At 42.7% G+C, this 55,789-nt stretch carries 59 protein-coding genes, 22 tRNA genes, 3 rRNA genes and 1 riboswitch (1 of these 85 only partly in view); of the genes, 67 read left to right on the top strand and 17 right to left on the bottom strand.

Annotated features, from left to right (window positions below; all coding sequences use genetic code 11):
• The 26 genes from NSS78_RS14405 to NSS78_RS14280 all read left to right on the top strand — a co-directional run.
• A protein-coding gene (locus tag NSS78_RS14405; protein ID WP_050944008.1) for an HK97 gp10 family phage protein crosses the window boundary here: on the top strand, positions 1-278 show its 3' portion. It extends 220 nt beyond the left edge of the window; only the last 278 of its 498 coding nucleotides appear in the window; its start codon lies beyond the left edge, outside the window; the stop codon is at positions 276-278.
• Between the two features lie 4 nt (positions 279-282).
• Positions 283-738, top strand: a complete 456-nt coding sequence (locus tag NSS78_RS14400; RefSeq protein WP_106036168.1) for a phage portal protein — start codon at positions 283-285, stop codon at positions 736-738.
• Entirely contained in the window at positions 725-937 is a 213-nt protein-coding gene (locus tag NSS78_RS14395; RefSeq protein ID WP_339160405.1) for a hypothetical protein, read from the top strand. Before NSS78_RS14400 ends, NSS78_RS14395 begins: the two co-directional genes overlap by 14 nt.
• A gap of 3 nt (positions 938-940) precedes the next feature.
• Positions 941-2,287 carry a phage tail sheath family protein gene (locus tag NSS78_RS14390; RefSeq protein WP_339160404.1) on the top strand — a complete coding sequence of 449 codons (1,347 nt, stop codon included), beginning with the start codon at positions 941-943 and terminating at the stop codon, positions 2,285-2,287.
• Position 2,288: 1 nt separating this feature from the next.
• The gene (locus NSS78_RS14385) at positions 2,289-2,732 is read left to right on the top strand and encodes a phage tail tube protein (protein ID WP_003213309.1); all 444 of its coding nucleotides are present in this window, start codon (positions 2,289-2,291) and stop codon (positions 2,730-2,732) included.
• A 529-nt stretch (positions 2,733-3,261) separates the two neighbouring features.
• A complete protein-coding gene (locus NSS78_RS14380) occupies positions 3,262-3,702 on the top strand; it encodes a phage portal protein (protein ID WP_050944005.1) in 441 nt (146 codons plus the stop codon).
• Positions 3,703-3,743: 41 nt separating this feature from the next.
• Positions 3,744-3,881, top strand: a complete 138-nt coding sequence (locus tag NSS78_RS14375) for a hypothetical protein (RefSeq protein ID WP_088002055.1) — start codon at positions 3,744-3,746, stop codon at positions 3,879-3,881.
• Entirely contained in the window at positions 3,882-8,015 is a 4,134-nt protein-coding gene (locus NSS78_RS14370; protein ID WP_342468148.1) for a transglycosylase SLT domain-containing protein, read from the top strand.
• Entirely contained in the window at positions 8,008-8,676 is a 669-nt protein-coding gene (locus NSS78_RS14365) for a LysM peptidoglycan-binding domain-containing protein (protein WP_003213616.1), read from the top strand. The genes NSS78_RS14370 and NSS78_RS14365 overlap by 8 nt, the downstream gene beginning before the upstream one ends.
• Before the next feature lie 11 nt (positions 8,677-8,687).
• Complete coding sequence (locus NSS78_RS14360; RefSeq protein WP_044140764.1) at positions 8,688-9,698, top strand: hypothetical protein; 1,011 nt, start codon at positions 8,688-8,690, stop codon at positions 9,696-9,698.
• On the top strand, positions 9,695-9,961 hold the full coding sequence (locus NSS78_RS14355; RefSeq protein ID WP_003212971.1) for a DUF2577 family protein: 267 nt from the start codon (positions 9,695-9,697) through the stop codon (positions 9,959-9,961). Before NSS78_RS14360 ends, NSS78_RS14355 begins: the two co-directional genes overlap by 4 nt.
• Positions 9,962-9,975: 14 nt before the next feature.
• A complete protein-coding gene (locus NSS78_RS14350) occupies positions 9,976-10,398 on the top strand; it encodes a DUF2634 domain-containing protein (protein WP_012011034.1) in 423 nt (140 codons plus the stop codon).
• A complete protein-coding gene (locus NSS78_RS14345) occupies positions 10,391-11,440 on the top strand; it encodes a baseplate J/gp47 family protein (RefSeq protein WP_050944003.1) in 1,050 nt (349 codons plus the stop codon). The genes NSS78_RS14350 and NSS78_RS14345 overlap by 8 nt, the downstream gene beginning before the upstream one ends.
• On the top strand, positions 11,424-12,347 hold the full coding sequence (locus tag NSS78_RS14340; RefSeq protein WP_050944002.1) for a YmfQ family protein: 924 nt from the start codon (positions 11,424-11,426) through the stop codon (positions 12,345-12,347). Before NSS78_RS14345 ends, NSS78_RS14340 begins: the two co-directional genes overlap by 17 nt.
• An 11-nt stretch (positions 12,348-12,358) precedes the next feature.
• The gene (locus NSS78_RS14335; protein ID WP_003212666.1) at positions 12,359-12,742 is read left to right on the top strand and encodes a phage tail protein; all 384 of its coding nucleotides are present in this window, start codon (positions 12,359-12,361) and stop codon (positions 12,740-12,742) included.
• A 14-nt stretch (positions 12,743-12,756) separates the two neighbouring features.
• A complete protein-coding gene (locus NSS78_RS14330) occupies positions 12,757-13,635 on the top strand; it encodes a hypothetical protein (RefSeq protein WP_050944001.1) in 879 nt (292 codons plus the stop codon).
• Between the two features lie 9 nt (positions 13,636-13,644).
• Entirely contained in the window at positions 13,645-13,974 is a 330-nt protein-coding gene (locus NSS78_RS14325; protein ID WP_050944000.1) for an XkdW family protein, read from the top strand.
• Positions 13,971-14,144: a hypothetical protein gene (locus tag NSS78_RS14320; RefSeq protein ID WP_003212881.1), complete on the top strand. Its 174-nt coding sequence runs from the start codon at positions 13,971-13,973 to the stop codon at positions 14,142-14,144. Before NSS78_RS14325 ends, NSS78_RS14320 begins: the two co-directional genes overlap by 4 nt.
• Positions 14,145-14,151: 7 nt before the next feature.
• Positions 14,152-15,282, top strand: a complete 1,131-nt coding sequence (locus tag NSS78_RS14315; protein ID WP_050943999.1) for a pyocin knob domain-containing protein — start codon at positions 14,152-14,154, stop codon at positions 15,280-15,282.
• A gap of 29 nt (positions 15,283-15,311) precedes the next feature.
• Positions 15,312-16,697 (top strand): hypothetical protein, encoded by a 1,386-nt coding sequence (locus tag NSS78_RS14310; protein ID WP_050943998.1) that lies wholly within the window; start codon positions 15,312-15,314, stop codon positions 16,695-16,697.
• 13 nt (positions 16,698-16,710) lie between these two features.
• Positions 16,711-17,031, top strand: a complete 321-nt coding sequence (locus NSS78_RS14305) for a hypothetical protein (protein ID WP_044140756.1) — start codon at positions 16,711-16,713, stop codon at positions 17,029-17,031.
• Positions 17,028-17,171, top strand: a complete 144-nt coding sequence (locus NSS78_RS14300; RefSeq protein ID WP_039180954.1) for an XkdX family protein — start codon at positions 17,028-17,030, stop codon at positions 17,169-17,171. The genes NSS78_RS14305 and NSS78_RS14300 overlap by 4 nt, the downstream gene beginning before the upstream one ends.
• A 36-nt stretch (positions 17,172-17,207) precedes the next feature.
• Positions 17,208-17,420 (top strand): BhlA/UviB family holin-like peptide, encoded by a 213-nt coding sequence (locus tag NSS78_RS14295; protein WP_003213245.1) that lies wholly within the window; start codon positions 17,208-17,210, stop codon positions 17,418-17,420.
• An 11-nt stretch (positions 17,421-17,431) separates the two neighbouring features.
• Positions 17,432-17,695 (top strand): phage holin, encoded by a 264-nt coding sequence (locus tag NSS78_RS14290; protein WP_003212734.1) that lies wholly within the window; start codon positions 17,432-17,434, stop codon positions 17,693-17,695.
• A 19-nt stretch (positions 17,696-17,714) separates the two neighbouring features.
• Positions 17,715-18,518: an N-acetylmuramoyl-L-alanine amidase gene (locus NSS78_RS14285; protein WP_050943997.1), complete on the top strand. Its 804-nt coding sequence runs from the start codon at positions 17,715-17,717 to the stop codon at positions 18,516-18,518.
• 114 nt (positions 18,519-18,632) lie between these two features.
• Entirely contained in the window at positions 18,633-18,821 is a 189-nt protein-coding gene (locus tag NSS78_RS14280; RefSeq protein ID WP_309215885.1) for a hypothetical protein, read from the top strand.
• Positions 18,822-18,874: 53 nt separating this feature from the next.
• On the opposite strand, the gene NSS78_RS14275 is transcribed toward NSS78_RS14280, so the two are convergent.
• Together NSS78_RS14275 and NSS78_RS14270 are read right to left on the bottom strand one after the other, a co-directional pair.
• Positions 18,875-18,947 (bottom strand) — tRNA-Ala (locus NSS78_RS14275).
• A 72-nt stretch (positions 18,948-19,019) separates the two neighbouring features.
• Positions 19,020-19,577: a GbsR/MarR family transcriptional regulator gene (locus tag NSS78_RS14270; RefSeq protein WP_106029201.1), complete on the bottom strand. Its 558-nt coding sequence runs from the start codon at positions 19,575-19,577 to the stop codon at positions 19,020-19,022.
• A gap of 207 nt (positions 19,578-19,784) precedes the next feature.
• Between NSS78_RS14270 and betB the strand changes: the two genes are divergently transcribed.
• On the top strand, positions 19,785-21,254 hold the full coding sequence (gene betB, locus NSS78_RS14265) for a betaine-aldehyde dehydrogenase (protein WP_309215884.1): 1,470 nt from the start codon (positions 19,785-19,787) through the stop codon (positions 21,252-21,254).
• Between the two features lie 27 nt (positions 21,255-21,281).
• A complete protein-coding gene (locus tag NSS78_RS14260) occupies positions 21,282-22,490 on the top strand; it encodes an iron-containing alcohol dehydrogenase (protein WP_137054497.1) in 1,209 nt (402 codons plus the stop codon).
• Positions 22,491-22,530: 40 nt separating this feature from the next.
• Here NSS78_RS14260 and NSS78_RS14255 read toward each other — a convergent pair whose 3' ends face one another.
• A complete protein-coding gene (locus NSS78_RS14255) occupies positions 22,531-23,010 on the bottom strand; it encodes a DinB family protein (protein ID WP_003213650.1) in 480 nt (159 codons plus the stop codon).
• Positions 23,011-23,214: 204 nt separating this feature from the next.
• Here NSS78_RS14255 and NSS78_RS14250 point away from each other — a divergent pair, with 204 nt between their 5' ends.
• The gene (locus tag NSS78_RS14250; RefSeq protein ID WP_034620073.1) at positions 23,215-23,745 is read left to right on the top strand and encodes a hypothetical protein; all 531 of its coding nucleotides are present in this window, start codon (positions 23,215-23,217) and stop codon (positions 23,743-23,745) included.
• Between the two features lie 11 nt (positions 23,746-23,756).
• Positions 23,757-25,304 carry a flotillin family protein gene (locus NSS78_RS14245; protein WP_003213366.1) on the top strand — a complete coding sequence of 516 codons (1,548 nt, stop codon included), beginning with the start codon at positions 23,757-23,759 and terminating at the stop codon, positions 25,302-25,304.
• 152 nt (positions 25,305-25,456) lie between these two features.
• Here NSS78_RS14245 and ftsW read toward each other — a convergent pair whose 3' ends face one another.
• The 3 genes from ftsW to NSS78_RS14230 are packed head-to-tail and all read right to left on the bottom strand — an operon-like array spanning position 25,457 to position 28,400.
• Positions 25,457-26,599 carry a putative lipid II flippase FtsW gene (gene ftsW / locus NSS78_RS14240; RefSeq protein WP_327839928.1) on the bottom strand — a complete coding sequence of 381 codons (1,143 nt, stop codon included), beginning with the start codon at positions 26,597-26,599 and terminating at the stop codon, positions 25,457-25,459.
• On the bottom strand, positions 26,596-27,750 hold the full coding sequence (rodA, locus tag NSS78_RS14235; protein WP_185106802.1) for a rod shape-determining protein RodA: 1,155 nt from the start codon (positions 27,748-27,750) through the stop codon (positions 26,596-26,598). The genes ftsW and rodA overlap by 4 nt, the downstream gene beginning before the upstream one ends.
• 14 nt (positions 27,751-27,764) lie before the next feature.
• Positions 27,765-28,400, bottom strand: a complete 636-nt coding sequence (locus NSS78_RS14230) for a DUF1232 domain-containing protein (protein ID WP_327839931.1) — start codon at positions 28,398-28,400, stop codon at positions 27,765-27,767.
• Between the two features lie 169 nt (positions 28,401-28,569).
• Between NSS78_RS14230 and NSS78_RS14225 the strand changes: the two genes are divergently transcribed.
• On the top strand, positions 28,570-29,124 hold the full coding sequence (locus NSS78_RS14225) for a GNAT family N-acetyltransferase (RefSeq protein ID WP_050943984.1): 555 nt from the start codon (positions 28,570-28,572) through the stop codon (positions 29,122-29,124).
• A gap of 240 nt (positions 29,125-29,364) precedes the next feature.
• On the opposite strand, the gene thiT is transcribed toward NSS78_RS14225, so the two are convergent.
• Positions 29,365-29,940: an energy-coupled thiamine transporter ThiT gene (thiT, locus tag NSS78_RS14220; protein ID WP_050943983.1), complete on the bottom strand. Its 576-nt coding sequence runs from the start codon at positions 29,938-29,940 to the stop codon at positions 29,365-29,367.
• A gap of 98 nt (positions 29,941-30,038) precedes the next feature.
• Positions 30,039-30,140, bottom strand: a riboswitch (TPP riboswitch).
• A gap of 437 nt (positions 30,141-30,577) precedes the next feature.
• On the opposite strand from thiT, the gene NSS78_RS14215 reads away from it, so the two are divergent.
• The 24 genes from NSS78_RS14215 to NSS78_RS14100 all read left to right on the top strand — a co-directional run bounded on the left by NSS78_RS14215 (position 30,578) and on the right by NSS78_RS14100 (position 37,863).
• Positions 30,578-32,126, top strand: a 16S ribosomal RNA gene (locus NSS78_RS14215).
• Positions 32,127-32,308: 182 nt separating this feature from the next.
• A 23S ribosomal RNA gene (locus tag NSS78_RS14210) occupies positions 32,309-35,239 on the top strand.
• 61 nt (positions 35,240-35,300) lie between these two features.
• Positions 35,301-35,416 (top strand): 5S ribosomal RNA (gene rrf / locus NSS78_RS14205).
• Together the 16S, 23S and 5S rRNA genes with 21 tRNA genes alongside form the textbook arrangement of a ribosomal RNA operon.
• 474 nt (positions 35,417-35,890) lie before the next feature.
• A tRNA-Val gene (locus tag NSS78_RS14200) sits at positions 35,891-35,966 on the top strand.
• A gap of 33 nt (positions 35,967-35,999) precedes the next feature.
• Positions 36,000-36,075 (top strand) — tRNA-Thr (locus tag NSS78_RS14195).
• 37 nt (positions 36,076-36,112) lie between these two features.
• Positions 36,113-36,188, top strand: a tRNA-Lys gene (locus NSS78_RS14190).
• A gap of 8 nt (positions 36,189-36,196) precedes the next feature.
• Positions 36,197-36,279: transfer RNA gene (locus NSS78_RS14185), tRNA-Leu, on the top strand.
• 30 nt (positions 36,280-36,309) lie between these two features.
• Positions 36,310-36,381: transfer RNA gene (locus tag NSS78_RS14180), tRNA-Gly, on the top strand.
• 12 nt (positions 36,382-36,393) lie between these two features.
• A tRNA-Leu gene (locus NSS78_RS14175) sits at positions 36,394-36,479 on the top strand.
• A gap of 11 nt (positions 36,480-36,490) precedes the next feature.
• Positions 36,491-36,567: transfer RNA gene (locus NSS78_RS14170), tRNA-Arg, on the top strand.
• 7 nt (positions 36,568-36,574) lie between these two features.
• Positions 36,575-36,651 (top strand) — tRNA-Pro (locus NSS78_RS14165).
• Between the two features lie 8 nt (positions 36,652-36,659).
• Positions 36,660-36,732 (top strand) — tRNA-Ala (locus NSS78_RS14160).
• Between the two features lie 24 nt (positions 36,733-36,756).
• Positions 36,757-36,830: transfer RNA gene (locus tag NSS78_RS14155), tRNA-Met, on the top strand.
• Between the two features lie 4 nt (positions 36,831-36,834).
• Positions 36,835-36,911: transfer RNA gene (locus tag NSS78_RS14150), tRNA-Ile, on the top strand.
• Between the two features lie 7 nt (positions 36,912-36,918).
• Positions 36,919-37,011 (top strand) — tRNA-Ser (locus NSS78_RS14145).
• Positions 37,012-37,034: 23 nt separating this feature from the next.
• Positions 37,035-37,111: transfer RNA gene (locus tag NSS78_RS14140), tRNA-Met, on the top strand.
• A gap of 48 nt (positions 37,112-37,159) precedes the next feature.
• Positions 37,160-37,236, top strand: a tRNA-Asp gene (locus tag NSS78_RS14135).
• Positions 37,237-37,254: 18 nt separating this feature from the next.
• Positions 37,255-37,327: transfer RNA gene (locus tag NSS78_RS14130), tRNA-Phe, on the top strand.
• A 27-nt stretch (positions 37,328-37,354) separates the two neighbouring features.
• Positions 37,355-37,430, top strand: a tRNA-His gene (locus NSS78_RS14125).
• A gap of 11 nt (positions 37,431-37,441) precedes the next feature.
• Positions 37,442-37,515, top strand: a tRNA-Gly gene (locus tag NSS78_RS14120).
• Positions 37,516-37,532: 17 nt separating this feature from the next.
• Positions 37,533-37,609: transfer RNA gene (locus NSS78_RS14115), tRNA-Ile, on the top strand.
• Between the two features lie 6 nt (positions 37,610-37,615).
• Positions 37,616-37,690, top strand: a tRNA-Asn gene (locus NSS78_RS14110).
• Between the two features lie 3 nt (positions 37,691-37,693).
• Positions 37,694-37,784: transfer RNA gene (locus NSS78_RS14105), tRNA-Ser, on the top strand.
• 7 nt (positions 37,785-37,791) lie between these two features.
• Positions 37,792-37,863 (top strand) — tRNA-Glu (locus NSS78_RS14100).
• A gap of 79 nt (positions 37,864-37,942) precedes the next feature.
• Here NSS78_RS14100 and NSS78_RS14095 read toward each other — a convergent pair.
• The 3 genes from NSS78_RS14095 to NSS78_RS14085 form a co-directional block, all read right to left on the bottom strand.
• On the bottom strand, positions 37,943-38,419 hold the full coding sequence (locus tag NSS78_RS14095) for a tryptophan-rich sensory protein (RefSeq protein WP_034620862.1): 477 nt from the start codon (positions 38,417-38,419) through the stop codon (positions 37,943-37,945).
• Positions 38,420-38,505: 86 nt separating this feature from the next.
• Entirely contained in the window at positions 38,506-39,240 is a 735-nt protein-coding gene (locus tag NSS78_RS14090) for a TraR/DksA C4-type zinc finger protein (protein ID WP_137055400.1), read from the bottom strand.
• A 117-nt stretch (positions 39,241-39,357) separates the two neighbouring features.
• A complete protein-coding gene (locus NSS78_RS14085; RefSeq protein ID WP_003217744.1) occupies positions 39,358-40,296 on the bottom strand; it encodes a 1,4-dihydroxy-2-naphthoate polyprenyltransferase in 939 nt (312 codons plus the stop codon).
• Between the two features lie 382 nt (positions 40,297-40,678).
• Here NSS78_RS14085 and NSS78_RS14080 point away from each other — a divergent pair, with 382 nt between their 5' ends.
• From NSS78_RS14080 to menC, 6 genes are all read left to right on the top strand, one after another.
• Entirely contained in the window at positions 40,679-42,097 is a 1,419-nt protein-coding gene (locus NSS78_RS14080; protein WP_212046439.1) for an isochorismate synthase MenF, read from the top strand.
• On the top strand, positions 42,090-43,832 hold the full coding sequence (menD, locus tag NSS78_RS14075; RefSeq protein ID WP_327840739.1) for a 2-succinyl-5-enolpyruvyl-6-hydroxy-3-cyclohexene-1-carboxylic-acid synthase: 1,743 nt from the start codon (positions 42,090-42,092) through the stop codon (positions 43,830-43,832). The genes NSS78_RS14080 and menD overlap by 8 nt, the downstream gene beginning before the upstream one ends.
• A complete protein-coding gene (menH, locus tag NSS78_RS14070) occupies positions 43,817-44,641 on the top strand; it encodes a 2-succinyl-6-hydroxy-2,4-cyclohexadiene-1-carboxylate synthase (RefSeq protein WP_137055398.1) in 825 nt (274 codons plus the stop codon). Before menD ends, menH begins: the two co-directional genes overlap by 16 nt.
• 14 nt (positions 44,642-44,655) lie before the next feature.
• Positions 44,656-45,474 carry a 1,4-dihydroxy-2-naphthoyl-CoA synthase gene (gene menB, locus NSS78_RS14065; RefSeq protein WP_003217719.1) on the top strand — a complete coding sequence of 273 codons (819 nt, stop codon included), beginning with the start codon at positions 44,656-44,658 and terminating at the stop codon, positions 45,472-45,474.
• A 71-nt stretch (positions 45,475-45,545) separates the two neighbouring features.
• Positions 45,546-47,006 (top strand): o-succinylbenzoate--CoA ligase, encoded by a 1,461-nt coding sequence (locus tag NSS78_RS14060; protein ID WP_327840742.1) that lies wholly within the window; start codon positions 45,546-45,548, stop codon positions 47,004-47,006.
• Positions 46,993-48,117 (top strand): o-succinylbenzoate synthase, encoded by a 1,125-nt coding sequence (menC, locus tag NSS78_RS14055; RefSeq protein WP_050943486.1) that lies wholly within the window; start codon positions 46,993-46,995, stop codon positions 48,115-48,117. The genes NSS78_RS14060 and menC overlap by 14 nt, the downstream gene beginning before the upstream one ends.
• Before the next feature lie 106 nt (positions 48,118-48,223).
• Here menC and NSS78_RS14050 read toward each other — a convergent pair whose 3' ends face one another.
• The 4 genes from NSS78_RS14050 to NSS78_RS14035 form a co-directional block, all read right to left on the bottom strand.
• The gene (locus NSS78_RS14050) at positions 48,224-48,415 is read right to left on the bottom strand and encodes a hypothetical protein (RefSeq protein ID WP_050943488.1); all 192 of its coding nucleotides are present in this window, start codon (positions 48,413-48,415) and stop codon (positions 48,224-48,226) included.
• Positions 48,416-48,440: 25 nt separating this feature from the next.
• The gene (locus NSS78_RS14045) at positions 48,441-48,599 is read right to left on the bottom strand and encodes a DUF1540 domain-containing protein (protein ID WP_008360682.1); all 159 of its coding nucleotides are present in this window, start codon (positions 48,597-48,599) and stop codon (positions 48,441-48,443) included.
• Positions 48,600-48,667: 68 nt separating this feature from the next.
• A complete protein-coding gene (locus tag NSS78_RS14040; RefSeq protein ID WP_170966031.1) occupies positions 48,668-49,714 on the bottom strand; it encodes a cytochrome d ubiquinol oxidase subunit II in 1,047 nt (348 codons plus the stop codon).
• A 21-nt stretch (positions 49,715-49,735) separates the two neighbouring features.
• Positions 49,736-51,067: a cytochrome ubiquinol oxidase subunit I gene (locus tag NSS78_RS14035; protein ID WP_003217550.1), complete on the bottom strand. Its 1,332-nt coding sequence runs from the start codon at positions 51,065-51,067 to the stop codon at positions 49,736-49,738.
• A gap of 176 nt (positions 51,068-51,243) precedes the next feature.
• Between NSS78_RS14035 and NSS78_RS14030 the strand changes: the two genes are divergently transcribed.
• A complete protein-coding gene (locus tag NSS78_RS14030; RefSeq protein WP_003217579.1) occupies positions 51,244-51,486 on the top strand; it encodes a type B 50S ribosomal protein L31 in 243 nt (80 codons plus the stop codon).
• Positions 51,487-51,563: 77 nt separating this feature from the next.
• Here the strand turns inward: NSS78_RS14030 and NSS78_RS14025 are convergent, their stop codons facing one another.
• A complete protein-coding gene (locus NSS78_RS14025) occupies positions 51,564-52,553 on the bottom strand; it encodes a zinc ABC transporter substrate-binding protein (protein WP_212046437.1) in 990 nt (329 codons plus the stop codon).
• Between the two features lie 214 nt (positions 52,554-52,767).
• On the opposite strand from NSS78_RS14025, the gene NSS78_RS14020 reads away from it, so the two are divergent.
• A complete protein-coding gene (locus NSS78_RS14020) occupies positions 52,768-53,334 on the top strand; it encodes a carbonic anhydrase (RefSeq protein ID WP_212046436.1) in 567 nt (188 codons plus the stop codon).
• A gap of 1 nt (position 53,335) precedes the next feature.
• Here the strand turns inward: NSS78_RS14020 and yidD are convergent, their stop codons facing one another.
• Positions 53,336-53,560, bottom strand: a complete 225-nt coding sequence (gene yidD / locus NSS78_RS14015; protein WP_003217666.1) for a membrane protein insertion efficiency factor YidD — start codon at positions 53,558-53,560, stop codon at positions 53,336-53,338.
• Positions 53,561-53,686: 126 nt separating this feature from the next.
• On the opposite strand from yidD, the gene NSS78_RS14010 reads away from it, so the two are divergent.
• Positions 53,687-54,160, top strand: coding sequence for an S-ribosylhomocysteine lyase (locus NSS78_RS14010; RefSeq protein WP_003217624.1), 474 nt, complete (start codon positions 53,687-53,689; stop codon positions 54,158-54,160).
• A gap of 114 nt (positions 54,161-54,274) precedes the next feature.
• Positions 54,275-54,709 carry a FixH family protein gene (locus tag NSS78_RS14005; RefSeq protein ID WP_003217735.1) on the top strand — a complete coding sequence of 145 codons (435 nt, stop codon included), beginning with the start codon at positions 54,275-54,277 and terminating at the stop codon, positions 54,707-54,709.
• 8 nt (positions 54,710-54,717) lie between these two features.
• On the opposite strand, the gene ytzI is transcribed toward NSS78_RS14005, so the two are convergent.
• The gene (ytzI, locus tag NSS78_RS14000; protein WP_003217544.1) at positions 54,718-54,864 is read right to left on the bottom strand and encodes a YtzI protein; all 147 of its coding nucleotides are present in this window, start codon (positions 54,862-54,864) and stop codon (positions 54,718-54,720) included.
• Positions 54,865-54,995: 131 nt separating this feature from the next.
• Here ytzI and NSS78_RS13995 point away from each other — a divergent pair, with 131 nt between their 5' ends.
• Both NSS78_RS13995 and NSS78_RS13990 read left to right on the top strand, forming a co-directional pair.
• Positions 54,996-55,433 (top strand): Dps family protein, encoded by a 438-nt coding sequence (locus NSS78_RS13995; RefSeq protein ID WP_003217576.1) that lies wholly within the window; start codon positions 54,996-54,998, stop codon positions 55,431-55,433.
• A gap of 125 nt (positions 55,434-55,558) precedes the next feature.
• Positions 55,559-55,750, top strand: coding sequence for a hypothetical protein (locus tag NSS78_RS13990; protein ID WP_003217712.1), 192 nt, complete (start codon positions 55,559-55,561; stop codon positions 55,748-55,750).
• Positions 55,751-55,789: the final 39 nt, after the last annotated feature.

The raw sequence follows: 55,789 nt of genomic DNA, 5'->3' as shown, positions 1-55,789 counted from the left end.
GTCTCACACTTGAAGTGGGAACGAAGCTTGAATATGCCTCCTATGTCAATGACGGACATGCTACTTCTTCAAGTGGAGAGCGAAGATGGGTGCCTGGCAGGTGGGCTGGCAGCCGCTTTGAATATGATCCGAATGCAAAGACAGGAATGATGCTTGCCTCTCAATGGGTAGATGGAAATGGCTACTGGGATCATGCTGTCATGCTCTATGAGCAAATGTTTGAACAGTCGCTGGATCGAAAGCTTCAAAGCTGGTTCGATCGACATTTTGGGAGGTGATGAAATGAATCAAGAAGTCGGGGCAATCATGCATTATATTTACACACACTTTCCTGTGACAATGTATGATCGACTTTTGCCAGAGCGTTTTCAAGTGCCATCCGTTTATGTGCCGCCCGTAACAGTCATCAGCGGTCCAGATACGGTATCTACATTTATGAAATCTTATTCGCTGCAAGTGAAAGTGTTTCATATGGATTCAGAAAAAGCACATGACGCGGCAGAAATAATTGTTGATGCATTGCTTGCTGATCGTCAAATGATTCAGATGATGAGTGAAGATGGAGAGGTGCTTGATGATTATGTCCGCATAAAAAGAGTGGAAACAAGAATGATAGATCAAGGCGTAGCAGCGATTGTCCTGACGTGGGATAGCAGTTATTGGTACAACCGAGACAAACAAGCGAGCCTTGAAGACATCAACTTTTCAGATGGGGTGATCAAACGTGAGCAAGACTAAAAAAGCAGAGCCTGCTCAAACAGCTGGCGAAGAAAAAGAATTTGGCTTTTCATTTGAAGCCTTAAAGGAGCACAGTAAGGATCTTTTTGGGGTTAAACCAGAAGTCCTTGAAGGTGCTCTTTTTTATATCAAACATCAACCAATTACAAAAACAGAAGCGAAAAAGCACATTGATGCTTTTTTGTCCAAGGAGGTTTAAAGGATGAACGGAGGCACATTTACACCAGGTACAGAGAAAAAGCGTCCTGGCATTTACTTTAATTTTAAAACAACAGCAGAGCAGCGAATTACTTTAGGCGATCGAGGTACGGTGGCACTTCCTCTTGTGATGAGCTGGGGAGAACCAAAAACCTTTATTTCCGTTTCCAATATGGAAGACTTAAATAAAAAGGTTGGACTCAACATTGATGACAAGTCTCTTCTTCTTTTCCGTGAAGCAAAGAAAAAAGCACAAACGGTCTTGCTTTACCGCCTAAACGAAGGGGTACAAGCCAAAGCGGAAATCGCAGAAAAATTTGTGGTCACAGCCAATTATGGCGGTCAAAAAGGAAATGAGATCACTATCCAAGTGGCAGAAAATGTACTCGACAGCACAAAACGTGACGTCATCACTTATCTTGGAACAGATATTGTCGATAAGCAGGTTGTCACGGATGTCAAAGATCTTGTAGAAAACAAATATGTTCAATTTTCTGGTGAAGGTGAAGCAGTTATCACGGCTGGTGTGGCACTAAGCGGCGGGAAAAACGGTGTGGCAAGTGTCGCAGATTATACAGCTTTCCTAGAAGCAGCTGAAACGGAATACTTTGATGTCATTGCGCTCCCAGTCGATAAAAGTGAGCAATTAAAAGCGACATTCGCTTCCTTTATCGAGCGTTTACGTGATAAGCAAGGACGTAAGGTGCAAGGCATTGTGGCGAACTATGTAGCTGACCAAGAAGGCATCATTAATGTGACAAGCGGTGTTGTGCTGGAAGATGGAACAGAACTAACACCTGCTCAAACAACAGCTTGGGTTGCAGGTGCAAGTGCAGGTGCAAACTTCAATCAGTCACTCACCTTTGTTGAATACGAAGGAGCAGTAGATACATTAGAACGCCTTGATAATGATCAAGTAGAATACCGATTATCACAAGGGGAGTTCATCTTCACTTTTGATGCGAGAGACCGCACGGTGAGTGTTGAAAAAGATATTAACTCTTTAACAAGCTTCACAGCTGAAAAGAATCAGCAAATGGCGAAAAACAAAATCATTCGTGTGCTTGATGCCATCAACAATGATTTAACGTTCGAATTAAAAAATCTGATTAAATTACGCAAAGCCAATGGCAATGACATCCCAGCATCTGATGATGGAGTGCAGCTTGTGAAAACACTGATTACACAGTATCTCACACAGCTTCAAGATGGCAGCGGCATTACAGGCTTTAACTCAGAAACAGATATCGTGATCGGTCTCAATGAAGATCGTGATGGATTTATTATCGATCTAGCTGTTCAACCAGTAGATGCAGCAGAAAAATTCTATTTCAACGTGGAGGTGAAGTAAGATGGCTTTTAAAGCGCAAAATACAATTTCAGGTAAAGAGGGTCGTCTTTTCTTAGAAGGTGAGGAGCTTGCCTTTATCAAAACGTTTGAAGCAAACGTGGAGAAAAACAAATCAGAAGTCAACGTGATGGGCCGAAGAATGACTGGTCATAAAACAACTGGGGCAAACGGAACAGGAACGGCAACATTCTATAAAGTCACTTCACGTTTCGTACAACTCATGCTCAACTATGTGAAAAAAGGGGAAGATCCTTATTTCACTCTTCAAGCGGTGATTGATGATAAATCATCAGGCAGAGGCACAGAGCGTGTGACGTTATTCGATGTCAACTTTGATTCGGCTAAAATTGCTGGATTGGACGTCGATTCAGAGGCACTTGAAGAAGAAGTTCCGTTTACGTTCGAGGACTTTGATCTTCCTGAAAAGCTGAAGAATTCTTTTTAATTGAGAAAAGGCATTTCGAATCACTAAAATATATGTTATTTTTATTTTATTCAACGATATGGTATAATTTTTCATAGTTACAGAGTAGCTACAAAAGAGTTACTGTGTAACCCCAAAAAGTTTTTTAGAAATATGTTTACATGCAAAGTACTTTGCATAAAATAAAAAGAAGCCAGGATGCGACAACATCCCGGCAATGTACAATGAGGCCCTCAAGGGGCTGGCTAATCAATTAGATAGTTTTAAGGATAGACTTTCCCTTCAACCGTCCAAAGCTCAAGGGGAGTCTATTTTTTGTCTATATACGTCAACAAAGTAAAGATAAACATCCCGAATAAAAGCATTAGGGAAATCGCTTCAAATGTTGACATTGGCATCACCCCCTTCCTATCGGGGATGAGCCAGACACCCTTGAGCAAGCCGTTCAATTGTACAATTTAGATTATACATGAAAAGATTGGAAAGCACATTCAAAAAATGGATGTGCTTTTTTGCATTCAAAAAAACATAACAAAGGGAGTTTTTATACATGAGCGAAAAACAAACATTTGATCTTTCATTTTTTATGCCAGGAAAAACAGTAGAAGCGGAAGAGGTCAAAGTACCAATTTCTAAGCGTTTTGTTGATAAAAAAGGGAATGTCATCCCTTTTGTCTTTAAAGCCATTACAACTGAACGCATTGATGAACTGGAAAAAGAAAATACGACCTTCAAGAATGTCAAAGGCAGAGGCCGCGTGAAGGACTTAGACAGCCAGCGTTTCTACGCACGAATTGCCATTGAATCGACTATTTATCCAGATTTCCGCTCGAAGGAATTAAGAGAAGCCTACAGCACACAAGATCCAGTTGAAGTCGCAAAACGTGTATTATCTGTCGGCGGTGAATACGCAAACTGGTTAAACAAAGCGATTGAAATCAACGGATTCGAAGACGAAATTGAAGATTTAGAAGACGCAGCAAAAAACTAATAAAAGATGGGGATAAGGAAGCCGTGTTTTTATATTACGCCATGCACGAGCTTCACTATTCCCCATCTGAACTCCTAGATTTATACGAATCACCAAGACCATTCAAAGCACTCCTATTTGGACTCATCAGCTACAAACTCGACATGCTAGAAAAAGAAGCAAAGAAAGGAGGGAAATAATTGGCGAAACTCACTGCGCGATTTGAATTAGAAGACAAAGTATCGAAGAAGCTGCTGCGCATTCAAAAACGATTTCAAACCTTTGAGAAGCAGCTCAAACCATTTAGAAAACCGGTGAAAATAAACCTGGATATAGATGACAAAAAATTAAGAAACTTTAGTTTATCGCTTCGGAAAATGTCAGTGATTTCCATGAGGCTGGATCAAGGAATCTATAGTGATCTTAAAGCATTAAACAATCAGTTAAATATGTTCCCGAATCACTTGGTCATATCCATTCAAGCGAAGGGATTAGATGTCATTAAATCGAGCATAAATCGTTTAAAGCAAGCGGGAACAAGCCCCATTATGCTGACGTTTAAACTAAACGATCAATTGTCAGGTAAAATGTCATCAATCAAAAAATCTATCTTTCAGCTCATGAACAGAACGTACTATATGAGATTAAACATGGTTGACCAAGCCACCGCTGCAATTCAACGAATCAAAAAGACGCTCAAAAGCTTGACGATGTCTAAACACGAAATCAGAGTGTCTGTTCAAGACAATGCAAAGAGTAAGTTGAAAAAACGAGATCAAGCAGAGTCGGTTGTGAAAGAACAAAACATAAAAAAAGAACCTGAGGCTGTTAGTCCGTCAGTGAAAACGGAAGATCCTAAACAGAGCTGGCTCCAGAACCTTGCCAATAAGGGATTAAGTGAAATTCAAAAATATGCAGGTGACGTTGCAGATAAAGTGAAGGAAAAATTGAGTCCTAGAAAGTTTTGGGATGAAAAAGCACTTCCTTGGGTTGAAAATAAAATAGAAGAGTACAAGCAAGATGTGATCGGAAGAATTAAAGAGAAAATTAAATTTAATCCTGAAAAAAAACTAGATCAATTGGTGACTAATGTATTAGATCGGTTCTTAGGTGCAAGTGATCAATCAAGTGAAAGTACCACTCAGGCACCAACAACAGCACCAACAACAGCACCAACAACAGCACCAACAACAGCACCAACATCAACACCATCAAATCCAGCTCCCAAAACGAAACCTCAGTCGCGAGGTGGAAAAGGCTTGTTTCGCAATAGTTGTTGCCCCTGCTGTGCAAGAGGTTTAAGCAGGGGAGGATCTACTAAAACTAAAAATCGAAATGGTCGCTCACCAAGACAGACAAGAAATCCAAATGCTACATCAAGGGCCGAAATGAATAGAAGACCTCCAAGTAGATTAGGGAAACTGAAAACAAATGCAGGTAAATTATTTGGAAAAATCCCTACTGGACTAAAGAAAGGTGCGGGTATCGCAGCTTCAGCTGGCGGACTTACGGGTTTAGTGAAAGGTAGCAAGGGGTTAAGTGGATTAGGGAATGCAATGAAAAGTATAGGTAAAGGGAGCGGAAAATTATTAAAGAAAGTACCTATTCTAGGAAGTGTACTTAGTGCAACAAATCTAATTGGTATGAACAAAGAGAATGCTGGTGAAAAGATTGGTACGACTGGAGGCGGCATCGCCGGTGGAATGGCAGGTGCTGCAGCAGGTGCAGCTATTGGAAGCGTAGTCCCAGGGATAGGTACAGCCATCGGCGGTCTAGTAGGCGGCATCGCTGGAAGTATGGGCGGAGAATCTATCGGTGAAACAATTGGAAAATGGTTTGATGGCGGCGGATTTGAAAAGATTGGCCAAAAAGCCATTGAAATCAAAAATCAAATTGTCGAAGTTTGGTCAACAGTCGCGGCTTGGTTCACAGAAAATGTATGGACGCCACTAAGTGATACAGTCGTTACAGTAGCAACGACCATCTGGACAAATCTAGTCAATGCCTGGACATGGATTCAAGAAACATTTAGTGCAGTTGCAGGCTGGTTTATCGAAAACGTCTGGACGCCACTAAGTGATACAGTCGTTACAGTAGCAACGACCATCTGGACAAATCTAGTCAATGCCTGGACATGGATTCAAGAAACATTTAGTGCAGTTGCAAGCTGGTTTATCGAAAACGTATGGACACCGCTCAGCGACACAGTCGTTACGGTAGCAACAACCATCTGGACAAGTCTAGTCAATGCCTGGACATGGATACAAGAAACGTTCAGTGCAGTTGCAGGTTGGTTTATTGAAAACGTTTGGACACCACTGAGCAGTACAGTTGTTACAGTCGCTACAGGGATTTGGACAGCATTATCAAATGCATGGAAAAAGATACAATCAATCTTTGGAGCTGTATCGTCATGGTTTATGGAAAATGTGTGGAATCCACTTGTAGATACCGTAGGAACCATTAAAGACAGTTTCGGGAAAAAGTTCGAAGAAGCGTATAAAGTGGTGACAGATATATGGGATGGATTATCCAAATGGTTTGAGGACAACATTCAAAAGCCGATTGTAAAAGTAGCAGAAGCTATTGGTGATGGGTTTTCTGCAGCATTTGGTTGGGTTAAAAAGATTTTTGACAAAGCAGGCGGTATTGTAGATGTAGTCATAAATTGGATTGTTGGGAAGAAAAAACCCGATAACAATGCCACAGGCGGCTATATCACCCAGCCAACCTTATCATGGGTCGGTGAAGCAGGTAACGAATTTGTCATTCCAACTCAAAATAACCGAGGGCGCGGGAAGATGCTGCTTGCTCAGGCTGCTTCTCATCTTGGGATGTCTGTTATGCCAAGCGGAGCAGCTGGAAATCAAGTATCAAGCTCTCCAGCTCCTACAGCAGTAGCTTCATCATCTTCTGTCGGTTCAATAGACGGATCGGTCTCGATGACTGGGAACATTCAAGCCTCCAGCATAGGCGAGCAATTTAATAAGGATTTTGAACAAGGATTAAATCAAAAAATGATTACACTTGATCAATGGAAACAAAAGAATATTCAGCAGCCTTTTGGTCAATTGACCTCAGACTCAAATAAGTACGGTCAGCAAACAGTTGCTGCTTTTGCGAATGGTCAGCAGATGACACCAACAGGAACAGATAGCTTTTTGCAAAGTCGTGTAAAAGCACCATACCAACAAGTGATGACAGCATCGCCAACTTGGGGTTCTGGAACGGTTAGTGGTTTTGCCACAGGTCAAAATGCCACATCAGTTGGTACTAGCCAATACGTAGATCAGCACATCAAACAACCATTTCTACAAGCAAAACAAGAATCACCAGGCTGGGGCTCAGGAATGATGGATGCCTTTAACAGTGGCATGCGTTCAAAAGCAAGTGAAGTCACACAAGCCGCCAAAGAAATGGCGAAGAAAGTAGAGCAGGCGTTTAGAGAGGAATTAGATATTCATTCCCCTTCACGCGTCATGATGAGTCTTGGGAAATTCGCATCGATCGGTGTCGTCAAAGGACTCGACTCAGTTGATGTGAAAAAGTTTGCTGAAAATCAGGCTGGTTCATTAATCGGTGCCTTCAGCGGTATGGGGGCTTCAGGTCTTAGTGTTCAGCAATGGCTCATGGCAGCTCTCATGGCAACTGGCACATCGATGAACTGGCTTCCAGGACTTATGACCATTGCGCAGCATGAATCGAATGGAAATCCGAGAGCAATCAACTTATGGGATTCTAACGCCAAGAAGGGAACGCCTTCTAAAGGCTTAATGCAAACCATTGGAACGACGTTTAACTCTAATAAAGGCAAGGGCATGAATGACATTTGGAACCCAATTCATAATGCCGTAGCAGCCATTAACTACATCAAGGGCAGATATGGAACAGTCTTCAATACACCGGGATTACGAAGTATGAGAAGAGGCGGGCCTTATAAAGGCTACGCAAATGGTGGACTGATTACTCAGGAGCAGGTTGCTAGAGTTGGTGAAGGAAACAAACGCGAATGGATCATTCCTGAAGAAAGAGGCATACGCGGAAGGTATTTATTAACCCAGGCAGCCAAGGCACTTGGAATGCAAGTATATGATCCAGCAAATGCGTCTGCTCCTTTACCAGAATCACAAATGCAGCAAGTCACCTCAGCTCAGTCTTCTAGTCGTACAGCATCGTCAAGTAATAAGCAAATCACCATTCAATTCAATGGGGACCAGCATTTCCATAATGGACAAGATCAGCAATCGCTTGTCGAAAAAATTAGACAAATGCTCGTAGATGAACTGGAAGTAGAGCTTCATACAGGAACGAAGGGGGTCGTGATTGATGGGTAAATCAGTGTATCAATTGTGGATTTCCCAAGGAAAGGACAAGTTGCGATTCCCTGTCCTTCCATCCGAACTTGAAATCACAAATAACGTACAAAATGAAACGGTAAAGGTTGCCTCTTTTGGAGAACTGACCTTTATTGATGTCCCATCGGCTAAGCAAGTATCATTCACTTCATTATTTCCTAAGAAATATTCGCCAATTGCTGAATATAAAAGCATTCCATCACCGGAGAATGCGATAGCGAAAATAGAACGAATGATGCGTTCAAAGAAGTCTGTGCGGTTGATTGTAACGGGGACAAAAATCAATATGACGTGCAGCATTGAAAGCTTCACCCATAAAGAAGGATCATATGATATTGGCGATCGTGAATTTACGATCGAGTTAAAGGAATACAAAACCGCATCACCTAGGAAAATTAAACGAAAGAAAAAAGCAAAACAAACAAAAAAGAAAAGGCCTTCAAAAACACCGCCAAAAATGTACACCGTCAAAAAAGGGGATACGCTATGGGCTATTTCAGGCAGGTTTTATGGCGACAGTACAAAATGGCGACGTATTTGGAATGCCAATAAATTAGCGATGATTAAACGTAGCAAACGCAATATTAAGCAGCCGGGGCATTGGATTTTCCCTGGACAAAGGTTAAAAATACCACAATAGGGGGGCTGGCATTGATCGAGCTTTTTGCCATCAGAAGCGGCACCATGTATGAGCTTGTCACAGAGAGTGTGACACTTCAGGGGCAAAGGTATCAAGCCCCTCGTTCTATTCAAGCAAATATTATCACAAAGCAAGGGAGTCAAACATATTACCGTGTCTCAGAAGGGGACACGGTTCTTTTTAAATGGAAAGGAAAAGAGCTGTTCAGAGGCATTGTGTTTTCTAGGACGCCTGTTGAAGGGAAACTGACCTTTACCGCATACGACATGCTTCAATATTTGGTGAAAAACCAAGATGTCTATGTTTTTTCAAAACAAAGAGCAGATCAAATCTTGAGACGGATTGGAGCTGACTTTCAAATTCCCATGACCTCCATCGCCAATACAGGTCATGTCATAAAATCACTAGTGTTTAAAAACGATACGAGCCTATATGACATGATTCTGAAAGCATTAAAAGAGACAAAGCGGCAAACCGGCAGAAACTATCAAATCTATTCTGCTAAAGGAAAGATGGGGCTGAGAGCTTGGCCAGATCCAGAGGACGTATGGGTCATTGAATCAGGTGTCAATCTCATTGGCTATCAGTACAGCACCTCGATTGAAGAAACAGCCACTCGTGTCAAGCTGCGCACGTCTGCGGATGAACAGGGGAAAAATAAGAAAAAAGGTAGCAAATCAGAGATTGTAGTGGTCGAACAGGATAAAGCAGGTCAGAGTAAATACGGTATTTTACAGCATGTTGAGACGGTTACAGGGCAAATCAACCAGCCGCAGCTGCAAAAAAGAGCCAAAGTACGGCTGGCAGAGAAAAAAGGCGTGAAACAAGAAGTCAAAAGCATCCAAGCGCTAGGCATTCCTGAACTGCAAAGCGGTCTTCCAATCTATTTGAAAATCCCTGAAATCAACGTAAAAAAAACGTACTGGATCGATCAAGACAAACATGAATTCAGTGGAGTGAAACACACCATGACAATTGATGTCGTTGAGAAAAATTCCATTCCAAAGGGTGATCAAGCGTGAGGTTAAGTGAAGCGATTAAACGATTAGCAGTGAATGCTGTAGACGCCGCCTCTCCAATTGATCTGGTGATTGGAGAAGTCACGGCAGTTTCTCCTGTAAGCATCCAGTTAAATGAAAACCATAAACTGATCATCCCGGAAGAATTACTGATTTGGCCAAAGCGCCTAAATAAGGGTGAGGATGATGAACTGAAAAGGGGAGACAGCATTATGGTGCTGGCAATGGCAGGAGGACAATCCTTCTACATCATCGACAAATTGTAAGGGAGGTGATGAACGTGGCACTTTCACCAGAGGAAGAAATTGAGGAAACAGAAGAAGACGAAGAGGTGGAAACCTCGACGACGTATCGAATAGATGTTGAAACTGGCAGATTGACAGGTGAAACCATTTCAGGCATTGAAGCAATTCGTCAATTCGTTTATATGACACTTAGGACAGAGCGGTATGCACATCCTATTTACAGCCACGACATTGGCACTGAAATTCAGGAGCTCTTGACGGATACAGAAGCCACGGATGAATACAAAGAAATGGAGATTCCGAGGCTGCTAGAGGAAGCATTGATTGTGGACGAACGGATTGATCATATTGAAGAGATAGAGGTCACAAAGGAGAATGACTCGTTTCATGTCAAGCTAGCTATTGTCACAGATGAAGGCACATTAGAAATAGAGGAGGTGATGGAGAGCGATGTTTGAGGAACAAACGTATGAAGCATTAATGGAAAGAATGCTAGACAGACTGCCAGATGATATAGATAAAAGAGAAAACAGCGTCATTTGGAATGCCTTGGCACCTGCTGCCGCTGAACTGGCCCAGTCCTATATTTGGCTTGATCAAGTATTCGAGCTGGTCTTTGCAGATACAGCACAAGGAGAGTTTCTAGATCGGCGGGCCGCTGAAGTAGGAATTGAAAGAAAACCAGCGACTAAAGCGGTTTGGTCCGCAGCTATTCAGCCGGAGGATATCAACATCCCAGCTGGCTCACGGTTTTTTATTGAAGACGTCTATTTCCAATATTCGAACGATGGCACGCTAGAATGCGAGACACCTGGCAGGATCGGCAATGGTCAATTAACAGATCAGCCGCTACTATCTCTTGATACAATCCCGGGGCTTGAATCAATTATCATGAAAGATTTGGTAATACCCGGACAAGAGGAAGAAGATGACGCTTCGTTATATGATCGCTACTTAATACGTGCTAGGCGAGAGGCTGTCAGTGCCAACAAGGCGCATTATAAAAAATGGGCTGAGGAAGTGACAGGGGTTGGCAGAGCGAAGGTATTCCCGCTTTGGAATGGAGAAGGAACAGTCAAGATTGTCATCACAGACGGCAATCTAGATGTTGCATCAGATCTGCTTGTTAAAAGAGTACAGGAATATATCGACCCAGTACCAGGCGAAGGAGAAGGACAAGCGCCTATTGGTTCAAAAGCGACCGTCGAAAGCGCCAAATGGCTGGACATTGACATAGAAGTAGCCGTCGAACTTCAAATGGACTGGACCCTTGAAGGAGCGCAGAAAGAAATAGAAGAAAAGGTCAAAGCGCTGTTGAAATCAATTGCATTTGAAAAGAGTACCATTCGAATGTCCGCATTAAATGACATTCTGTACCATTCAGAAAGTGTATCAGATTATGCAAACGTGTTATTGAATGGGGAGTCAAAAAACTTAGTATTACAGGACATTGAGATACCGCGTCTGAGGCAGGTGAAGGTTATTGAGCAAACAGGATGAAATGAAAAACTACTTGCCGCCATATTTTACAGAGATTTATGAAGTTGATCACCTGCTCAAAACAGAAGCGCCAGAGTTTGAGCAATTGGATGAATCCATTTTCGATTTAACGGATCAGCTCTTCCCTTTGACAGCGACATGGGGATTGAATAGATGGGAAAGAATGCTGAAGGTGCAGCGAGAATCAGATGATTCCATTGAACTTCGCAGAGCACGCTTACTCAATATGATGTCAAACATTCCACCGATCACGTATCTTTCTTTAGAGAAATCGGTGAATCGCTTTCTCAAAAATCCAAGTGCCATCATCCGTCTGACCACCAATCGCTACCATTTCGCCTTACGTGTGAATCTAGATGATCTGCAAAACACTAGATATATTGTAGAAATACTTGAAACGTTAAAGCCAGCTCATTTGGCTTATACGTTCACTGCATTTCATCATACCGATGTACATGAAATAAATGATCATCACGGGAGGCTCACACTGCGAAGCAGAGTGGGTTTTTTCGATCATATCCCGATTTTACTCAATGGTGAATTTGTATTAAATGGGTCGTTTTATCTGAGCGGAACACGAGGGACAACCGATGTACCTGCTCGTTTTCGGCATTCGTTGAAGATGAGAATGCCGCTTCAGCATAAGTCAGAGAACACATACCGAATGAATTATGTCATGACTGGAGCGGTACATGAAACGAAGCAAGGAGCGGCATTGACTTTACGCACAAAAAATCAGCTCCAGCATCAAACCAAGAAGAAAATGACGTTCCGATTGCCAGTACATGTCCAAACTGAACAGGGCGGCAGCTTACTGATCAAGGATCATTACTGGATTCTCGACGGATCTGTTCCGCTCGACGGATCAAAAATGCTAGCAGCTACTTCTCAAAAAATAGAGCTATAAGGAGGATCACAATGGCTGATCAATTAACCGTAACAACATTATATGCACGTCAACAAATGGCAAAGGCAAGAGCCGAAGGAACAAAACTCACAAAAGTCGTCAAAATGGCATTTGGAAATGGTGGGACGAAGGATGGGAAACCGATCTCACTAGACGGCACTGAACAAAAACTCAAAAAAGAACTCGTCCAAAAAGAGATTGATTCGTTTACCTTCATGGAACCAGCAAAAATCCGCTACACCTGCACGATCGCCGAAGGAGAACTTGCAGGAGAAGTCATCAACGAACTAGCACTTGTCGACGAAGCCGGCAAATTCACCGCCATCCGCACCATGACAGACAAACAAAAAGACGGCGACATCGAATTTGTTTTTGAGATTGATGATATTTATTAATGGAGGGGAATGAAATGGACATCAAATCACCTTTACCGTTTGAAACCTCTGACAAAGCACATGCCAGCTTATTTAACCGGATGGTCGACACTCTAGTAGAGAATGACAATGCGCTCAGGCTACAAATAGAAGGAATCACAAATGAAAGCTTATTTAAACTAACAGGCGATCAAGCCATTCAAGATGCATCAGTCAGCGGTGAGGAATATCCTAATGGCATTACGTTCATGGATATTGGACAAGCGAATGATACCGGATATCCTACGAGATTTGGCTTTGTGAAAAATGAAAAATATAGTAACTTTCGATTTGTTCAATATTACTATGGGACTGGAAACGAAGCGGGCAGTTATTTTGATAGCACAGGTACGTGGTGCCGTCATTGGTGGACTGGATCTGGTTGGACCGACTGGCATAAGCTCTCTGGATTCTGTCATGCCAATATAGGTACAACTGGAAAACAGTTATTAACCAAAGGTGAGTATCAAAAAATCCTTTTTAATCGAAAGATAAAAGACAGTCATAACAATTTTGATATCAAAAATAATCGCTTCATCTGCCCTGAAAACGGAATGTATTCAGTGAATGCAGGTGTTTATATTGAAACCTTTCAACGATACGCAAACTTTGAATTATCGATCTATTTAAATGGAAAAAGGTATAAAAATATTGCACATCAAAGACAGAGCCCGACCAGCCCATCTGATACGTTGAGCTTTAGTATGGGACTTTATGGTGCTGCGAATGTACCGGCTAATAAAGGGGATTATTTAGAAATTTACATGTATGCAGGATATGACGGAGATGTTAGTCGTTATGTATCTGAAAATTCAGGCTGGTACAACTATTTTGATATTACAGAAGTAGGCGGCAGAAATTTCCTGAGAGGATAGGAGGATTCTATGATTTTATATGAAGCCATTAAGTATAAATACCCCGATGCGGATCCGCAAAAGGACTTTGAACTTAGAAATGATGGAGACGGTTCTTACATTAACGAGTGGCATCTAGATGTGCCAAAGCCAACGGCAAAAGAATTGAAAGAATGGTGGGACGAATCTCAAATCAATCCAAGGTATCAACCGCCTCTTCCGCTAGATTATCTAGCACAAGAAGTAGCCAAAGAAAAGCTCATAAGAAAACAGCTTGAACATCAATGTGATCATCTAACAAACGAAATAAAAGCGCTAAAAAATGAGATCCTTTTATATAAAGGAGAGCGTGAATCATGAATTATTGGGTGATGGCGTTGTATTTTAAATGGGTGACTCCTGAATTGGTCAAACAAGCGGTGGAACTAGGCGATTGTTCAATGGAAGATTTAAAAACAGGATATGAGCAAAGGATGCTCACTCTAGAGCAGCTACAAGAAATGGAACCAAGCATCAAAGCAAGGGAGTGAAAACTGAATGGAAATAAAACAACCAAAACCTTTTGAAGTAAATGATAAAGCACATGCTGATTTGTTTAATGACATGGTCAAAGTACTTCTTGAAAATGATCATGGATTAATAGAGCAGTTCTTAAAACATACAAATGATGCGAGAGTACACGCATCTGAAACAGAAAAGAAGAAATGGAATAATTCACAGAACTATAAGATCACAGCAGATAGTGGAAGACAGCTGATTAATGTATCTGCTGATGGCAGAATATTTGATGCGATAAAAGATAAAGGAACATGTACTTTTTATGCAGCTGCTGGTGTGGAGGATTCTCCGGCCTCATCGAATATGTCAATTAGAGGGCTGCAGACAGTAGGTCAAGAAAATATTGGCTCTGGTTTTGCGATGGATAGTTCAGGTAATGCTTATTTTTTCTATTACGAAGCCGGACATACGTCGATTAAATGGACAAAGCTGCCTACAGAAAGCGATAGAAAAAGATGGGATAACGGTCAATTAGTAAAAATCACACAAGATGATGGAAAGCCCTTTTATCATGGATTTGCTAGCGAAACAGACTACAATACCCTTACGGAGACAGGGATGTATCTTATATATAATACTGGAGTGAATGGTCCATCGCCTTCCCATGATCGAGTGTTTTTGTTGGTCATGAGTTATGGCAGTACATTAGTACAAATAGCATACGAATCTGTTTATGGGAAGAACACATACTTTAGAGTTCTTAGACACAAAGCACAATCATGGACACCATGGGAGAAGCAAATCACGCTATCAGATCTATTAGAAGGTTCATGGGAAACACCTAAAGAGATTAATGGCAATTGGAAGGAATATGACCCTATTAATTTGCCAGTGAAATATCGAAAGAATCTCTTGGGGGAAGTTGAGATAGTAGGTGCTATAAAAGGTGGGATTTTAGGAAATAACCCAGTGTTTATTTTGCCTGAAGGATATCGGCCGCAGCAGGCGATCCATTTTGTAGGTATCGCTTCGAGTATAGGGACACCTGGAGTACCTCAATTCCATCGAACCTTAGTAGATAAGAATGGGAATGTAAGTGTGCAATCATCTTCAAATAATGCTAATCCAACTGAGTTTATTACATTTGGTTTTAAGTTCAGTACAAGATAATTCCATAAACAATGTGAAAGGAGAATCACATGGAGATAAAGACACCACGTACTTTCAAAACAAGTGATAAAGCCCATGCAGATCTGTTTAATGACATGGTAAAGGTTATTATTGAAAATGATGCTGAACTATTAAATCATATCAATCAACACGAAAATGATGTAACATCTCATGCATCTAAAACAGAAAAGCAGAAATGGAATCAATCTCAGCTATATAAAATGACGAATGATAACGGATCCCAGTTGATCAATATCCCATCTGGCAGCAGTATTTATAACGGGATAAAATCGTTAGGTGCCTGCTCATTTTATGCTCCAGGCGGTTCTGGGGTAGTTGATTCTCCTGCTATAGGTAATGCTGCATTAAGAGGCTTTCAGCTTGTTGGTCAAAATAATATTGGTGTAGGAATGGCGATTGACACATCAGGCAATGCATTTTGTTTTTCCTATCATGTGAATGACCTTGCGATCAATTGGCTGCAAATACCTAGTCAAAACGAAAAAAACAAATGGGACGCAGGACAACTATCTAAAATTACCGCTGACGATGGAAGAGCATACGAAAGAATTAATGCAAACGATCCTAGTATTTTGGATAAACTCATCAAATTACCAGGCGTGCATTCTTGGTATATCCACGAAGCACATCCTGATTTGCCGACAAGAAGTTCTATGAGAGCCTTATCAGTCTTTAGTGAAAATACCTATGGCTGGATTATTGGGGCAAATAATACAGGTGATGTGTACATCAATCGTTCCACGACAGATGTTTCGGGTACTCAGCAAGAATGGAGCGGATGGAAGAGGTTGAACGAGCATCCGTTATTGAAGGCGAATGGAAATAGAATGCTTATCCCTACTGGTACAGATATATTAACACTGCCATCTGGCTTTTATTATGTCTCTGGAACGAACGCAGTGAATATGCCATCAACGACCGATGCTTCTTGGTTTAATGTAGATATTATAGAAACGGGAAATAACCGCAAAACATTTCATGTGAGTCGAAGCTATGATAATAGTCATTGGTACGGAACGACTCATACAGATGGGGGGTTCAGAGGCTGGAAACAGCTAATGACAAATACTGAGTTTGAAAATGTCACGTGGCAGAGTGTGACCTTAGACAAAAGTTCATCTATAGGGGATAGACCAGTTGAATATGTAAAATGGGGAAATTTATTATTGCTAAGAGGCCACCTAAAAGCAAATAGAGAAATCATCTGTGGATGGATTCCAGCCGCGGGTTTATCAGAGAAAGGTCTTGTAGTGTCAGTGCCTGTATCAGGTACAACGGGTCATAGTAAATTACTTATATATAAGACAGGAGAGCTAAAGCTAACAGGTTTACTGGCAGCGAATGAAAGTGCCGTAACTGGCTACTATTTAGACACGGTCGTCCCATTAAATTAAGGAAGTGATAAAAATGATACTAGCTTATGAATACAATCATCAAAATGAATTGGTCAGACCTATCGAAGTGTTCGAAAGAGATGATGAAGGCAATTATGTCATTCCAGATCAATGCACAACAATTGCACCACCCAATCATCCTTCTTTTTATAAAGCTGCATTTGATGTGGAAAAACAACACTGGTATGAATCAGCGACACAGGAGTATATAGATAGCCTAAAGCCAGCCCCTCTCCCGCCAAGTGATATAGAACTTTTAAAGAAACAAAATGCTTTGTTATCAAAACAATTAACGCAGTTATTGGCTATGCAGAAAGGGGGAAATTCAGAATGATGTTTCCAACTGTAGCAGATATCAAACAATTCTGGGACTGGCAATGTTACGGACCAGAGGACATTGCATTTTATGTAAGCATTGGCTGGATCTCGGCAGACGACTATCAAGATATAACTGGAGAAATATACGAAGCTTAATGGCTTTATTTTTTTGCCGGAAAGAAGGTGATTTCAATGGAAGTAGATGTTGTTCAAAACTTAATGACACAAGGCCCGTTTGCCGTTCTCTTTTGTTGGGTGCTGTTTTATGTATTAAACACAACAAAGGAAAGAGAAAACAAGCTCAATGAACAAATCGAGGCGCAAAATGATGTGTTAGCAAAGTTTAGTGAGAAGTATGATGTTGTGATCGACAAACTCGACAAAATTGAACGGAATTTAAAATAGGAGGAGAAATCATGAAAACATTCGACAAAGGCACTGTGATTCGCACAGTGCTTCTTTTTATTGCGCTCATCAATCAAACACTTGTCATGTTTGGACAGACGGTGCTGCCGATTAGTGAGGAGCAAGTACAAACCGCTGGTGAGGCACTATATGTAGCAGGTTCCACCATTTTTACGATGGTGACAGCCATTATCGCTTGGTTTAAAAATAATTATGTAACCTACAAAGGTCAATTACAAAAAGATACCCTGAAACAAAGAGGGCTAACAAAATAATCGTTGAAGGAGAAACAATATGGTCAATATCATTCAAGCCTACATTCCAAAACACAACCGCAACAGACCAGGAAATACGATGAAGCCGCTCTATATTACGGTGCATAATACCTCTAACACGGCAAAAGGTGCAAATGCGGGGAGTCACGCAGCGTTTGTTGCCCGTTCAAGTACCGGAGTCAGCTGGCATTACACTGTCGACGATCAGGTGATTTATCAGCATTTACCGTTAAACGAGAACGGTTGGCATGCAGGAGATGGCAGAGGCAATGGCAATATGAAATCAATCGGAATTGAAATTTGCGAAAATACAGACAGCAACTTTGAACAAGCAGTCGAAAATGCCCAATGGCTCATTCGAAAGCTAATGGGCGATTTGGGAATTCCTTTATCAAATGTAGTGCCTCATAAACATTGGAGCGGGAAAGAATGTCCAAGGAAATTGCTCGGACGGTGGGATCAATTTAAAGCTGGAATAGCCACAGCTCGTACCGGCAGCAAAAGTACAAGAAAGCCAGTTCGAACAGAGAGCTTGAGTCACAAAGCACCAGTTACCAAACAGAAATCGTCAAATCTGCCATCTGGCATCTTAAAAATAACCAAGCCCTTAACAAAAGGATCACAAGTTATAGCCGTGCAAAAAGCCTTATCCTCACTCTATTTCTACCCGGACAAAGGGGCAAAAAACAACGGAGTTGATGGCTATTATGGACCGAAAACAGCGAATGCGGCCAAGCGGTTCCAGCTCATGAATGGTCTAGCGGCAGACGGGATTTACGGTCCGAAGACGAAGAACAAAATGGAACAATTGCTAAAAAAGTAATCATTCATAAAGGGCTATCAGCAGGTGAATGGAATTTCCCTTGCTGATAGCTAGCAAAAAATGACATCATTTGTGATATAATCGACCGAATCACTATCATGAGGGGAGAGTAAAATGAAAAAGGAACTGTTCCAAGTCATCATGCTGTCAGTGCTGCTCATCTATTTCTTTTATCACGGAATGACGAGTGATTATCCTGTGTCTTACACAATCATTCTCATCACGGCTTATGTTTCTGTGATCGCGTACCGCATCATAAAGATATTAGGCTTAAGAAAAAACAAAGAACAAACAGAGCTGTAAGAAATATATACATAAAAAAACCATCCTTGATTTCTCAAGAATGGTTTTTCGTATGGAGCATAGCGGGATCGAACCGCTGACCTCTACGCTGCCAGCGTAGCGCTCTCCCAGCTGAGCTAATGCCCCGATGTGTTACGACTTAATTTATTATAATCAATCCTCCTGTAAAATTCAAGCTTTAAAACGCACACACATCGTCTATTTTTCTTTCTGATCAATCGGGATATAGTCAAAGATTTCCCCTGAATGAACAGAGTCTGCTAAGCGTCTCAGCCAGTCATAGTAGGCTTTTGAGCTTTCAAGCTGCTCTATGAGCTGCTGCGCTTCCTCTCTTATATGTTCCTCCAACTGATCATCACGAGCCACCTCTTGAAGCCGGACTTGCGCTTCTTCTATCGCCGCTAAATTGACCTCGACCTCTCGTTCCCACTTTTGTGGAAAGAAGTTCATGAAAAACTTAAAAAAGTCTTTTTCAGCAACAAAGCTATGTTTTCTTCGTCCTCGGTGAAAGGTCTTTTTGACAATATTCATGTCTTGAAGCTTTTTCACACCTGTACTCATACTTGGCTTGCTCATTTGCAGCTCTTCACGCATTTCATCCAGCGTCATTTCCTCATTTAAATACATGGTCCCATAGAGAATACCAGCACTTCGTGTAATTCCATAGAGATCCATCGTTTCAGCTATGGAATCAATGACTAGATCTTTAGCAGCTAAAATACGCTCTTCTGCTTGCGGCTGTTCCTGCTTTTTCATCCTGTCCCTGCTTTCTATTAAGAGAATTCAATACGTTCAAAAAAATCTTTATGGACTATATGTTAACGAAAGAATGCAAAATGTCAAAAGAAAATGAAGCATATCTCCCTTTGACAGAAAAATTTGAACATGATACGTTAATTATGTTCAAAACGTTAAATTTTTATTTAACAAACTTACCAAAGAGAATCAGAGGAGGTTCCTTCTATGAGTCAAACACTATTTATAGATGGACAATGGGTTGGCGCCAAAAGTGGTGACACGCGGGATATCATTAATCCATTTAATCAAGAAGTGATCGCGACAGTCAGTGAAGGATCAAGAAATGACGCGCAGCTAGCCATTAAGGCAGCGAGAAAAGCCTTCGATCAAGGTGACTGGGTAAACTTGCCTGGACTTGAAAGAGGAAATATGGTGTTTAAGATTGCTGAATTGATTAGACGTGATCTTGATGAACTAGCCAAATTAGAATCGCTTGATACTGGTAAAACAGTAGAGGAAAGCAAAGCAGACATGGACGATATTGCGAACGTGTTCCAATATTACGCCGGTCTTGCCGACAAAGATGGCGGGGAAATCATTGCATCGCCAATTCCGAACTCTAAAAGCGAATTGGTCAGAGAGCCTGTCGGTGTATGCGGGCAAATTACTCCATGGAACTATCCATTGCTTCAAGCAAGCTGGAAAATCGCTCCTGCTCTAGCGGCGGGGAATACAATCGTATTAAAGCCAAGTGAAATTACACCACTCACCACGATCAAAGTATTCAAACTCATGGAAGAAGCAGGCATTCCAGCAGGGGTTGCGAACCTAGTCCTTGGGCCAGGTGCAACGGTTGGTGATGAGCTTGCTGTGAATGATCAAGTCGATTTGATTTCATTTACAGGCGGTATTGAAACAGGTAAGAAAATCATGCAGGGAGCCAGTGGGAATGTGAAGAAAATCGCCCTTGAGCTCGGCGGGAAAAATCCGAATATTGTGTTTCAAGATGCTGATTTAGACGTAGCGGTTGACCAGGCAATGAATGCTGTGTTTTTCCATGCGGGGCAAGTGTGTTCAGCAGGTTCACGTTTGCTAGTGGAAGAATCCATTCATGGTGAATTTTTAGAAGAACTGGTGAAGCGCACGAAAAAAATCAAGCTAGGCAACGGCTTTGATGAAGAAACCCAAAGCGGCCCGCTCATCTCAGCTGAGCATCGAGAAAAAGTAGAAAAATACGTCAGCATTGGGTTAGATGAAGGCGCCAAATTAGAAACAGGCGGAAAAAGACCGGACGCAGAGGAGCTTTCAAATGGGTTCTTCTACTTGCCAACGATATTCTCAGGCTGCACGTCAGAGATGCGGATTGTCCAGGAAGAAGTCTTTGGCCCAGTATTGACAGTTGAATCCTTTCGTACAGAGGAAGAAGTGATTGAGTTGGCAAACGATACGATTTATGGATTAGCAGGAGCCGTGTGGTCTACTGATATCAGCAAGGCCGAAAGAGTCGCTCGTCAATTAAGATTAGGCACAGTTTGGATCAATGACTTCCATCCTTATTTCGCTCAAGCACCTTGGGGTGGATATAAGCAATCAGGTCTAGGACGTGAATTAGGACGCACCGGTCTTGAGGAATATACGGAACTGAAGCATGTATATCGTAATACAAAATCTGAAGCGATTCGTTGGTTTCAATAAAAATCACACATTTGGAGGAGATTCTATATGACATTAAATATGAAAATTGAAAGCATGCAGAAGTTCCATACATTTGAAATTCCGACTGTCATCAAACATGGCATCGGTGCAGTGAAACATGTTGGGGAAGAAGTAAAAGCATACGGTGTCTCAAAGGTATTACTTGTAACAGACCCAGGTATTTACCTGGCGGGCGTGGTAGATCCAGTGATTGCTTCATTAAAAGAAGCACAAATCGATGTGGTGCTATTTGATAAAGTAGAGCCAAACCCGCCAGTCCGTTTAGTGAATGAAGGCTCTGCGTTATATGAAAAAGAAGGCTGTAATGGATTAGTCGCAGTAGGCGGCGGAAGCTCAATGGATACAGCGAAGGCGATCGGTGTAGAAGCGACGCATGAAGGCTCAGTCCTTGATTACGAAGCGGCAGAGGGGAAAAAACCGCTTGAAAACAGAATCCCGCCTTTAACCACTATTCCGACAACAGCTGGTACAGGTTCAGAAGTCACGCAGTGGGCAGTGATTACAGATGAAGAAAGAGAATTCAAATTCAACACAGGTGGCCCGCTCATTGCAGCTCACCTCACAGTCATTGATCCAGAGCTACATGTATCCATGCCGCCTCATGTGACGGCAATGACTGGAATTGATGCACTTGCACACGCCATTGAATGCTATACAATGAAATTTGCTCAGCCTATTACAGATGCGGTCGCGCTCATGGCCATTGAATATGCAGCTCATTATATTCGCCGTGCCTTTGCCGATGGTGAGGACTTAGAAGCCAGGTATGGAATGGCACAAGCTGCAATGCTTGCCGGGCTTTCTTATGGAAGCGAATCAGCTGGAGCTGCACATGCGATGAGTCAAACACTCGGAGGCATTATTCCTGTAGCGCATGGTCAGTGTGTCGCAGCAATGATGGGACCGGTGATGGAGTATAACTGGAAAGGGTATCCCGAAAAATTTGCTCGTATTGCGCAAGCATTTGGAATTGATATTAGCCGAATGTCAATAGAGGAAGCCGCAAAAGCAGCAGTGAACTGGATGTATGATTTAGTGGAAGACCTAGAAGTTCCTTCATTAGAAGAACAAGGTGTATCAAAAGATATGATTGACCGTTTATCTAAAGAAGCAATGAAAGATCCGCAAACAATTGGAAACCCACGAGATCTAAACGAAAAAGCGTACAACTGGATTTATGCTCGCTGTTTTGATCTAACACCTAAAACAGTGTAACAATGAAAAAAGGCTCCCAAAAGGGAGTCTTTTTTATGTCTTATAGCTGTTCTTTAATTTCTTTGATTTGATGGATATGGCGTTTTTCGTGTGCGCCGATAAAATCAAGATACTGCTTAAGCGATAACTCTTCAAACACAGGGTGTGCAATGACGCGTTTGAAATCATCCTCAGTAAACGTTGATAGAATTTGATTGAGCTGCTCACGGGCTGTATCGAGCTCATCTTTTAAATGTGTAGGTGTCACATGCTTGCGCTCAGGCTCAACAATACTAGGCGCAGTCGCTTTTCTAGAACGATCCTCTGCCATTTCCACCGGCTTTGGCTCATATTCTTTGATCGGTGCTTTTTTTCCCTCAGCAGCTAGATGTTTTGCTGCCACGAGGTCCATCTTCTTTAAATGATCTGCCACCTCTTGAATACTCCAAGTATCATCAGATAATTTTTGATTCAATTGCTCTTCGTTCAAACCTTGTAGCTCTTGCCACAATTCTTGTCTTGCATCATGTAATAAACTCATTTTCATCACCTCAAGATCAAATTTTAACATACTGGTACATGACAATCATTCTTGAGCTATCGGCGAATTCCTGTGAAGAATTGTGAGGAAATTTGAAACCTTTACAAAAGTGGTTCGTATTACCTGTTAGAAGGAATACATTGGAGGTGAGCATGGTCTAAATGAAACAAAGGCTGTTCATTTCATGAAGAAAGGGTGAGGAAGATGGATGTGTTCGGGCTGCCACTTCAGACGCTGTATTTATACATATTGATGATATCAGGAATCCTGACACTTGTTTTCGTCTTTTTCGGCGATGTATTTGATGGATTGTTTGAAGCGATTCCTGTTCCATTCCTTCAACCAACATTAATCCTCGCATTTCTTACCTTTTTCTCGGCTGGAGGGTTTATCTCTGAAAAAACAGCAATTGTAGGAAGTGGACTTGGCGCAGTCTTATCTGCCATCCTCGCAGTGGTTCTTGTGACCTGTTTGAATGTATTTGTCTTAGTCCCGCTTTCCTCTGCTGAAGAATCTCTCTCATATACGGAGGCCGACTTAAAAGGAAGAACTGGGGAGATCATTGTATCTGTTCCAAAAGACGGGTTTGGAGAAGTGCTGTTAATTAGTAATAGCGGGAAAATCTCAAAGCCTGCCGTCAGTTTCGACGAAGAGGAGATTCCATATGGAACTCGGGTACTGGTCGTCGAAGTGAATAAAGGCGTCTTATCAGTTATACCAAATGAAGAAATCTAGGAGGGAATGCTATGCCAGGAACAACCATTTTGATTATTATTGGAATTGTGCTTGTGATTCTGATTGCACTTATTGGTGTATTTGTTTCGAAATACCGGACTGCAGGTCCAGATGAAGCGTTAATCGTCACAGGAAGTTACCTCGGAAGTAAAAATGTCCACGTGGATGAAGGTGGAAACAAGATTAAGATTGTAAGAGGCGGAGGTACCTTTGTACTCCCTGTTTTTCAACAAGCAGAGCCGCTCAGCTTACTATCTAGCAAGCTAGATGTTTCAACACCTGAAGTCTATACTGAACAAGGTGTACCAGTCATGGCGGACGGAACAGCCATCATTAAAATCGGCGGGTCGATTGAAGAAATTGCTACTGCTGCAGAGCAGTTTTTAGGTAAAACAAAAGAAGACCGCGAAAACGAAGCGAGAGAAGTACTAGAAGGACACCTTCGCTCCATTTTAGGGTCAATGACAGTTGAAGAGATTTATAAAAACAGAGAGAAATTTTCTCAAGAAGTACAGCGTGTCGCTTCTCAAGATCTAGCGAAAATGGGTCTTGTCATTGTATCGTTTACCATCAAAGATGTCCGTGATAAAAATGGCTATTTAGAATCACTAGGTAAACCTAGAATTGCCCAAGTGAAACGCGATGCAGATATCGCAACAGCAGAAGCAGATAAAGAAACACGTATCAAACGTGCAGAAGCAGATAAAGATGCGAAGAAATCTGAGCTTGAGCGTGCCACTGAAATCGCTGAAGCAGAAAAGATCAATGAACTGAAAAGAGCAGAATTCAGACGTGAACAAGATACAGCAAAAGCAAGTGCCGACCAAGCGTACGATCTTGAAACAGCACGTAACCGTCAGCACGTAACTGAACAAGAAATGCAAGTAAAAATCATTGAACGTCAGAAGCAAATTGAATTAGAAGAAAAAGAGATCCAGCGTCGTGAGCGTCAATACGATTCTGAAGTGAAAAAGAAAGCAGATGCGGACCGTTATGCGGTTGAGCAGTCAGCTGCAGCGGAAAAAGCGAAACGCCTCGCTGAAGCAGATGCCAAGAAATACAGCATTGAAGCAATGGCAAAAGCAGAAGCTGAGAAAGTCCGAATTGACGGGCTTGCCAAAGCGGAAGCTGATCGTGCAAAAGGGGAAACAGAGGCAGAAGTCATTAGACTGAAAGGACTTGCGGAAGCCGAAGCGAAAGAGAAAATCGCTGAAGCATTCGAACAGTATGGTCAGGCAGCGATTCTTGATATGATTGTGAAAATGCTTCCTGAATATGCGAAGCAAGTATCTGCACCACTTTCTAACATTGATAAAATTACGGTTGTGGATACGGGAGGTAACGGAGAAGGCAGCGGTGCCAATAAAGTCACTGGCTATGCTACAAACCTTATGTCCAGTCTGCAAGAAAGCCTGAAAGCATCCTCTGGAATTGATGTCAAAGAAATTATTGAGAACTTTTCCGGCAAAGGCAATGTGAAGCAAAGCATTCAGGAACTAACGAATGAAATCAAACAGCCAAGAAAAAAAGAGATCGCTGATACTCAAATAGAAGAATAAAATCAATTCAGCGTGATAGAAAACCTTTGAAGTCTAGGAAGGGTCGAGCACTGGCGCGGAGCGAATTGAACATTCGTGAGCACCAGCGCGCAGACCTGACAACGAATGCGAGGGTTTGTCTACACGCTGAGACACCTTCCATCAGAAGGTGTCTATTTGGCATGTGCCCGATATGGGTTCCTTTTTACATATGAAGAAAGATTTACGAGAATACCAGCAGATATCATCATGAACACTAGGGAGGAGCCACCATAACTAATGAAAGGAAGCGGAATGCCTGTGATCGGAAGAAGACCAAAGACAGCGCCTAAATTAAAGACTGCTTGGAGCATGATTTGAAACGTAAGCCCAATCGTTAACAGTTTTCCAAAAGGGTCATGTAAAGCCTGCACAATTCGCATTGCGCGATACATGATGAATAGATATGCACCTATCACAATCAAAATCCCCATAATGCCCAGCTCTTCACTGATAATGGCCATAATAAAATCCGTATGCGCTTCGGGAAGAAAGCCTAGCTTTTGAATACTCCCGCCTAAGCCATTCCCTATCAGCCCGCCGGAATTCATTGCGAGATACGAATGAATCAGCTGATAGCCATCCCCATCTTCATACTGAAAAGGATCACGAAAAGAAGTCAGCCGCTTCAAACGGTAAGGAGCAGTCACTGCAAAAAAAGTGATACATGCTACGGCAGTCGATCCTAGCAAAATGAGATGGCGCGTTTTCAACCCAGCGCATAATAAAATGATGCCACAGCTTAATAAAATAGACACAGCTGTGCCTAAATCAGGCTGCTTTAAGATTAATAAAAAAACAAGACTTAAAAGGATGAGTGGCGGCAGTACGCCTTTTTTAAAAGATGTAATGTACGCCTGTTTATTCGCGTACACATAGGCAAAATAGATCACCATCACTAGTTTCACAGCTTCAGAAGGTTGGAGCATAAGAGAGCCCAGCTGAATCCACCGCTGTGAATTGTTTTTGACAACACCAATTCCAGGAATCAGGACTAGGATGAGACATAGCAATGACAGCATGACAAGCCATTTCATCCATTTACGATAAATCTGATAAGGGAAAAGAGCAGCAATGAAAAAAAAGAATCCCCCAATCAGGAGCCATTGCCATTGTTTAATAAAGAAATAGCTGCCCTTCTCATACTTCACTTCTCCTAAAGGATAACTTGCACTGTACACCATCAGTAAACCAAATAAGCAGAGGAACACAATCGTTCCAACAAGAACGAGGTCGACTTTTTTGAGATGAGATAGAAGAAATGCCATCATCTTCAATTCCAGTTGTCTCCAAACATATAGGATGATGACCTGATATTGACGCTAAACACGAGGCCAATGGCGATCATGTTAGTGAGTAGCGCACTGCCTCCATAGCTGATAAAAGGAAGCGCGAGTCCCGTCACAGGCATTAAACCGATTGTCATCCCTACGTTTTGGAAAACTTGAAACACGATCAGCCCAACGACTCCTGCACATATGTACAAACCATAAAGCGTATTAGCATGCATAGCCACATGAATGATTCGGTAAATCATCATTAAGTACAAACACATCAAAAGGGAGGCGCCGATAAAACCAAACTCCTCACCAATGACGGCAAAGATAAAATCCGTATGCGCTTCAGGGATATTACCTCCTTGTACTTGATGCCCCTGTGTAAAACCGCTACCAGATAATTGACCTGATCCAATGCCGAGCATCGATTGTTTCAGCTGATACCCGTATGTTGAATCAAATTCATCGGGGGAGAGCCAGCCATAAATGCGATCAAGCTGATGTGGCTTAATGATTTTTGTGAAATGCTCAAAGTGTTCGTTGTGTAAGTAGACCAAAAATGAAAGAAGTGCAAGAAAAGAAGCCATTAATGCGGCCATCATCTTGTTAGAAATTCCTGACACAAGCATCAGTGTAAAGGCGATAGATAATATCACGAGCGCTGTCCCTAAATCAGGCTGAATTAAGATGAGGAAAAAAGGGACAACGGTCCAGCAAACGACTTTACTTGTAGGAATGATACTTTCTTTAAACGAAAATCGCTGATGCTTGTATTGGTTCAAGACAGCCGCTAGTAGCAGGATCACAAAAATTTTCATGAACTCTGATGGCTGAATTTTGATTGAACCGAAGCTGATCCATCTTTGGGATCCGTTTTGACTCGTTCCGAAAAAGTGCACAAGAATAATGAGAAAAATACCACCTGTAAATAACCGAAAAGATAAACGCTCAAGAAGTTCATAATCAAAGTATGCAGCAGCGGCCATAAGACCGAAACCTACGATATACCAGAAAATTTGTCTTTTGACGAAATAAAACATATCCTGCGATTCATACTGTCCTGATCCGCTATATACAGCTATTAGGCTGATGACAAATAAACAAATCACAGTGAGTAAAAGTACGAAGTCAATGTTGTACTGTTTTTTCATAGCTTCTTGTCCTGTTACCTATTTGTCAGCTGGTCTATGACGATTTTCACAGCCGCAGCATCATCAATATAGCCGATCGGAAAAATAAAATCTGGTATTAAGTCAACAGGCATAATGAAATAAAGGAGTGCGCTCCCCATCATCATTAATTCTCGAGAAGTACCTCGTCCGGTCATAAATAAGCTGTACATGTCTTTCAAATGCTGAAGGAATGGCCCGGCGCCGTTTACCGTCTCCATCTTTTTCTCAAACTTTGCTGAGATCGTTTCTTTTCCCTCGTTTGTTTGGCTATAGGTCTCATATTCGTTTAGCTTTTGTTTCAATTTGGTCTGACTAAATGTACCGTCGTAGACCTCCTCATCTTTCAGTGTTGTTTCGATTTCTACGACCGTTTGTATGAACGTATCACTATGTACCTTTTCGTTTTTGATTGGAAACCCTGCAGCAGCTAATAGTTGATCTAATGATAGGTTCAGAGAATCTGAAAGCCGCTGCAGATGATTCAAAGTTGGTTTTCTTTTTCCATTCATGATTCGAGACAGTGTCGCTTTATCAATTTCTGTGTATGTGCTGAGCTCTCTTAAAGATAAAGAACGTTGTTGCAATCTTTCCTTTAAGAGAGACCCAAGCTCAGTTGTTTTAGAATCCATTTTACGCCATCCTTTGTATGATGTATCAACTCTTCTATAGAAGAAGTCGTACCCAATATAAAGGTGTGTTGACAAAATGTCAACGAACATCCTTTATTGATTGAATTTTAGGAAATAGGAATTTATCATAATAAAGATAGGATGAAAACAGTGAGAAGGAGTGACGCGGATGAAGGTGAGACATGCTGTACAAAAAGATATTCCTAAAATTGCCGAAATACATGTGAAGAGCTGGCAGACGACTTATCAAGGCATTATTAATCAGGATTATTTGGATGGTTTAAATATAGAAGATCGAGAAGAGAGCTGGAGAAGAAGGTCACTTGAAGGGACGTTTGTCGCAGAAGATGACGAGGGGGTATTTGGTTTTGCTTCTTTTGGAAAACAACGTGATGAGCGCTATCCAACATATGATGGAGAACTTTATGCGATCTATTTATTGCAAGAGAAACAGAAATCAGGAGCAGGTATCGCTTTAATTACAGAAGGAGTGAGCTATTTAATAGAGAAAGGGTATCAGAATATCATGCTGTGGGTATTTGAACAAAATTCGGCAAAGCATTTTTATCAAAAGCTTCAACCTCATTTTGTCGTTACCAGCCAGTTCGAGCTGGCTGGCGAGAAGCATGATGAAATAGGGTATGGGTGGGAGCTGCCTGTATTAAATGACCATCTACACCGAATTAAATCGTCAGCTTCCAATAATAATGGGAGAAAAAAGTGAAAAGCACAGCTAAAAGCATATAAGAGATAAGAGGAGAAGCTTCTACTTTTCCTTTTATTCCTGCTATTTTTAAAGCTTCATAGAAACCTGCCAAAAAATAAGCAAGACTGAGAATATAGCAGCACAGCATAATGGAGTAAGGGTTCATTGGCGTACCTCCAACATGAAATCTTCTACTATTAATAGATTCCATAGAGCGGCAAATTATGCATAAAAAAATAACCAGCTGAAATCAGCCAGTTATTTTTTGTGAGGAAAAACCAAACGAGATGCACTTGGTATGAGTATGCAAAGAACGATACTGCAAATAATAAATGAAGGAACCATATATGTGCTGTTATAAATTAAAGAGTAAACCCAACCTGGAGTTCCTTTTGGTGCATAATGAGAAAAGAAAACAACACCAGAGATAAAGAACGTCAACAGTCTGAAGAAACTTGCAACAAATACGGATAGGATAATATAGAAGAATTGCTGCTTTCGCTTTTGGTCCTGAATGGCTTTTTTAATCAATCCAGAAAAGAGGCCGCTTAGGGAAATGACAACAGATGCGACGAAATAATCGAGAAATCCTTGAACTGGTGTAGCGATAATAGGGCCATTCATCAGCTGAAGGCCTGCAATAAGCACACCAATGATAAACCCGGTTGATATTCCCCATCTAATAGACATAAGAATGACGGGTATCATAATCAGCGCAAGAGATCCGCCGTTCGGCATTCTTAAAAAGAGACCTGATAAGTAATCTAATACTAGTGCAAGTGAAGTCATAATTGCGATTTCCATCAGTCGTACCAATTGATTTGATTGCTGCATAAAAAAATCTCCCTTTTCATGAATTGAGCAAGGAGAGACCGTGTAAGGATGAGTATGTTATTCATAGAAAAACATATCGAGTTGAATACACCACATGTATTCAATTGAATCCACATTCCTACTTCAGTATTAACTGACAGGTTCAAAGGGTCAGAACAACGAGTGTTCACTCTCAGCACAAAGCTCCCCCTGCGGTTATTTAGTTTTCTTCTATTATAAATATACTAAAGACCTTCAGGATCAACAATAGAGAATTCCTGTGACAATCAATTTTTGTATGGTTATATAGGAAGAGATAAGAAAAAATAAATTATTTAGAAAAAATACTTGTTTCCTCTCTCAAAAGGTGTTATATTTGTATTCGCCGCTAAAACAGCGCGGTTATTAAATAACATAAAGAAAAAAGTTATTGACTTTATCTTGATAGAATGTTATATTAATAAAGTCGCCTCTGAGAGACGACGAAGATGATCTTTGAAAACTAAACAAGACAAAACGTACCTGTTAATTCGAGTTTTTATAAAAAAATCCTATGAAACATCATAGGTAGTCAGTCAAACGCTGACGAGGCAGGAAATGATCACATGCTAAGTTCGCTACATCGTGTAGCAACGCATGTGTGATATGCATCCTGCATACCTCGGAGAGTTTGATCCTGGCTCAGGACGAACGCTGGCGGCGTGCCTAATACATGCAAGTCGAGCGGACAGAAGGGAGCTTGCTCCCGGATGTTAGCGGCGGACGGGTGAGTAACACGTGGGTAACCTGCCTGTAAGACTGGGATAACTCCGGGAAACCGGAGCTAATACCGGATAGTTCCTTGAACCGCATGGTTCAAGGATGAAAGACGGTTTCGGCTGTCACTTACAGATGGACCCGCGGCGCATTAGCTAGTTGGTGGGGTAATGGCTCACCAAGGCGACGATGCGTAGCCGACCTGAGAGGGTGATCGGCCACACTGGGACTGAGACACGGCCCAGACTCCTACGGGAGGCAGCAGTAGGGAATCTTCCGCAATGGACGAAAGTCTGACGGAGCAACGCCGCGTGAGTGATGAAGGTTTTCGGATCGTAAAGCTCTGTTGTTAGGGAAGAACAAGTGCGAGAGTAACTGCTCGCACCTTGACGGTACCTAACCAGAAAGCCACGGCTAACTACGTGCCAGCAGCCGCGGTAATACGTAGGTGGCAAGCGTTGTCCGGAATTATTGGGCGTAAAGGGCTCGCAGGCGGTTTCTTAAGTCTGATGTGAAAGCCCCCGGCTCAACCGGGGAGGGTCATTGGAAACTGGGAAACTTGAGTGCAGAAGAGGAGAGTGGAATTCCACGTGTAGCGGTGAAATGCGTAGAGATGTGGAGGAACACCAGTGGCGAAGGCGACTCTCTGGTCTGTAACTGACGCTGAGGAGCGAAAGCGTGGGGAGCGAACAGGATTAGATACCCTGGTAGTCCACGCCGTAAACGATGAGTGCTAAGTGTTAGGGGGTTTCCGCCCCTTAGTGCTGCAGCTAACGCATTAAGCACTCCGCCTGGGGAGTACGGTCGCAAGACTGAAACTCAAAGGAATTGACGGGGGCCCGCACAAGCGGTGGAGCATGTGGTTTAATTCGAAGCAACGCGAAGAACCTTACCAGGTCTTGACATCCTCTGACAACCCTAGAGATAGGGCTTTCCCTTCGGGGACAGAGTGACAGGTGGTGCATGGTTGTCGTCAGCTCGTGTCGTGAGATGTTGGGTTAAGTCCCGCAACGAGCGCAACCCTTGATCTTAGTTGCCAGCATTTAGTTGGGCACTCTAAGGTGACTGCCGGTGACAAACCGGAGGAAGGTGGGGATGACGTCAAATCATCATGCCCCTTATGACCTGGGCTACACACGTGCTACAATGGACAGAACAAAGGGCTGCGAGACCGCAAGGTTTAGCCAATCCCATAAATCTGTTCTCAGTTCGGATCGCAGTCTGCAACTCGACTGCGTGAAGCTGGAATCGCTAGTAATCGCGGATCAGCATGCCGCGGTGAATACGTTCCCGGGCCTTGTACACACCGCCCGTCACACCACGAGAGTTTGCAACACCCGAAGTCGGTGAGGTAACCTTTATGGAGCCAGCCGCCGAAGGTGGGGCAGATGATTGGGGTGAAGTCGTAACAAGGTAGCCGTATCGGAAGGTGCGGCTGGATCACCTCCTTTCTAAGGATATATGGAGCAGCGTGCGTTTTCGTCTTGTTTAGTTTTGAAGGATCATTCCTTCAAGACATGTCTCTAGCGAGACAGGATTGTTCTTTGAAAACTAGATAACAATAAGTAATACATTCACATTGAATGCAATGCAAAGTTCATCACACATAGTGATTCTTTCTAAAGTAAGAAATGGTTAAGTTAGAAAGGGCGCACGGTGGATGCCTTGGCACTAGGAGCCGATGAAGGACGGGACGAACACCGATATGCTTCGGGGAGCTGTAAGCAAGCTTTGATCCGGAGATTTCCGAATGGGGAAACCCACTGCTCGTAATGGAGTAGTATCCATACTTGAATACATAGAGTATGAGAAGGCATACCCGGGGAACTGAAACATCTAAGTACCCGGAGGAAGAGAAAGCAAATGCGATTCCCTGAGTAGCGGCGAGCGAAACGGGAACAGCCCAAACCAAGAGGCTTGCCTCTTGGGGTTGTAGGACACTCTATACGGAGTTACAAAGGAACGATATAAGCGAAGAGGTCTGGAAAGGCCCGCCAAAGAAGGTAACAGCCCTGTAACTGAAATGTTGTTCTCTCCAGAGTGGATCCTGAGTACGGCGGAACACGTGAAATTCCGTCGGAATCCGGGAGGACCATCTCCCAAGGCTAAATACTCCCTAGTGACCGATAGTGAACCAGTACCGTGAGGGAAAGGTGAAAAGCACCCCGGAAGGGGAGTGAAATAGATCCTGAAACCGTGTGCCTACAAGTAGTCAGAGCCCGTTAAAGGGTGATGGCGTGCCTTTTGTAGAATGAACCGGCGAGTTACGATCCCGTGCAAGGTTAAGCAGAAGATGCGGAGCCGCAGCGAAAGCGAGTCTGAATAGGGCGCATGAGTACGTGGTCGTAGACCCGAAACCAGGTGATCTACCCATGTCCAGGGTGAAGTTCAGGTAACACTGAATGGAGGCCCGAACCCACGCACGTTGAAAAGTGCGGGGATGAGGTGTGGGTAGGGGTGAAATGCCAATCGAACCTGGAGATAGCTGGTTCTCTCCGAAATAGCTTTAGGGCTAGCCTCAAGGTAAGAGTCTCGGAGGTAGAGCACTGATTGGACTAGGGGCCCCTACCGGGTTACCGAATTCAGTCAAACTCCGAATGCCGATGACTTATCCTTGGGAGTCAGACTGCGAGTGATAAGATCCGTAGTCGAAAGGGAAACAGCCCAGACCGCCAGCTAAGGTCCCAAAGTATACGTTAAGTGGAAAAGGATGTGGAGTTGCTTAGACAACCAGGATGTTGGCTTAGAAGCAGCCACCATTTAAAGAGTGCGTAATAGCTCACTGGTCGAGTGACTCTGCGCCGAAAATGTACCGGGGCTAAACGTATCACCGAAGCTGCGGACTGTTCTTACGAACAGTGGTAGGAGAGCGTTCTAAGTGCTGTGAAGTCAGACCGGAAGGACTGGTGGAGCGCTTAGAAGTGAGAATGCCGGTATGAGTAGCGAAAGACGGGTGAGAATCCCGTCCACCGAATGCCTAAGGTTTCCTGAGGAAGGCTCGTCCGCTCAGGGTTAGTCGGGACCTAAGCCGAGGCCGAAAGGCGTAGGCGATGGACAACAGGTTGATATTCCTGTACCACCTCCTCACCATTTGAGCAATGGGGGGACGCAGGAGGATAGGGTAAGCGCGGTATTGGATATCCGCGTCCAAGCAGTTAGGCTGGGAAATAGGCAAATCCGTTTCCCGTAAAGGCTGAGCTGTGATGGCGAGCGAAATTTAGTAGCGAAGTTCCTGATTCCACACTGCCAAGAAAAGCCTCTAGCGAGGTGAGAGGTGCCCGTACCGCAAACCGACACAGGTAGGCGAGGAGAGAATCCTAAGGTGATCGAGAGAACTCTCGTTAAGGAACTCGGCAAAATGACCCCGTAACTTCGGGAGAAGGGGTGCTTCTTAGGGTGTTAAAGCCCCGAGAAGCCGCAGTGAATAGGCCCAGGCGACTGTTTAGCAAAAACACAGGTCTCTGCGAAGCCGTAAGGCGAAGTATAGGGGCTGACGCCTGCCCGGTGCTGGAAGGTTAAGAGGAGCGCTTAGCGTAAGCGAAGGTGCGAATTGAAGCCCCAGTAAACGGCGGCCGTAACTATAACGGTCCTAAGGTAGCGAAATTCCTTGTCGGGTAAGTTCCGACCCGCACGAAAGGCGCAACGATCTGGGCACTGTCTCAACGAGAGACTCGGTGAAATTATAGTACCTGTGAAGATGCAGGTTACCCGCGACAGGACGGAAAGACCCCGTGGAGCTTTACTGCAGCCTGATATTGAATGTTGGTACAGCTTGTACAGGATAGGTAGGAGCCTTGGAAACCGGAGCGCTAGCTTCGGTGGAGGCATCGGTGGGATACTACCCTGGCTGTATTGACCTTCTAACCCGCTGCCCTTATCGGGCAGGGAGACAGTGTCAGGTGGGCAGTTTGACTGGGGCGGTCGCCTCCTAAAATGTAACGGAGGCGCCCAAAGGTTCCCTCAGAATGGTTGGAAATCATTCGCAGAGTGTAAAGGCACAAGGGAGCTTGACTGCGAGACCTACAAGTCGAGCAGGGACGAAAGTCGGGCTTAGTGATCCGGTGGTTCCGCATGGAAGGGCCATCGCTCAACGGATAAAAGCTACCCCGGGGATAACAGGCTTATCTCCCCCAAGAGTCCACATCGACGGGGAGGTTTGGCACCTCGATGTCGGCTCATCGCATCCTGGGGCTGTAGTCGGTCCCAAGGGTTGGGCTGTTCGCCCATTAAAGCGGTACGCGAGCTGGGTTCAGAACGTCGTGAGACAGTTCGGTCCCTATCCGTCGCGGGCGCAGGAAATTTGAGAGGAGCTGTCCTTAGTACGAGAGGACCGGGATGGACGCACCGCTGGTGTACCAGTTGTTCTGCCAAGGGCATCGCTGGGTAGCTATGTGCGGACGGGATAAGTGCTGAAAGCATCTAAGCATGAAGCCCCCCTCAAGATGAGATTTCCCATTCCGCAAGGAAGTAAGATCCCTGAAAGATGATCAGGTTGATAGGTCTGAGGTGGAAGCGTGGTGACACGTGGAGCTGACAGATACTAATAGATCGAGGACTTAACCTATATTCTAATGTGAAGCTTGAACATTGTTATCTAGTTTTGAGAGAACATTCTCTCCATCAGGTTTGGTGGCGATAGCGAAGAGGTCACACCCGTTCCCATACCGAACACGGAAGTTAAGCTCTTCAGCGCCGATGGTAGTTGGGGGTCTCCCCCTGTGAGAGTAGGACGCCGCCAAGCTTTTCTAAGGATCAGTTCCATACGGAACTGGTCTTTTTTGTGCTTCTTGAGAAAATATGCTGCTGATTGCACTTGTTTGATGAACGTTTCGACACTCTAACTCATATACAAGCATGTGAAACACATTAAAACAAAAGAGATCGAGCGTTTCAGTTAAACCTAGTAGAGAGTTAGATTAATAGATGATAGAAGAGCTCTGTATCGTTATTAGTAGATAATTCTATTTCGGACATACTGTATCTAATGTGAGATGTTCATATTTATAAAGGAATTGCCCGTTTTTAAAGAGAATATAGAGTGGAGAAGTTTAAGTGATGAACGTTAGATGACGCTGTTTGAATAGAGGAAATAAAGGTCATTTGTTAAAAGAAATACGTAAGGAAAATTGAAATAAAATTTTTTTAATATAGCCTTTACAAATGATGAAAACCTGTATATAATAATCTTTGTCGGATCGAGAGATTCCTACATAGTGGAGGATTAGCTCAGCTGGGAGAGCATCTGCCTTACAAGCAGAGGGTCGGCGGTTCGAGCCCGTCATCCTCCACCATATTTATTCTTACATAATGTTAGGATAGATAAAGCCGGTGTAGCTCAACTGGTAGAGCAACTGACTTGTAATCAGTAGGTTGGGGGTTCAAGTCCTCTTGCCGGCACCAGTTTCATATGGTAAGATAGACAAGTCGCTTTTAAAGCGAGCCATTAGCTCAGTTGGTAGAGCATCTGACTTTTAATCAGAGGGTCGAAGGTTCGAGTCCTTCATGGCTCACCATGTTTCATGCGGGTGTGGCGGAATTGGCAGACGCGCTAGACTTAGGATCTAGTGTCTTTATGACGTGGGGGTTCAAGTCCCTTCACCCGCATTGCCAAATAAAATAAAGAAATCCTGTAATGCGGAAGTAGTTCAGTGGTAGAACACCACCTTGCCAAGGTGGGGGTCGCGGGTTCGAATCCCGTCTTCCGCTTATACCATCCACGCCGGGGTGGTGGAATTGGCAGACACACAGGACTTAAAATCCTGCGGTAGGTGACTACCGTGCCGGTTCAAGTCCGGCCCTCGGCATTATACAATAAGCGCCCGTAGCTCAATTGGATAGAGCGTTTGACTACGGATCAAAAGGTTAGGGGTTCGACTCCTCTCGGGCGCGCCATTAAGATCGGGAAGTAGCTCAGCTTGGTAGAGCACTTGGTTTGGGACCAAGGGGTCGCAGGTTCGAATCCTGTCTTCCCGACCATCTTTTATGGGGCCTTAGCTCAGCTGGGAGAGCGCCTGCCTTGCACGCAGGAGGTCAGCGGTTCGATCCCGCTAGGCTCCACTTTTAAAAGATTATTTTGATCATGGCGGTGTAGCTCAGCTGGCTAGAGCGTACGGTTCATACCCGTGAGGTCGGGGGTTCGATCCCCTCCGCCGCTATAAAGGACCTTTAGCTCAGTTGGTTAGAGCAGACGGCTCATAACCGTCCGGTCGTAGGTTCGAGTCCTACAAGGTCCACCATCTATACGGAGGAATACCCAAGTCCGGCTGAAGGGATCGGTCTTGAAAACCGACAGGGGTGTCAAAGCCCGCGGGGGTTCGAATCCCTCTTCCTCCGCCATATTTTTTAAAAACTTATATCATCGCGGGGTGGAGCAGTTCGGTAGCTCGTCGGGCTCATAACCCGAAGGTCGCAGGTTCAAATCCTGCCCCCGCAACCAAATTATTTTATAATACCATGGGTAGTGCTCATTGAGTGCAACCAAAATGGTCCGGTAGTTCAGTTGGTTAGAATGCCTGCCTGTCACGCAGGAGGTCGCGGGTTCGAGTCCCGTCCGGACCGCCATTTTTAAAATGAATACTTGGCTCGGTAGCTCAGTTGGTAGAGCAACGGACTGAAAATCCGTGTGTCGGCGGTTCGATTCCGTCCCGAGCCACTTTTATAAAAAAATATTGATAGTATGGCGGTTGTGGCGAAGTGGTTAACGCACCAGATTGTGGCTCTGGCACTCGTGGGTTCGATTCCCATCAATCGCCCCATACATATATTTGCGGGTGTAGTTTAGTGGTAAAACCTCAGCCTTCCAAGCTGATGTCGTGGGTTCGATTCCCATCACCCGCTCCATTTGTATATCCAATCATGGGCCTGTAGCTCAGCTGGTTAGAGCGCACGCCTGATAAGCGTGAGGTCGGTGGTTCGAGTCCACTCAGGCCCACCATGATATTCCGCAGTAGCTCAGTGGTAGAGCTATCGGCTGTTAACCGATCGGTCGTAGGTTCGAGTCCTACCTGCGGAGCCAAATGGAGAAGTACTCAAGTGGCTGAAGAGGCGCCCCTGCTAAGGGTGTAGGTCGCGCGAGCGGCGCGAGGGTTCAAATCCCTCCTTCTCCGCCATTTATCTGGCCCGTTGGTCAAGCGGTTAAGACACCGCCCTTTCACGGCGGTAACACGGGTTCGAATCCCGTACGGGTCATGTTTAGAAAGAGGTCTTGTCAAAGATCTCTTTTTTATTTTCTTCAAAAAAGAAAGACCGCCATTATAGCGGTCTTTTTTTACATGTTCATGGAATAGATCGTATAAGACAAGTATGTTGCAAAGAAGCCCCATAAGACATAAGGAATTAGTAAAATTGGAACGACTTTGCTTAGTTTACGCGAGACGATAACAAGAGCAAGTGCTGTCAGCGCTACAAGCAGGCAGTCGATCGTAGCGGCAAATAGATCTTTTTGTGTAAATTGAAAAAAACTAAAGGCTTGATTAAATACGTAATTTAAAAGAAAAAGAATCCAAAAGGGTAAAGTGATTTTTTGAAATCCATATTTTCCATAAATGATCGCTGCGGACAACGAGATGAGAGCAAATAAGACAGCCCACACAGCACCAATTACTCCACCACTCGGTGTCCATTCCGGTTTATTTAATGCATCATACCACTCTCTGTCAATCGGAAACAAGAATCCGGCAATAGAGAATAATGCGTATGTAATAAAGAAGACAACCACTGCCCAAATGATACTTTTTCTCGCCATTAAGAATCTCCTCCAATCAAATTCACTCTTAAAGTGATTTCCCAATCATTACATGATATAAACATTAAGCCCCCATTATGAGGGGACTAATGATTTTCTTCTGTATAAGGTTCTTCTTCGTACGGCTTCAAGTCACCAAATACGGTCATGACGCCTTCGTCATCCAATGCCTCTTCATAGGCTTCGTGGGCTTTATTTGGATATACTTTGCTTGCTTTGCCCTCAATATCAGCAGCTGCGAATCCTTCATAGTCTTCGACATAATCTTCATCTTCTGATTGTGTATACACATCATCGTATGTCAATGGAGGAATTTCCATATCGGACGGAGTATCAGAGTTTCCGTAGCGTTCTACGTCTTGATATGCATCTTCTCCATCATAGGCTGCACTTTCTTCATTTTCGAATTGCCCTGATGGCGGACTTAATAAATCCTCTTCAATCGGACGGTTTTGTGAAACGGTTTGTTCTTTTGAATGCTCTGTGCATGTGACGGCACTAGGTAAGGCCTCTAAGCGTTCCTTTGGGATAGGGGATTTACAGACCTTGCATAGCCCATAAGAGCCGTCTGTGATGGCTTGAAGTGCTTCATTAACGTCTAACAGATGTTCATGTTCCAAACTGTTTAACGCAATATCTTTCCCGCGTTCGAACAGCTCTGTCCCTTGATCACCTGGGTGATTATCATAGGCTGACAGGTCTCCGACCGAATCATAAGGAAATGATACTTTTTGTTCATCGTCATGGCTTTTGGCTTCGAGTTCGTGCTTTTCATCGAGAAGTCGCTGCTTCAAATGATGTAATTCGTCTTTAGACAACAAAGCGATCATCCTTTCATATCAAACATAATATTAGTATGAGCAATTTTGTCTGTAAGACTAGTTCCAAATTGAAGCAATTCCTCATGAAAAAACGCCTGCGGCTGCAGGCGTTCTTTGTTACGCGATATAGTATTGTAAGATCAAAGCGATTGTCAGCAGAAAACCGAAAAATGTATTGGTTTGAGCTGTAGATTTCATGGCATTCATTAATTCAATTGGTTTTTCTTTTTGCTTAAATTCTTTGATAGCTGTATATGCTTTTGGGACACTGAGTAAAACAAGAAGACTCCAAAGGCCGACAATATCTGTGAAGATATAAACAAAAATAAGTACATAAGAGATCAAAAACATGGAAAGTAAAATGTTCACAGCAGCCTTTCGCCCAGCAAGAATAGCAAGTGTTTTTCGTCCATTTTCTTTATCGCCGTCTAAATCGCGGATATTGTTCGATAGTAAGATGGCACCAACTAAAATAGAAATTGGTAATGAGACGAGAACAGCTTTAGACGTCAGTGTGCCTGTTTGAATATAGAAACTGATCAGGATAATTCCTAGTCCCATAAAAGCACCTGACACAACTTCTCCAAACGGTGTATATGCAATAGGAACAGGACCGCCTGTATAGAAATAGCCTGCTGCCATACATATGAGTCCTATCAGTGCAATCCACCAGCTAGACATCATGCAAATGTACACCCCTAGTAGTAAAGAAAGCGCAAATAGTGCATAAGCAAGGCTGAGAACGGTTTTAGGTTTCACACCATTTCTGACAATGGCGCCGCCGATGCCGACAGATTTCTCGTTGTCCAATCCGCGAACATAATCAAAGTACTCATTAAACATGTTCGTTGCGATTTGGATAAACATAGATGCAAACAGCATAGCTAAAAATAGCCCAACATGTATTTGACCACTTGGAAGTGCTAGAACAGTTCCTAAAGTAACGGGAATAAATGCTGCTGTTAATGTATGCGGTCGTAGTAAATTCCACCAAATCCGCCAGTTCTTATCAGGCTTAATTGGTGAAAGCTGATCTGATATCGATTGATGCTGCATAAAATATACTCCTTTAAATAAAAAAATACGTACACGTCCAAATTCCAGTTTAGCAAAGTTCAAAAAGGTGTCAATATATTGATGCGATGAAACCTGAAAAAGATGTTTGCTAATCGTTGCCATATCGAGAGAAAGCTTGATCTTAGAACAAGACTTTCCATTTTTCTTATAGATGCTCTCGTTTCAAGAAGCAGCAGCGAAAAAATCTAGAAAGCGTGATATAATAAGGATTCGAGGTTTAAAAAGCTGTTTTCTTTACTAAGTTCATCTGTTAAGGTTTATAATAGAAAAGCAGGTCATTCGACATACTCGAATGTTCACGTATTTTTTCATTATGGTTTTATTTTTTTATGTTATTTCATGGATTTTGGAGGAATGTATCATGGTGACAACAGTGCAAAGTACTTTCCGGCAGGAAGCGCTTGCGACATTAGAAGAAGCGAATAACGTCAACCATGCTGTTTTGATAAGCTACTCCAGAAGAGTTGACGATCTGGATCCTCTTGCCTTTTTCCAAAGCGGCGAAGCGGATTTTTTAGGCGAGCGGTTTTTTTGGTCTGATCCAGAAAGCCAAATGATATTTTCTGGACTTGGCAGAGCGGCCGTTATTAAATCATCTGAGCAAGGCAAGGAACGATTTGATACAGTCCATCAAGAATGGGAACAGCTGAAGCAGCACATGTTCCATTTTCATGATGAGAAGGAGTTAAGGCAAGCGGCTGTTGGTCCGCTTTTATTTGGAGGATTCTCATTTGATCCGTATGAAGAGAAGGCGCGTCACTGGGAAGCTTTTGGCGAGGCTCATTTTTTTGTGCCATCGATGATGCTTACTGTCTCGAAAGAAGGCACGTTTCTGACGATCAATGAATGGAAGCAGGTGGACGGGAATGTTCATCAGCTCATTCAAGAATTAGAACAAAAAGCCTCTCATTACGAAACATTACCCCTCAGACATGGTGGACAAGCTGAACTTGTTCATATGGAAGAACGAGATGTGAAGGAATGGATGAAGGCGATCCGAGAAGCGACAGACCACATTCGTGCAAACGAATATGAAAAGGTTGTTTTAGCAAGAGAAGTCTTGCTTCACTATAAAAATCAAATTGAACTCGCTCCACTGTTATCAGAATTATTAAAGCATCAAACAACGAGTTATGTATTTGCGGTTGAACAGGGGAGACAAGCATTTGTCGGAGCTACGCCGGAACGCTTAGTGAAAAAAAGCGGCGGAGAGGTCTTTTCATCTTGTTTAGCAGGTTCGATTGTTCGTGGAAAAGATGAAACGGAAGATCGAGCATTAGGCGAGGAGCTGCTGCATGATGAGAAGAATTTGATTGAACATCAAATTGTTGTCAATATGATTGAGCAAGCATTTGAGGCCAATTGCCTTCGCGTGCACAAACCAAATCAACCTAGTCTTTATAAAACAAAAAACATTCAGCATTTGTTTACACCGATTGTAGGAGAAATTAAAAGCAGCTGTTCTCTCTTTTCATTAATTGAACAGCTCCATCCGACGCCAGCATTAGGCGGATATCCGAAGGAAAAGGCGGTTGAGGTCATTCGTGAAATCGAACCGTTGAAACGTGGCTGGTACGCAGCGCCGGTAGGGTGGATTGACTCTCAGGATAATGGAGAATTTGCTGTTGCCATTCGGTCAGGTCTTATTGAGGAAGACCATGTTCGTTTGTTCGCTGGCTGCGGCATTGTAGAGGATTCCCTTGCAAAGCAGGAGTACGAGGAAACGCAAGTGAAATTAAGACCAATGCTATCTGCCCTTGGAGGTCGTCCTATTGAATAATCAAATCATGACAACATATATTGGCAGATTGATGGATGAATTTGTCCAAGGTGGCGTACAAGAGGCAGTTGTCTGTCCAGGTTCTCGTTCGACCCCGCTTGCAATGCTGGCTCTAGCCCACCAAGACATCAATGTCCATGTATTAGTGGATGAACGGTCTGCTGCTTTTTATGCGCTTGGTCTTGCAAAAGCAAGTCAAACACCAGTGCTGCTTATTTGTACGTCAGGTACAGCAGCAGCTAACTTTTACCCAGCCATTGTAGAGGCACATTATTCCCGTGTCCCACTTATTGTTTTAACTGCTGATCGGCCGCACGAATTGAGGGAAGTTGGAGCACCTCAAGCGATTGATCAGCAATTCTTATTCGGTAAGTTTGTTAAATGGTTCACAGACTTAGCATTGCCAGAAGAAAGTCAGACGATGTTACGCTATGTTCAGACGGCTGCGGCAAGAGCAAATCATATGTCGATGCAAGAGCCGAAGGGACCTGTACAAATCAATGTCCCTCTGAGAGAACCATTGCTTCCTGATTTGTCTATTGATCCTTTCGAGCGAGAAGAAACAGACCGGAAAAAAGTATTAGCTACAGGACAGGCTTTCCCAAATGAAGATGCGATATCTGAAATTGTGACGGTTATGAACCGTTCCAAAAAGGGACTGATTGTGTGTGGCGAGCTTCATACGGAGGAAGAGAAAGAGGCAGTATTACGTCTTTCAAAAGCCTTGCATATGCCGATTTTAGCGGACCCGCTTTCTCATTTGCGAAATGGTCATGAGCATACAGATCTTATTATTGATGCGTATGATTCTTTATTGAAAGATGAAGCATTGCAGCAGCACCTATTGCCGGATATGGTCATTCGTTTTGGACCGATGCCTGTGTCTAAGCCTTTATTCAAGTGGCTGGAAAAACATGCGGAAGTGAATCAGATTGTTGTTGATGCTGCCGGAGGTTTTCGAGATCCTGGGCTGAGTGCTTCATATGTCTTTGAAAGTGATGTGGCAGCTTTTGTAGATGAAGTAGTCAATAGATCGGATCAACGTGAGGATACAAGTTTTCTAAAGCGCTGGCAGGATGCAAATTCATCATTCAGAACGCATGCTTCCCATTATTCTGATGAGGATCTGTCATTTGAGGGGAATGTGTACCGTCAGCTTCAGCATCTTTTGCCGAAGGAGAGTGTCCTTTTTATCGGGAATAGTATGCCGATTCGTGATGTGGATACATTTTTTGAAGCGCAATCGAAGCCTTTTCGAATGATGGCGAATCGAGGAGCAAATGGTATTGATGGTGTTGTGTCTACAGCACTTGGCACGTATGCAGCTTTGAAACAGCCGGTCACCTTAGTGATTGGAGATTTATCATTTTACCATGATATGAATGGTCTCCTTGCAGCGAAGTTAATGGACATTCCACTGACGGTTGTGTTGTTAAACAATGACGGAGGAGGCATCTTTTCTTTCCTTCCGCAGGCGTCTGAGGAACCGTATTATGAAAAACTCTTTGGTACACCGACTGGACTGAATTTTGAGTATGCTTCGAAGTTGTATGGGGGAACCTATTCGAAACCGTCAACGAAACAAGAATTACATGATGTCTACAAGGTGCATATAGAAGAGCCTGGACTTCATTTAATTGAAATTGAAACAGATCGGCATTCTCGTGTAAGCAAGCATCGTCAAATGATGGATGACATATTGGAAGAAGTGAAAAAAGAATGTCTTCTTTCATAATACGGATGCGTGATGGTGTGGCGTACGAGGTGGTGGATCAGAATCCATCAGGTGAGAATGCCACGCTATGCTTACACGGCTTCACTGGAAGCGCGGCTTCTTGGACATTCTTGAATGCTTATATGGGAAATACAAGATTGATTCAAGTCAGCCTGCTTGGACATGGCCGCACGGACTCACCAGAAAGTATAAGAAGATATGCGATGTCGCATCAGCTAGCAGATCTTGCAGAGATTTTAAACCAATTAAAGCTTCACAAAGTGAATATTCTCGGATATTCTATGGGAGGACGTATTGCTTTATCATTTGCCTCTCGTTATTCAGAGCGAGTCAACAAGTTGATTCTAGAGAGTACCTCTCCAGGGCTTCGCACGTTTAAAGAGCGGATGGCAAGACTCAAACATGATCATCAGCTGGCTCAGAAAATGAGACATGAAGGTTTAGTGAAGTTTGTGGATTTTTGGGAGAGTATTCCACTGTTTGCTTCGCAGAAAACTTTATCAGCTGACACGCAGGCTCAACTACGAGAGGAAAGGCTAAAAGCCAATCCACTTGGACTGGCCCGCAGCTTAGAAGGCATAGGAACAGGTTCGCAGCCCTCTGTTTGGAAGGCTTTAAAGCATATGAATTTACCTGTTTTGTTGATGTGCGGAGCGCTTGATGAAAAGTTCTGCAAGATCGCCACACGTATGCAGCAGGAGCTTGAAGGCAGTCAATTCATATTGGTTGAGCAGGCTGGGCATACAGTTCATGTGGAACAACCACATTTTTTTGGTAAAATAGTAAGTGAGTTTATTACGCAAGATTAGAGGAGGAACTATTGATGGCTATTGAATGGCAAACTGAGCGTCAATATGACGAAATTTTATATGAAACATGCAATGGGATTGCAAAGATCACGATTAATCGTCCACATGTACATAACGCGTTTACACCAAAGACTGTGAGTGAATTGATTGATGCATTTTCACGTGCTCGTGATAATTCGAATGTTGGTGTGATCGTACTTGCAGGTGCTGGCGGCAAAGCATTCTGTTCTGGTGGAGATCAAAAAGTACGCGGTCATGGCGGTTATGTAGGAGACGATCAAATTCCGCGTCTAAATGTACTCGACTTACAGCGTTTAATTCGTGTGATTCCAAAACCTGTTGTTGCGATGGTTGCTGGTTATGCAATCGGCGGCGGACACGTTCTTCATATTGTATGTGACCTGACAATTGCAGCAGATAATGCGATTTTTGGACAAACTGGTCCAAAAGTAGGCAGCTTTGATGCTGGTTATGGCTCAGGCTACCTTGCACGTATTGTTGGTCATAAGAAAGCGAGAGAAATCTGGTACTTATGCCGTCAATACAATGCACAAGAAGCGCTTGATATGGGACTTGTTAATACTGTTGTACCATTAGAGCAGCTTGAAGAGGAAACAGTGAAGTGGTGCGAGGAGATGCTAGAAAAGAGCCCGACTGCTTTACGATTCTTGAAGGCTGCATTTAATGCAGATACGGATGGATTAGCTGGAATTCAACAATTTGCAGGAGATGCGACACTTCTTTATTACACAACAGATGAAGCAAAAGAAGGACGCGATTCCTTTAAGGAAAAACGCAAGCCGGACTTCGGTCAGTTCCCGCGTTTCCCTTGATTCAATCATAGCGATGAAAAACAGCTTAGTGCATCAGACTAAGCTGTTTTCTTTTACAAAAAGGAGGTGTCATGATGAAGCAACCGAATTGGCTGCTGCACCGTGCTTATTTAACACCAGAAAGAGTCGCACTCATTTATCAGGATAAACAGTGGACATTTCGCGATTTAGCTGATGAAGTCAATGAGCTTTCAAATAGACTTGCACAAGCATCATTAAAAAAAGGGGAAACGGTCGGGCTTTTGATGAACAACCAGCCTCAAATGGTGATGCTTGTTCATGCTTGTTTTTTATTAGGATTCAAAATCGTGCTATTGAACAATAAGTTAACAAAAGCTGAAAGGCGCTATCAACTTGAAGATGCAAAAGCAGCCGCTTTATTTACTGAACCTGTATATGCAAGTGATCATAAGGGTGATCTACCCGTTTATACAATGGAGACTTTACTAGAAGCAGGTCACGACAATGGAAAGAAAATCGAAAGCGAATTTGATTTGAATGAAACAGCAACGATCATGTATACGTCTGGCACAACAGGACAACCAAAAGGGGTCGAGCAAACGTTTGGTAATCATTTTTATAGTGCTGTTTCCTCTGCACTCAATATGGGCCTCAGAGAGGATGACCGCTGGCTTATTGCACTGCCTCTTTTTCATATTAGCGGGTTATCCGCTTTATTTAAGTCTGTGATTTATGGGATGACTGTCGTACTTCATCAAAAGTTTGATGTCGATGAAGTAAAGGGTTCGATTGAACAGCATCGTGTGACGATGATATCTGTTGTTCAAACGATGTTATCCCGTTTATTAAGCAGGCTGGAAGAATGTCCGTCTTCTTTGCGCTGTCTGTTATTAGGCGGAGGACCTGCGCCTTTTGCGATGCTGCAAGAAAGCAAAGAGAAAGGCTTCCCTGTGTTTCAATCGTACGGCATGACAGAAACCTGTTCACAAATTGTGACCCTTGCGCCTGAATTTAGTGTAGAGAAGCTTGGATCAGCGGGAAAACCCCTTTTTGGATGTGAGCTGAAAATTCAAGATGGTACACGCATTTGTCGTCCTTTTGAGCATGGCGAAATTATGGTGAAAGGGGCAAATGTCATGAAAGGGTACCTTTACCGCGAAGAGGCGACCGCGGCTGCTTTTGATCAAGGCTGGCTGAAAACGGGTGATATCGGCTATGTGGATGAGGAAGGATTTTTATTTGTGCTTGACCGCCGTTCAGATTTAATTATTTCTGGCGGTGAGAATATTTATCCTGCTGAAATTGAAGCGATCCTGTTAACACATCCGCATGTAAAGGAAGCCGGAGTGACGGGTATGTATGATGATAGATGGGGAGAGGTACCAGCTGCCTTTCTTGTCACAGACCATAAAATACCAGAGAACGAGCTCTATGCTTTATGTGAGTCGCATCTAGCAAAATATAAATGGCCTGCCGCTTTTCACTTTGTGGACGAGCTGCCAAGAAATGCGTCAAATAAATTGCAGAGGCACAGACTCAAGTCAAAGGGGTTTTTAGATGATTCAAATTGAACGAGTGATTTTATATCATGTCACGATGAAGCTCAAGCAGCCATTTACCACAAGTCTTGGGACCATCTCAGAGCGTGAGTTTATTATTGTCGAGGTAAAAGATCAAACGGGATTGACTGGATGGGGAGAGGTGTCAGCCTTTTCTTCTCCGTGGTATACAGAAGAAACCATTGAGACTTGTTACCATATGCTGAGAGCTTTTTTTATACCAAATGTGCTGACACGCACCTTTACACACCCTTCAGAAATACCAGACAGCCTGTACCAATTTAAAGGTAATAGGATGGCGAAAGCGGGAATTGAAGCGGCTGTTTGGGATATTTATGCGAAGCGTGAGAATAAGTCGTTACGAGATGTATTAGGCGGCACCAAGGATAGAATACCTTCTGGTGTTGTGGCGGGGTTAGGACCCATTGATGACATGCTGAAGCAAATACAGCAATTTGTGGACCAAGGTTATCAGCGGGTGAAGGTGAAAATTAAGCCGGGGCAGGATATCGGACTCCTTAAAAAAATTAGAGAGTCTTTCCCTCACCTTCCACTAATGGCGGATGCAAACTCTGCTTATGAATTAAAGGATATTAGCAAGCTCAAACAGCTCGATGACATTCGTTTATTAATGATTGAACAGCCATTAGCTGCAGATGATATCGTCGATCATCGCCATTTGCAAAAGCATTTAAAAACACCGATATGTTTGGATGAAAGTATTTGTTCCTTAGATGATGCTAGAAAAGCTGTAGAGCTTGGCAGCTGTCAAATTATTAATGTGAAGCCTTCACGAGTTGGAGGGCTGACAGAAGCCCTCAAAATCCATACATTCAGTAAGGAGCATCAAATTCCGTTATGGTGCGGAGGAATGATTGAAACAGGCATTTCTCGCGCACAGAACGTGGCACTTGCTTCGCTTCCGCAATTTACAATTCCGGGTGATATTTCCGCTTCGTCAAAATATTGGGAGCAGGATATCATTTATCCTGAAATCAAGGTTGAAAATGGTTTTATTGAGGTGCCTCGTTCCCCAGGAATGGGCGTAGAAGTGGATTATCAAGCGCTTCGTTCCTTTTCAGATAAAATTGACGTCTTTACAAAACATGATTTTGTGATGTGAAAATGAGGTATTCACCTTTTGCACATCCAATAAAATCTATATATAGTGAGAGAAAGTTTTTCCTTCCTGTCTCAACTAAAAAGAAAGAGCGGTGACCCGCTCTTTCTTACTCTTCTACCAGTTCGCTGTCATAAGCAAGCTGTCCAATATAGTGATTCATTTCACTGGGCATGTCTGCTGCATGGCCATATTCATAATCCCAAAGGTTTAAAAAGGAGTGAGCAGCCTGATAAAATGCGGCTTCGTCCGCGTCGTGAATTTCATAAAAAAACGTTTGAAGCAGCCGATCGTGTTTCAATGCGAAGCGCCTCCTTAAATGAGACTTAAAGATCTTGTGGTTTAAACGTTTTACAATCCGTTTCTTCACTTTTTTCAGCCGTATTTCCTGTGTGGCTGACGACATAGATTGCATCTGCCCCACAGCGGTTTCCAGCATTCCAATAGGAACAGTTATTGACTTCACAAAGGATTTTTTGACTCATACAGATGACCTCCTTTTGAGTATGTCTTTCTTCTATAATGTAACCGAAATGAACCTCATCCATTCACGTTAATCTTCCTGGCGAATATAGCGCTTATCCTTCATAAACAATTTCCAGAAGAAATAGAACCCAGGGAATAAGATGATAAAACCTACAATATACGTGATAAATAATGCTCTAAATGTCACAGGGTCTGTAAATCCAGACATGATTGTAATATCCGGATAGGCCATATAAGGCAAATGGGCACGTCCGTACACATAGCTTGCTAAAAAATATTGAATGGTAATCGCAATGACAGCTAAACGAGGCCGGCCTTTTCTATGCTTAAACCGACTATTTGGTAAAAATAGAGCCAGCCCTGCTAGCAAAAACATCAGGAGTGATACAAGAAGAATAGGGATGTTCTGCATCATTTTTGTGAACAGCCAATTTGCCTCGCTTCTTAATGTCAGCATGATGAAAAAGGCCATCATGAGTGAAAGCGGACCCGTAATGAGCGCTCCTCTTCTATAAATGCTGTAAGCTTCATCTTCATCAGCCACATTCGAGAAATCAGCTAAAAGCAATGACGAAAGAAAAAGGGTGCTGAAAATGGCAAAGCCGACAAAAGAATAGACATTTGCACTTGTAAAGACCAGTCCAAGATCTAATGAGTAGTTGTTGTTCTCCTCAAAGATAAATCCACCATGAGTAATCGGAAGAACCATGATCAGGATCGATGGAATGATAAAGCCGCTAATCCCTGAAATGTAAGTCACTGCTTTTCTGTATTTTTTAGGAAGAGAATGAGAAAACACGAGAAACCCGCTTCGCAGTGCAAGAAGCAATAATATAATGCTGCCGGGTATTAATAAAACAGTACCAAGGACAAAGGTCGCACCTGGAAACATACTAAACAATGCGACAACAATTGCCACAATGAATACGTTAGTTACTTCCCATGTTGGAGAAAGGTACTTATTTGCGATATTAGCGGCCTTTGTTTGTTCTTTATTCATATAAATCATGGACCAAAATCCTGCGCCGAAATCCATTGATGCCATCACTGCATAGATAAAAACGAACCCCCATAAGATGGTGATTGCAATGAGTGCATCAGTTGTCACATCCATTTGCATCTTGATCGCTCCTTTTTAAGATTCTGTTAACCGTAGGTCTTCTTCAATCGAATGTTTTCTAAAGTAGTACGTCAGCACAATCACAGTTGCTATGCCTAAGATGAGATAGACAATGGCAAAAAGGATAAAGAGCGTACCGATCGAGCCTGATGATGTGACGACCTCTGAGGTTTTGAGCATTCGATAAATGACCCATGGCTGACGGCCTGTACATGCAAAGATCCAGCCGAACTCAATGGCCAAAAGACTAAGGGGCCCGCCGAATAAGTAAAGAAAAAGGAGCCACTTCGGATAATGCTCGCGTTTTAAAATTTTACGGTAAAGCAGTGCTAACACCGCAAACAAAATGAGAACTGAGCCAATAATGACCATGCCGTTAAATAACGTGTGAATAAATAAAGGCGGCCACTCGTCACGAGGGAAATCATTTAAGCCTTTGACCACCGTATCAAAGCTATTTCCTGCCAGAAAGCTAAGCGCCCAAGGGATTTCAATTGCTCCTTTAATTTCCTTTGAATCAGCATCAGTAAAACCACCTATTGCGAGCGGCGCATGTGATTGTGTTTCAAATAAACCTTCAGCACCAGCTAATTTTTCTGGCTGATATTCATACAGAAGCTGAGCAGACTCATGACCATTTATGGCCGTAAGAAATGAGAAGAGGCCGCCTACAATAAGTCCAAGAAAAAGGGCTTTTCGATGAAACGTATAGAGTTTCTCATTCTTTCTTGTTTTAAGCATTTTAAAAGCTGCCACTGATGCAATCACAAAAGCACCTGTTGTAAAAGCAGACAGCACGACATGTGTCGCAGTTACGACAAAGCTTGGATTGAAAAAGGCCTTCCAGGGCTCGATATTCGTAATTTCTCCATTGACCATTTGAAAGCCAGCAGGAGTACCTTCAAACGCATGTACGTTTGTGATCAGAATCGCTGAAGCGGCTGCACCAATCACGACAAAAATAACAGTAATGATGCGCATAGCAGGTGATAGGCGATCCGCTGCGTACACATAAATAGACATAAATAATGCTTCAATAAAGAACGCATAAATTTCAATCTGAAATGGCAGTGACATGACCTTTCCGATGACCTCCATAAAACCTGGCCATAGAAGAGCGAGCTGGGTACCAGCAATCGTGCCTGTTGGAATGGCGACACCTAACAAGACAGCCTGCGCTTTCGTCCACCGTTTCGCCATGACAGCATAGTGAGGGTCCTTCGTTTTTTGGAAGATGAGTTCAGCTAACAAAATCATTAGCGGGATGCCGACACCAAGCGAGGCATAAATAATGTGAAAGCCCATGGTTGTGCCGAACAGGCTTCTAGCTAAAACGAGATCAGTCAATTTTTTTCTCCGCCTTTCTTATCGCTTCTCTTTTTCATGATGTTATTATTCTCCACCATTTTTAGATTATTCTTCCTGACTAAGAAAGCTTGATTTTTGACAAGTTGTAAGAGAGGGAGTAGAATATAAATATAAAACGTAATAATTACGTTTTGATAACGAAAGGAGTTTTGACATTGAAAAGAGATATTCATCCAACCTCACATGAAGTTGTATTTATGGACGTAAACAGCGGTTACCGCTTTTTGAGTAAATCGACAAAGTCATCCAATGAGACAGTAGAATGGGAAGATGGGAAAACGTATCCTGTCATTAAAGTAGAAACAAGCTCTGATACGCATCCTTTTTATACAGGACGCCAAAAGTTCGGAGAAAAAGGCGGAAGAGCCGAGTTGTTTAAGAAAAAGTATCAAATGTAATATAAAAAGCACACCCTACAATGGTGTGCTTTTTTTACAGCAAAAAACCCCCGAATAATCATCCGGGATTTTAACAATTAATCATTTAAAGCGGTTTTTAAGGTCTTTAGATTTTGTTTCATTAAGCTGACGTAGCTTTCGCCATTTTTGGCATCATCTTCAGTAATAGATTCTAGATTTTTAAGTGTGAGGCTTTTTGCCCCAATTTCACTGCGGATCGTATCTGAGACTTTGCTGCTGACGTTGTTTTCAAAAATCACATATTGAATGTGATGCTTTTCAGCTTTTTGTACAATGCTTTCGAGCTGCTTTTGTGAAGGCTCTTCAGAAGCGGATAACCCTAATACACTGATTTGTTCAATGCCGTAGCGTTTTTCCCAATAACCGTAGGCTGCGTGGGAAACAAGGATTTCTTTATGTTTTGCTTTAGATAACGTTGTGTTGAACTCTTGATCTAGCGATTGCAAATCCTTTTTTAGTTTTTCATAGTTTTTTGTGTATTCGTCTTTATGATCTGGATCTAATGAAACGAGTGTATCTTTAATGTTTTTTGCCATTTGCTGTGCATAAACAGGGTCTAACCATGCATGAGGATCTTTATCTCCGTGATCGTGTCCATCATGGTCATGATCTTCCCCTTCATGATCGTGATCATGGTCTTCGCCTTCTTCATGTGAATGCTCTTCTTTTGTCGATAACAATTTGATGCCTTCGGCTGCTTTGACTGTTTTCACGCCTTGGTCTTTTAACGTAGAAGCGGTTTTGTCAGCGAATGCTTCAGCGCCTGTGCCGCTGTAGATGAAGGCGTCTCCTTCAGCCATTTCAACCATCGTTTTTGAACTTGGTTCAAAGCTGTGTGCATCTGCATTGGCAGGGTACACGCTTTGCGCATGAACATGAGAACCACCAATTTTTTCAGTGAAATCTTGAATCGGGAAAATTGTGGTGTAAACGGTTAGTTTTCCGTCTGCTTTCCCTTTTGAAGCATTTGTCCCCGCACTGCTTGAGCAAGCGGCAAGACCGATCGCAAATAAAGCAGCTGCTAACATATAAAAGATTTTTTTCATGTGAAAAATGTCTCCTCTCAATCTATTAGATAGAAATGATTACGATTTAATGTCCTGAGTTATTGTATCGTAATAATTACGATTTGAAAAGAGGAAAATAAAAAATTTTCAACAGCAGATGTTTCCTTTTAAAAAAATGCGCTGCAAAACGTGACGAAATTTCTCACATTGTGCTATATTTATTTTTAAAAAAAGATAAAGGAATGGACAACGTATGAAACTTTTAGAAGAAATCATCGAATATAATCAACAATTTATTGAAGAAAAGAAATACGAAGAATTTACAACAACGAAGTTTCCACAGAAAAAAGCTGTCATTCTGTCATGTATGGATACAAGACTTGTCGAGTTGCTTCCACGTGCAATGAACATGAGAAATGGAGATATCAAGATCGTTAAAAGTGCTGGTGCTCTTGTGTCTCATCCATTTGGAAGTATTATGCGAAGCATTTTAGTGGCTGTTTATGAATTAAATGCTGACGAGGTTTATGTCATTGGGCATCATGATTGCGGTATGAGCAAAATAGACAGCCAAACAATTTTAAACAAAGCCATTGAGCGTGGTATCCCAGAAAAACGTATTGAAGTACTGGAATACTCAGGAATCGATTTTAAACAGTGGCTCAAAAGCTTTAGTTCGGTTGAAGAGAGCGTGAAGGACAGTGTGTCCGTTGTGAAAAATCACCCGCTTCTCCCATCAAATGTGCCTGTGCACGGTCTTGTCATTGATCCAGGAACTGGCAAGCTTGACGTAGTCGTCAACGGATATGAAGAAAAATAATTTATTTTTCCTTTTTCGGCGGGACAGGATCGATGCCGCCAGGATGGAGCGGATGACATTTTAAAATCCGTTTGATGGTGAGCCAGCCGCCTTTTAAAGCGCCATGCGTTTTGATCGCTTCTAGCCCGTAGTTTGAGCATGTTGGGTAAAACCGGCAGCTAGGCGGTGTAAGAGGGGAAATACACTTTTGATAAAAGCGTATGATGCCGATAAAAATTTGTTTCATAGAAGTTCCTCCTTGTCTGTCTTCCACAGTATAAGAAAAAAGGACAAGGAAGGAAAGTTTTATAAACTAAACTGGTCGGAGAAATATGTTATAATATAGGAAATTGCAATTATAGGAGTGGTGATTATGCCTTCAGTTGAAAGCTTTGAACTTGATCATAATGCTGTAAAAGCGCCATACGTTCGTCATTGTGGCGTTCATAAAGTGGGATCAGATGGAGAAGTCAATAAATTTGATATTCGTTTTTGTCAGCCAAACAAACAAGCAATGAAACCTGATACGATTCATACATTAGAGCATTTACTTGCGTTTAACATTAGAACACACTCAGAGAAATACGACCATTTTGATATCATTGATATTTCTCCAATGGGCTGCCAGACAGGCTACTATTTAGTGGTCAGTGGTGCACCAACTCCAAAAGAAATCGTTGAACTTCTTGATGCAACATTCAAGGATGCAGTTGAGGTAACAGAGATTCCTGCTGCAAACGAAGAGCAATGCGGTCAAGCGAAGCTTCATGACCTTGAAGGTGCAAAACGTTTGATGCGTTTCTGGCTTTCTCAAGATCAAGAAGAGCTTCTCAAAGTATTTGGTTAATCGATCATAAACCGGACATGATGATGTCCGGTTTTTTTGTATTCGATCATGAGATGTCAAAATAGGGGATATTTGTTAAAATGGACATGTCAGTAAAAGAAGGGGGAACTCGGGATGCGAAAAATGTTGGGAATGATATTGATGCTCTTGTTACTAAGTGCATGTGGGAACTCTGCAGCAAATAGTGGCGAAGGGGAGGTACCTGAGCTATTAGAAGTGAAGCTTACAGGACCTGAACAAGTGGAGAAAAATGAAAGCGTTATAGTAAAAGCAGCTGTCACATATGGTGATACGCCTGTTGATGATGCAGACGAAGTTCAATTTGAAGTGTGGAAAGATGGCGATAAGGATAACAGCAAGATGATTCAGCCAAAGAAAGAGAACAAAGGTGTATATGAATTGCATACAGCCTTTAAAAAAGATGGCCTTTATATCATACAAGTCCATGTGACAGCTAAACAGCAGCATAATATGCCAAAGACAAATATCCATGTAGGTGATGTGAAAAAAGAGAGTTCATCTACTGAAGAAGAAACCTCACATCATTAAGTGTCATTTTATTTCGGGTTAGGACGTTGGTTTGGTTCAGCATCCTGTGGTGAATCGACTTTATGCTTATATTCATAAGCCTTCGATGTTGTCCATAGTGATAAAAAGACAACGATTGAGATAATGATAAAGCTGATAATCCCAAGTAGCAGCATCTAACTCCCTCCTTATTTCCATATTAACATATATTTCATGCAGTCAAAATAGAAGAAATTCATGGCAGGTTTCAGTATAATAGGAAAAGGGTATTCTCATACTAAACGCAATTACATAAGGAGGAATAAACATGTCTGAAAAATTATTAAACGTCGTTAATAAACAAGTAGCTGATTGGACTGTGCTTTACGTAAAATTACATAACTATCACTGGTACGTAAAGGGAAAAGACTTCTTTACACTCCATGAGAAATTTGAGGAACTTTATACAGAAACAGCGACGTACATTGATGATTTGGCTGAGCGTATGCTTGCGTTAAATGGACAGCCTGTTGCGACAATGAAAGAATGCTTAGAAATTTCTAGCATTCAAGAAGCTGAAGGTAATGAATCAGCGGAGCAAATGGTGAAAAATCTATATGATGATTTCTCCAATATCGCTGAGGAATTAAAGCAAGGAATGGAGCTGGCTGGAGAAGTTGGCGATGAAACAACAGGTGATATGCTGCTTGCGATTCATCAATCTATTGAGAAACACAACTGGATGCTTAAAGCATTTTTAGGATAATACGTATGTGAAAGGAATGTCGATCATGAAGAGATCGACATTCCTTTTTTGTTGGAATCGGGACAGACAGCCCATTGAAATCATAGGGCTTTCAGCCGAAGAGAAAAGAGAAGGGAGGGGAGAAGATGTCTTCTATTGCAGGAATGATGAGTCAGCAAGTCGCGAGCATTCAAAAAACACTTAATATTAGTTTGTTGAATTCACAGCTTGCTACGAATACAGCACAAGCCATGGTCATGCTGGATCAAGTTCAGCAGCAGCCTCAAGCTGTTCAACCAAAGGATTCAGACGCTCGCTTTATTGATGTGAGAGTCTAAAGATGGAAGCCGCCGCACAAGGCGGCTTTTTTTCTTGTC

The sequence above is a fragment of the Bacillus sp. FSL W8-0920 genome (genome assembly GCF_038593215.1).
GTDB lineage: Bacteria > Bacillota > Bacilli > Bacillales > Bacillaceae > Bacillus > Bacillus pumilus.
This window is presented reverse-complemented; position numbering and strand designations above follow the sequence as displayed.

What these genes read in the sequence shown, in the direction of transcription:
- NSS78_RS14400 (WP_106036168.1), top strand. Translation starts at nt 283, where the DNA reads ATGAATCAAGAAGTCGGGGCAATCATGCATTATATTTACACACACTTT.
- NSS78_RS14390 (WP_339160404.1), top strand. Translation starts at nt 941, where the DNA reads ATGAACGGAGGCACATTTACACCAGGTACAGAGAAAAAGCGTCCTGGC.
- NSS78_RS14385 (WP_003213309.1), top strand. Translation starts at nt 2,289, where the DNA reads ATGGCTTTTAAAGCGCAAAATACAATTTCAGGTAAAGAGGGTCGTCTT.
- NSS78_RS14380 (WP_050944005.1), top strand. Translation starts at nt 3,262, where the DNA reads ATGAGCGAAAAACAAACATTTGATCTTTCATTTTTTATGCCAGGAAAA.
- NSS78_RS14375 (WP_088002055.1), top strand. Translation starts at nt 3,744, where the DNA reads ATGCACGAGCTTCACTATTCCCCATCTGAACTCCTAGATTTATACGAA.
- NSS78_RS14365 (WP_003213616.1), top strand. Translation starts at nt 8,008, where the DNA reads ATGGGTAAATCAGTGTATCAATTGTGGATTTCCCAAGGAAAGGACAAG.
- NSS78_RS14345 (WP_050944003.1), top strand. Translation starts at nt 10,391, where the DNA reads ATGTTTGAGGAACAAACGTATGAAGCATTAATGGAAAGAATGCTAGAC.
- NSS78_RS14335 (WP_003212666.1), top strand. Translation starts at nt 12,359, where the DNA reads ATGGCTGATCAATTAACCGTAACAACATTATATGCACGTCAACAAATG.
- NSS78_RS14330 (WP_050944001.1), top strand. Translation starts at nt 12,757, where the DNA reads ATGGACATCAAATCACCTTTACCGTTTGAAACCTCTGACAAAGCACAT.
- NSS78_RS14325 (WP_050944000.1), top strand. Translation starts at nt 13,645, where the DNA reads ATGATTTTATATGAAGCCATTAAGTATAAATACCCCGATGCGGATCCG.
- NSS78_RS14320 (WP_003212881.1), top strand. Translation starts at nt 13,971, where the DNA reads ATGAATTATTGGGTGATGGCGTTGTATTTTAAATGGGTGACTCCTGAA.
- NSS78_RS14315 (WP_050943999.1), top strand. Translation starts at nt 14,152, where the DNA reads ATGGAAATAAAACAACCAAAACCTTTTGAAGTAAATGATAAAGCACAT.
- NSS78_RS14310 (WP_050943998.1), top strand. Translation starts at nt 15,312, where the DNA reads ATGGAGATAAAGACACCACGTACTTTCAAAACAAGTGATAAAGCCCAT.
- NSS78_RS14305 (WP_044140756.1), top strand. Translation starts at nt 16,711, where the DNA reads ATGATACTAGCTTATGAATACAATCATCAAAATGAATTGGTCAGACCT.
- NSS78_RS14300 (WP_039180954.1), top strand. Translation starts at nt 17,028, where the DNA reads ATGATGTTTCCAACTGTAGCAGATATCAAACAATTCTGGGACTGGCAA.
- NSS78_RS14295 (WP_003213245.1), top strand. Translation starts at nt 17,208, where the DNA reads ATGGAAGTAGATGTTGTTCAAAACTTAATGACACAAGGCCCGTTTGCC.
- NSS78_RS14290 (WP_003212734.1), top strand. Translation starts at nt 17,432, where the DNA reads ATGAAAACATTCGACAAAGGCACTGTGATTCGCACAGTGCTTCTTTTT.
- NSS78_RS14285 (WP_050943997.1), top strand. Translation starts at nt 17,715, where the DNA reads ATGGTCAATATCATTCAAGCCTACATTCCAAAACACAACCGCAACAGA.
- NSS78_RS14280 (WP_309215885.1), top strand. Translation starts at nt 18,633, where the DNA reads ATGAAAAAGGAACTGTTCCAAGTCATCATGCTGTCAGTGCTGCTCATC.
- NSS78_RS14270 (WP_106029201.1), bottom strand. Translation starts at nt 19,577, where the DNA reads ATGAAAAAGCAGGAACAGCCGCAAGCAGAAGAGCGTATTTTAGCTGCT.
- betB (WP_309215884.1), top strand. Translation starts at nt 19,785, where the DNA reads ATGAGTCAAACACTATTTATAGATGGACAATGGGTTGGCGCCAAAAGT.
- NSS78_RS14260 (WP_137054497.1), top strand. Translation starts at nt 21,282, where the DNA reads ATGACATTAAATATGAAAATTGAAAGCATGCAGAAGTTCCATACATTT.
- NSS78_RS14255 (WP_003213650.1), bottom strand. Translation starts at nt 23,010, where the DNA reads ATGAGTTTATTACATGATGCAAGACAAGAATTGTGGCAAGAGCTACAA.
- NSS78_RS14250 (WP_034620073.1), top strand. Translation starts at nt 23,215, where the DNA reads ATGGATGTGTTCGGGCTGCCACTTCAGACGCTGTATTTATACATATTG.
- NSS78_RS14245 (WP_003213366.1), top strand. Translation starts at nt 23,757, where the DNA reads ATGCCAGGAACAACCATTTTGATTATTATTGGAATTGTGCTTGTGATT.
- rodA (WP_185106802.1), bottom strand. Translation starts at nt 27,750, where the DNA reads ATGAAAAAACAGTACAACATTGACTTCGTACTTTTACTCACTGTGATT.
- NSS78_RS14230 (WP_327839931.1), bottom strand. Translation starts at nt 28,400, where the DNA reads ATGGATTCTAAAACAACTGAGCTTGGGTCTCTCTTAAAGGAAAGATTG.
- NSS78_RS14225 (WP_050943984.1), top strand. Translation starts at nt 28,570, where the DNA reads ATGAAGGTGAGACATGCTGTACAAAAAGATATTCCTAAAATTGCCGAA.
- thiT (WP_050943983.1), bottom strand. Translation starts at nt 29,940, where the DNA reads ATGCAGCAATCAAATCAATTGGTACGACTGATGGAAATCGCAATTATG.
- NSS78_RS14095 (WP_034620862.1), bottom strand. Translation starts at nt 38,419, where the DNA reads ATGGCGAGAAAAAGTATCATTTGGGCAGTGGTTGTCTTCTTTATTACA.
- NSS78_RS14085 (WP_003217744.1), bottom strand. Translation starts at nt 40,296, where the DNA reads ATGCAGCATCAATCGATATCAGATCAGCTTTCACCAATTAAGCCTGAT.
- NSS78_RS14080 (WP_212046439.1), top strand. Translation starts at nt 40,679, where the DNA reads ATGGTGACAACAGTGCAAAGTACTTTCCGGCAGGAAGCGCTTGCGACA.
- menH (WP_137055398.1), top strand. Translation starts at nt 43,817, where the DNA reads ATGTCTTCTTTCATAATACGGATGCGTGATGGTGTGGCGTACGAGGTG.
- menB (WP_003217719.1), top strand. Translation starts at nt 44,656, where the DNA reads ATGGCTATTGAATGGCAAACTGAGCGTCAATATGACGAAATTTTATAT.
- NSS78_RS14060 (WP_327840742.1), top strand. Translation starts at nt 45,546, where the DNA reads ATGATGAAGCAACCGAATTGGCTGCTGCACCGTGCTTATTTAACACCA.
- menC (WP_050943486.1), top strand. Translation starts at nt 46,993, where the DNA reads ATGATTCAAATTGAACGAGTGATTTTATATCATGTCACGATGAAGCTC.
- NSS78_RS14045 (WP_008360682.1), bottom strand. Translation starts at nt 48,599, where the DNA reads ATGAGTCAAAAAATCCTTTGTGAAGTCAATAACTGTTCCTATTGGAAT.
- NSS78_RS14040 (WP_170966031.1), bottom strand. Translation starts at nt 49,714, where the DNA reads ATGGATGTGACAACTGATGCACTCATTGCAATCACCATCTTATGGGGG.
- NSS78_RS14025 (WP_212046437.1), bottom strand. Translation starts at nt 52,553, where the DNA reads ATGAAAAAAATCTTTTATATGTTAGCAGCTGCTTTATTTGCGATCGGT.
- NSS78_RS14020 (WP_212046436.1), top strand. Translation starts at nt 52,768, where the DNA reads ATGAAACTTTTAGAAGAAATCATCGAATATAATCAACAATTTATTGAA.
- yidD (WP_003217666.1), bottom strand. Translation starts at nt 53,560, where the DNA reads ATGAAACAAATTTTTATCGGCATCATACGCTTTTATCAAAAGTGTATT.
- NSS78_RS14010 (WP_003217624.1), top strand. Translation starts at nt 53,687, where the DNA reads ATGCCTTCAGTTGAAAGCTTTGAACTTGATCATAATGCTGTAAAAGCG.
- NSS78_RS14005 (WP_003217735.1), top strand. Translation starts at nt 54,275, where the DNA reads ATGCGAAAAATGTTGGGAATGATATTGATGCTCTTGTTACTAAGTGCA.
- ytzI (WP_003217544.1), bottom strand. Translation starts at nt 54,864, where the DNA reads ATGCTGCTACTTGGGATTATCAGCTTTATCATTATCTCAATCGTTGTC.
- NSS78_RS13995 (WP_003217576.1), top strand. Translation starts at nt 54,996, where the DNA reads ATGTCTGAAAAATTATTAAACGTCGTTAATAAACAAGTAGCTGATTGG.
- NSS78_RS13990 (WP_003217712.1), top strand. Translation starts at nt 55,559, where the DNA reads ATGTCTTCTATTGCAGGAATGATGAGTCAGCAAGTCGCGAGCATTCAA.